Here is a 49356-nt window from a genome sequence, read left to right on the forward strand (position 1 = left end):
TGAAATCTGCGCACCGAGGCACGCCGGTGTTTCCGTCGAATCCGGAGAGTTGGAACGAGACGCTGGTTGTGAGCGGCAGTGGTTCCCGGGTGTCCAAGTAGGTGTCGAGCCAGGCTGCGGAGAGGTAGCTACGCCCGTGACCGCTCTCTGCGTCGGCGAAAGTCGTCAACTCTTCCTGCAAGCCTGGCGCCGCGTTCTCAGAGAAGTCCGTGACGGAGCCAACCGTCCTGTCCCTGTCCTCAGCGCCGGTCAAGGGCTCGGTAGCGTTTGCGAACCGCTCCAGTGTGTCCCCGAGGGCGGGAACGGGCAGTGTCTTGGCCATGGAACACCCTTCGTCGCAGTAGCCACCGCACGTGACGACTGCCGTGCTCCCAAAGGCGAGATTCAGGGGAAAACACCCTGCGGCTCAACGATCATGCGGCTGGTTCCGGTTGAGCATACCCACAGGCGAGCATCGCAGGAGACCATCAAGAACACGGTCGAACGGAATGTCCCTGAGCTACCGCGATTTGCTCCTCCGGCATGAAGACTCTCGCGTGGCCACAGGACCTTGGCGGGCTTATCTTGTTGACATGGTGGCGTCTATCGATCCGGCGTACCCCTTTATCGGGCACTGGCTGGTCCAAAACAGCCCCGCAAACCGAATTCCCAGCCACGGCACGCACGCATTTGCCACGACCTACGCCATTGACTTTGTGCCGGTTACGGAGTCCGGGCGCAGTGCCCCGGTTACATTGAGTTCCGTGGTGCAGCCCGAACCCGCAAATAGGTTCCCAGGTTTCAGTTGCCCGGTCTTAGCCCCGGTCGCCGGTGTGGTCACTGCCATCCACGATGGTCAGCCCGATCATCCCGCATACCGTGGGCTGCCCTCGCTCCGCTACGCACTGACTCAGCACCGACGTGCGGCGGAGGGGTGGGCCGCTCTTGCAGGGAACCACGTGGTGATTAATACCGGCGGCATCATCGTCACCCTCTGCCACCTGCAGCATGGAAGCATCCAGGTCGTGGGAGGCCAGCAGGTCACCGTTGGAGACGTACTCGGTCCCTGCGGTAACTCCGGGAACAGCACTGAACCCCATGTATACGTTCCGGACAAGCTGAACCACACGTCACAGGTCACAACATCCTCGAGGGGTCCCCTGTCATGACAACTGATCACCACCAGGTCTACGCGATCGCCACGCGCAATCGGCTTCTGGCCGCCGAGATGTTTCCGCGCTGTCCGACGAGCAGTGGCAAACTCCCAGTCTCTGCGCCGGATGGACAGTCCGGGAGGTCTGTGCCCACCTCGTGCCACCGTCCACCGGACACTCGATCCTGCGGTTGGTCTGGGACGTGGCCCGTTTTCGTGGCGACCTGGCCCGCATGGTGGACGTGACCACCCGGAAGCAAGCGCGCCGACCGACAGCGGAGCTTGTAACGGACCTGCGGGACAACGCCGCTGTGGAGTTGAGGGCCCCAGTGGTGGGGCCGTACGGTCCGCTCACTGACACCGCGATCCATCTGCGCGACGCTGCCCGCCCACTGGGTCTTGATGTTTCCCCAGCCCCGGTGGACTGGCTACCGGTCCTCGGCTTCCTGGTCGCACGATCCGCGGAACGTGGCTTCGTCGGAACGGGGAGGACCGCTGGTCTTCGCCTCGTGTCGACCGACTCCGCCTGGTCATGGGGAACAGGAGAGCTCGTACGCGGTACCTCGGAAGCACTTGCCATGGGCATTGCCGGACGCTGTGTGGTGTACCCGGAATTGGAGGGAGACGGCGTCTCGCTCCTGCGAGGACGCGACCGGTGACATCGATCCCCGTGGGACGCCCCTCCAGTTCGTCCGTGCTTGCGCATCGTCGTGTTCTATGGTTCATTAGTTGAGTAACTAACCAATAAACTAGTGAATCGAGGTGGTCGTGACTCCCCCCGCGCCACGCTCCGATCGCCCGATCTTTCTGGATCTCGCGGATCAGATCGCCGACGACATCCTGTCGGGTGCGTACGCTCCGGGCACTCAGGTGCCCTCCACCACGGAATTGTCCGTGCACTACCGGATCAACCCGGCCACAGCCGGCAAGGCCTTGAATCGCCTGGTTGATCAAGGGGTGCTGGAAAAACGGCGAGGACTCGGCATGTTCGTCACCGCAGACGGAACGGAAATCCTGCGCACCCAGCGGCAGGGCGACCTGCTCGAGACCTACCTCGCACCCCTGATGGCCGAGGCTGCACGGCTCGGAATGACACCCGACGACGTCGTCGCCCTGATTCGCAGCCACGTCGAGTTCTCGGCATCCCGCTCATCCACCACTCACCCCACGGAGGCACCCCGATGACCGTGACCACCAGTCATGCACACCGGCACCAGCCGGAACCACAGGACACCGCCCGGACGGATCCGCACAGTGGCATCGTGCTGCGCGACGTCACGAAGTCTTATGGAAAGACCGAAGTCCTCAAAGGCATTGACCTGCACCTGGACCCCGGCAAGGTCTACGGCTTGTTGGGCGCCAATGGCGTAGGCAAGACCACCATGATGTCCCTGATCTGCAATCACATCTTCCGCACCTCAGGTTCCGTGACCATCGACGGCGAGGACCCCGCGGAAAACGCCAAGATCCTGGAACGCACGGTCTTCATTCACGAAGATCAGCGGTGGCACGACGATTATCTGGTCAAGCACATCCTCAGCGCATTGCCCTCTTTCTACCGTGGATGGCAACCGGAACTTGCGGAGCGCCTCCTTGAGCGCTTCTCCATTCCCCGCAAGACCCAACTGAAGAAACTCTCCCGCGGTCAGCGTTCGGCCTTCGCGGTCAGCATCTCCTTGGCCAGCCGTGCCGAATACACCTTCCTGGATGAGCCATATCTTGGCCTGGATCCGTCCTCCCGGAACATCTTCTACGAAGAACTCATGCGGGAGGTCTCCGAACATCCCCGAACCGTCTTGATGTCCACCCACCTGATCGACGAGGCAGCCAATCTCATGGAGGAGGTGATCCTCATGCGACAGGGCCGCATCGAACTCCATGCCGATTCCGATGCCGTCACCTCCAGCATGACCGCCGTGCGCGGCATTGAGGACGCCGTGGACGAGTTCACGGCGTCCTACGACATCGTGAACTCGCAATCCTTGGGGCGCATCCGGTCCGTCCTGGTCCGAGGCTCATTGAGTCCCCGGGAACGCGAGCGGGCGGACAGATTGCACCTGTCCGTGGAGACCCCCGGGCTCCAGGAGATCGTGGCCGCCCTGGGAATCCTGGACCACGATGCCCGTCAGGCCGACGTGCACGATACTCATAATGAAGGAGCCATGTCATGACCTACCCCATGCGCAGTTTCCGTCTCTACATGGCCCAACGCACCTACTCGGTGTACGTGGCTCCCATGATTTTCGTTGCCGTGATTGCTTTGACCGTCATTGCGGGACTCATCGTGGGCATGGTGACCGGGCTGCCACTTCCCGGAGAGACTCGGACGATCTTCAGCGGATTGGGCATGCTCATCAGCGTGCTCATCGGGTTCTTCATCTCGTCCTCGGCCCTGGCAGTCAACCGCACTTTTGCCACATTCCTGGCATTTGGCGGGACACGCCGGGACTTCTGGACCGGCACGTCCTTGGGGTTTCTGGTCACTGCGATGATCACTGCGGTCGGCGCCACGATCCTGCTGACGGTGGAGCGCCTGACCGACGGATGGTTCATCGGACTACCCGTGTTCGACAGTCACCTGTTGGGAGACGGCAAGTACCTCATCACGTTCCTGGCCGTGCTGGCATACTCATTGGCCGCACTGTTCACGGGTGCAGCCTTCGGCACGATCTTCAGAGCCTTCGGAGCGACGGCAGTAACTTTCTCGATCATCGCTGCGGTGCTGGTCATCGCGGGTGTCACAGCTGGGCTCGTGTGGCAACGGGAATTCGTCCTGGAGGCCGCAGCAAACCTCGGACAATGGGTTCCCACGATCCTCGCCGCCACATTCGCCCTGGCCTGTCTCGTCATCAGCTACATCGCCAACAAGAAGGCGACCATCTGAACCAGTCGGGTGGCTGCACCGAGGTCACTGGCGACGCCAAACCTTGGCGTTGGCCTCTACGGCCAGTTCAGTGCAATTCTACGTACCACCCCCGACGCCGCCCGCACCGCCTGACTACGCCCCCATCGACGCCGTTGATACTCCCGCAGTGCCACGTCCAGCGGGAAATCGCTCAGACACTGCGCCAAAGTGGCTCCATCCACCAGAGCTTCACACGCTCCACGCCCCATGTTGGGTGACATGGCGTGGGCGGCGTCGCCCACGAGCACGAACCGCCTCCGCACGTACCGCGTGAGCGTCGGCGTTTCCATGATCGAATTGAGCAGCACACGCTCCGGATCTACACGCTCCAGGACTGCTTGAACGGGGGCCGGGAATTGTGCGAAGTGGTGTTGCGCCCACGCCAGCACCTCGGACTTTGTGGCTCGAAACTCAGGCATTGACGCAAACCAGTTCGTCACACCCCGAGTGTTCGCGGAGATGCCAAACAGGCTGCCCCGCCCCCAGAACTCCTGCAGCCATGGGTCACCGGGGGCAAATTCATCGATGTCGCCGTTGACCACTCCACGCAGCGCCATGGCCCCCGTTCGACGCCCCGGACATCCCCATGCAGCAGCCCGCGTCACGGAATGCACACCGTCGGCTCCAACCACCAGGTCCCCCGTCAGCGTGGTCGGATCCTCAACAGCGCCATCGAAGCTCTGCACCGCAGCCGGCTTGGCCCTGCCGAGTACAGCCAGCAGGTCCGGACGCTGAATCAACCAGGAGTCCGCCGGAGCGGTGCCTCCTCCGAGGCGACGCCCCGTGGACGTGGACACACGCACCCCGGTGGCTGGTCGAGCACACTCTCGAACCGGGTCAGCAAGGCCGAGGTCATGCAGCGACCGGAGCGCGTGGGGCCAGAGCCCGTACACGGTTCCGAGGTCATGACGTTCGGGGGCACGCTCGTGGATGCGCACCTCGAAACGATGCGGGTCGAGGCCCGCGGCCAGTGCGAGCCCGGCTACTCCGCCTCCGATGATGTCGATGGTGACCATCACCAAATACTACATTTGTAGTGATAGTAGATTCAAGGCATGCCCACACACCGTGACAACCTGATCGAGGCGGCCATTCGTGTCCTCGCCGAGGGCGGGTCACGTGCACTCACGCACCGCGCGGTGGACCAGACCGCTGGCGTCCCACCGGGGACGTGCTCCAATCACTTCCGTACCCGATCGGCTTTGACCACGGCCGTGGCCGATGAGTTGGAACGCCGCGACATTCGGATGTCCGATGATTTCGACCTGGCCTCCGTACGGACGGGCGATGCTGTTGCGCAGCTCGCCGATGCGTTCGTCATGGCTCAACTTGCACACCCGAATCCTCAGCGAGCACGACTTGCCTTGGCCACGGACTCCGGCGTGGATCTCAGCGCGCACCACGACCGACTTCGCGAAATCATGGTGACCGTCATTAGGTCGGCCGGTGTGGCCGCACCCGAGAGCGCCGCTCGTATGGTCGCCGACCACGTCGACGGGGTTCTGCTCCACGGTCTGACTCTGGGCACCCGCTCCATCCATCAGGGCGAGGTAGCCGAGGCGGTACGACGGCTCCTGGGCGCTGACCAGCATTAACCCCCGTGCGCCGCCCGCCAATCCAGCTCGGCCTGATACCGCTCCGCGTTCTCCCGGTCCAGCTGCGCTCCCTTGCGCACGGCGTACCACCAGAGCACGACGAACAGCGCACCCAGCACGAACATGGCGGGCAGGAAGAATCCGGTCAGCACCATCCATGCCTGCAGAGCCCACCCGGCGGCAACGCCCCAGGGCTTCCGCAGGACCGCGCAGCACAGGATGAACAGCACCGCGAACACGGCACCGCCGATCAGCACCCACAACCGATGCGGATGCTCCGGACCCCAGAGCCCGAACACCGTGAGCGCCCCGAAGAACACCACGAAGGCCTCCATGGTCAGCACGGTGGAGGCGAACATCATCTTGATCGACCGGGGCTTCTTGATCTGATTGGGCCGCCATTCCCGCTGGGCCTTGGTCATACGTGCCATCCGGTCAGCCTTTCAGGATGCGGCGAGCTTCACCGGCAACGGTCACGGATCCGGTGATCAGAACGGTGGATTCGCCCTTCTCCGCCTTCTCCGTACGGGCGGCCTCCAGAGCCTGAGACACGGCCTCCCCCACGGAATCGGTCGAGTGAACGGCACCTTCCGGGAACCCGAGGTCCACGGCGGCCTGGGCCAGGGCCTCCGGCTGCACGGCCCGCGGTGAATCGGAGGCGGTGAACCACCACTGGGCGTCCACGTGGGAGTACCCGTCCAACAGCGACTTCAGGATCCCGTCCACGTCCTTGTCTCCCAGCACACCCACCACGGCGTAGAGCCGTTCGGGATGGAAACTTTCCACCAGGGCAGCGGTGGAAGCCGCAATCCCGTGCGGGTTGTGCGCGGCGTCGATCACCACGGGCGGGGACGGTTGCATGAGCTCCAACCGGCCCGGCGAGCTCACGGCCCCCAGACCGTCGGCCACGATGTCCCGTGCCAGCGGCTTCTCTCCCCCACCGACGAAGGCTTCGACGGCGGCCACAGCCAGTGCCGCATTCGATGCCTGGTGGGCACCCAGGACCGGCAACAGCAGGTCCTCGTAGGTTCCGGCGAGACCGCGTACGGTGATCTGCTGCCCACCGACCCCGGGGAGGCGGTCTTCGACGCCGAACTCCACACCCTCGAACCGGAAGGGCACGCCCACGTCCTGAGCCTTCTCCAGGAGCACCTGTGCCGCATCGGGGTCCTGGGCTGCGGAGACCAGGAAGCCGTCCGGCTTGATGATGCCCGACTTCTCGTGGGCGATGTCCTCAACGTTGTCGCCCAGTAGGTCGGTGTGGTCCAGGTCGATGGGCGTCACCACGGACACGGCCGCGTCGGCCACGTTCGTCGCGTCCCAGACTCCGCCCAGTCCGACTTCCAGCACCATGACGTCCACCGGGGCGTCCGCGAACACCGCAAACGCCAACACGGTCATGAGCTCGAAGTACGTCAACGACGGGGCCCCCGCCTCGGCCAGACGGGCATCCACGACAGCGACGTACGGCGCGATCTCGTTGAACACCCGGACGAACGTCTCGTCGTCCACGGGTTCACCGTCCACGCAGATGCGCTCGGTGACCCGTTCCAGGTGCGGGGAGGTGTAACGCCCCACGCGCAGGTCCTGCGCGAGCAGCAGCGCTTCAATCATGCGCGCCGTCGAGGTCTTGCCGTTGGTGCCCGTGATGTGGATGACCGGAGCCGAACGGTGCGGGTCGCCCAGCACCTCCACGATCTGCTGCATGGCGTCCAGCCGCGGAGCCATCTTGTTCTCGGGCGCGCGATCCAGGAGGAGCTGGTACACGTCCTCCACGGTCTGCGCGTCGGGCAGGTCCCAGGCATCGGTCATCGCTGCACCTCCACGCTCACTGCGGGTTCGCCGTCGACGGCGGGCTCGAGGACCAGCTCCACGGTCAAGGTCTCGGAGGACACCAGATCCCGGTTGGCTTCGACGGCGGAGAGCACCTCGGCGGTGTCCGTCACCACGGTACGGATCCGGTCCGACACGTGGAGCCCCGCTTCCTTCCGCGCCTGCTGGATGGTGCGGATCAGGTCGCGGGCAATGCCTTCGGCTTCGAGTTCCGGAGTCAGCTCAGTGTCCAGCACCAGGAACCCACCGCCGGGCAGCACGGAGACCGCACCGGATGCCGCGTCGTCGGACACGACCGTTTCCAGTTCGTATTCGTCCTCGACCAGTTCCACACCGCCGGCGGTGACCACGCCGTCGTCGGAAATCTCCCAGTCCCCGGTCTTGGTGGCCTTGATGACCGCCTGGACCCCCTTGCCCAGGCGCGGGCCGGCGGCGCGGGCGTTGACCTTGAGCTGCTGGGAGATGCCGAAGTCCGCGGGGCTGGTGTCCGCGGCGTCCAGGAGGGTCACGGATTTGAGGTTCAGCTCGTCGGCGATGATCTGCTCGAACGTCCCCGCCAGGTCCTTGCCACCGGGCACGGCAACGGTCAGTCCGGCCAGGGGCTGGCGGACGCGCAGCTTGTGGGCCTTGCGCAGTGCCGAGCCGGCCGAGGCCACGGTGCGGGTGGTTTCCATGCGGTCCACCAGCGCCAGGTCCTGCTCCCCGTGCGGGAACAGGTCGGCATCCGGCCAGTCGGTCATGTGTACCGAACGCCCGCCCGTCAGCCCACGCCAGACCTCCTCGGAGATCAGCGGCAGCAGGGAGGCCGACAGGCGCGTGGTGGTTTCCAGGACGGTGTAGAGCACGTCGAAGGCCACGGGATCTTCGTCGAAGAACCGGTCACGCGAGCGGCGCACGTACCAGTTGGTCACCAGTTCCATGTGGTTGCGCAGCGCTTCGGCGGCACCCCAGATGTCGTACTCGTCGAACTTCTCCCCGACCTCGCGGACTGCTGCTCCGGTGCGGGTCAGGACGTAGCGGTCCATGACGTTCTCGGAGTCGTAGCGCTTGGAGGCCTGGTACCCCGAACCGTTGTTCGCGGCATTGGCGTAGAGGCTGAAGAAGTACCACGTGCTCCACAAGGGCAGGAGCATCTGGCGGGTTGCCTCGCGGATCCCCTCCTCCGTGACGATCAGGTTGCCGCCGCGCAGGATCGCGCTGGACATGAGGAACCACCGCATGGCGTCGGCGCCGTCGCGGTCCAGGACCTCGTTGACGTCCGGGTAGTTCCGCAGCGACTTGGACATCTTCTGCCCGTCGGAGCCCAGCACGATGCCGTGGGAGATCACGTTGCGGAAGGCCGGGCGGTCGAACAGCGCGGTGGCCAGGATGTGCAGGGTGTAGAACCACCCGCGGGTCTGGCCGATGTACTCCACGATGAAGTCACCCGGGTTGTGGGTGCTGAACCACTGTTCGTTCTCCATCGGGTAGTGGACCTGGGCGTAGGGCATGGAGCCCGAGTCGAACCACACGTCCAGGACCTCCGGAACACGCCGCATCACGGCACCGGCGGCAGCGGCCTCCGGGTCCGGGTGAGGCCGGGTGAGGTCGTCAATCCACGGGCGGTGCAGGTCCACCTCACCGTGGGCGTTGAGCGGCAGCCGCCCGAAGTCGCGCTCCATCTCCGCCAGGGAGCCGTAGACGTCCCGGCGGGGGAAGCGCGGGTCGTCGGACTCCCACACGGGGATGGGTGAACCCCAGTAGCGGTTACGGGAGATGGACCAGTCGCGCGCGTTCTCCAGCCACCGCCCGAACTGCCCGTGCTTGACGTTGCCGGGGATCCAGGTGATCTCCTCGTTGAGTTCGAGCATGCGGTCCTTGAACCGCGTGACCTCCACGAACCACGAATCCACCGCGCGGTAGATCAGGGGGTTCCGGCAGCGCCAGCAGTGCGGGTAGGAGTGCTGGTAGGAGTCCTGCTTGACCAGCAGGTTCCGTTCCCGCAGGTTGCGGATGATCGTGCGCGAAACGTCCGGGTCGAACACGTTCAGTCCCGCGATGGACGCCAGCGGAGCCTCCGCGGAGACGCCCGTGTCCGCGAGCCACGGCAGGAACTCGCCGGATTCGTTGAGCGAGAGCACCACGGGGATGCCGTACTCGCCCGTGGCCTTCTGGTCGTCCTCACCGTAGGCGGGCGCCTGGTGGACCAGGCCCGTGCCGTCCGTGACGGTCACGTAGTCCGCCACGATGATCTGCCACGAATTCGCGACGTCCTGCCCCGGCGCCAGTTCCACCAGGGTGGACGGCAGCTGGCCCACGTAGTCCCACAGGGGCTCGTACTTCAGGCCCTCGAGCTCAGCGCCCTTGACCCGCTTCACGACGGCGGCACCCGCCGCCTCCGAGTCCTCGTGGCCCAACGCCTTGGTGTGCGCCGGGAGCAGCGCCTCGGCCAGCAGGAACGTGCGCCCCTGGAAGTCACCGGCGCCCGGAACCAGCACGTAGTCGATCTCCGGTCCGACGGCGAGCGCCTGGTTGGTCGGCAGCGTCCAGGGCGTGGTGGTCCAGGCCAGGGCCTCGGCGCCGGAGAGCTCGGCAGCCAGTTCGGCGGTAGCGGCTGCAACGGCGTCGTCGTCGATCTTGCCCGCCGTGGCCAACTCGCCGGTCAAGCGGAAGGCGACGGTGACGGTCTGGTCCGTGCGGTCCTGGTAGACGTCGTCGTCCATGCGCAGCTCGTGGTTGGACAGAGGGGTCTCGTCCTTCCAGCAGTAAGGCAGCACGCGGTAGCCCTTGTAGACCAGGCCCTTCTTGTCCAGTTCGGCGAAGGCGTGGATGACCGATTCCATGTACTCGACGTTGAGCGTCTTGTAGTCGTTCTCGAAATCCACCCAGCGGGCTTGGCGGGTGACGTAATCCTGCCACTCGCCGGCGTACTTCATCACGGATTCGCGGCAGGCGTCGTTGAAGCGATCGATGCCCATGGCCTCGATCTGCTTCTTGTCGTTCATGCCCAGCTGCTTCATGGCCTCCAGCTCGGCCGGCAGACCGTGGGTGTCCCAGCCGAAGCGCCGCTCCACACGGTGGCCCTTCTGGGTCTGGTACCGCGCCACCAGGTCCTTGACGTAGCCGGTGAGCAGGTGGCCGTAGTGGGGCAGGCCGTTGGCAAAGGGAGGGCCGTCGTAGAACACGAACTCGTTGGAGCCGTTCTCCCCGGCCGGGCGCTGGTCGATGCTGGCCTGGAAGGTGTTGTCGTTCTTCCAGTACTCCAGGACGCGCTCCTCGATCTCCGGGAAGCGCGGGGAGGTCGGCACCCCCTGGGCGTCGGGGTTGGTGCTCGCCTTGGGATACAGCGGCTGGTTCACGGGCTGGCCGTCCTTGCTCATGCGTCTGCTGGGGCTGCAAGGACGCCGTCCGCCCGGGTGGGCGGGTGGCGCGGTACCACCTCGCTTGCACTGGCCGTGGGATTTATGACGACGGTCGCCGTCGTCGCTCATCCCTAAGCCGATGCCGCTTGATTGCAGGCTGTCACGGGCCTGACCCGTTCGGTTCTACTGAGGGCCCGCTGGTGCGGACGTCCCTTTCTTCCGAAGGCTCCCCGGTGATGGCCGGATCAACGCCAAGTCGGGTCAAGTGTACGTGGTGAACGGGTGCGATTCACGCTGCGTGGCGATTGACCTGTGGGACCATGGTCGGCAGTCATCATCCGCACGTCCCGTATTTGGAGGCCGCAGCTTCATGGCCCAGCGCATCGTCCGCGTCACCTGTCCCGATCGCCCCGGCCTGGTGGGCACCATCACCACCGCGTTCGCGGACCGAGGTATGAACATCCTCCAGCTGGACCAGTTCACGGACGCGGACGCGCTCCCCCAAACGGGCGCCCCGGTTCACGGCACCTCCGGGGGTTCGTTCTTCTTCCGGTCGGTGGTGGATTCCCCCGCCGACCGGACTCCCGACGACGACGCCGCGGACGCCGAGTTCCACCGCCTCCGTGAGCGTCTGACGAATTCCGTGGATGACTCCATCGTGGAGGTCCAGCCGTATCCGTCCAAGCTGCGCGTGGTGGTCCTGGCGTCCAAGACCGATCACTGCGTGGTCGAGATGATTCGCCGCGCCCAGACCGATCAGCTCTCGGGTGAGGTGGTCAAGGTCGTGGCCAACCATGACGTCCACGGCCCTTTGTGCGACTTCTACGGCATCGAGCACGTGGTGGTGCCCAACGCCGATCTGACCAAGGAAGAGCATGAGGCCGCCGTGCTGGAGGCCATCGGCACGGACGTCGACGTCGTCGTCCTGGCGCGGTACATGCGGATCCTGAGCGATGACTTTCTGCAGAAGGCGCCGTGCCCGATCATCAACATCCACCACTCGTTCCTGCCGTCGTTCATCGGTGCCAATCCGTACCAGCGAGCGCATGACCGCGGCGTGAAGATGATCGGCGCCACCGCCCATTACGTCACGGCGGATCTGGACGAGGGGCCGATCATCGAACAGGACGTGGTCCGAGTGGATCACCGTCACACCAAGGACGAACTGGTCAAGTCCGGCGCCGACGTCGAACGCAACGTGCTCTACCGGGCGGTCAAGGCCCACTGCGAGGGACGGATCTTCCTGGACGGCGACCGCACGGTCGTCTTCGGCTGACCTGCGCCCTCTTTACCCACCGCTGAACCCTCGCGAAACTGCCGCATCAGGTGCTGATGCGGCAGTTTCGCGAGGGTTCAGCGGGATGAGGGGGTCTACTTTCGGATCATCTTGTGGACCGCAGCCTGGGCCACGGGCTTGACCGTGATGGTGTCCAGGTCGATGTGATGCGGCAGGTTCACGGCGAAGGCGCAAACCTCCGCGACGTCCTCTGAGGTCAGTGGCTTCTCCACGCCGGCGTACACCTTGTCCGCGGCCGCCTGATCGCCCAGCCGCATGAGCGAGAACTCCGGGGTGTGGACCAGTCCCGGGGCAACCTCGATCACGCGGATGTTGTTCTCGGCCTCCTCCAGCCGCAGTGCCTGCGTCAGGGCCCGCTGGCCGAACTTGGCGGCGTTGTAGCCGGAACCACCTTCGTAGGCGAACTCCGCAGCCACGGAGGTCAGGTTGAGGACCGTGCCTTCCCTGTTCTCGCGCAGAGCCGGCAGGAACGCCCGGATCAGGCGCATCGTGCCCATGACATTGACGTCATACATGAAGTTCCAGTCGTCGTCCTTGGCATCGCCGACCTTGTCGACGCCGCGGGCTCCGCCTGAAATGTTGATCAACGCGTCGATCGTGCCCTGTTCGTCCAGCACCCGATCACGCAATGCGTTCACCTGATCCTGGTCGGTGATGTCCGTGGCGGCTGGAATCACGCCGGTCTCTCCAGCGAGGTCCTCCAACCGATCCGCTCGCCGCGCGACCGCGTAGACGGTCCACCCGTCCTGTCGCAGCTTCTTCGCCGTCGCTTCGCCGATTCCTGTGGACGCGCCCGTCACGACGGCGACCATCTGGCGTCCGGACTCCGTGGTCTTCTGCTGTGCGGCAGTGTTCTCAGTCATGCCCCCACGCTACCGAGCGCATCCCGCAGCATCCAGGGTGCGTGGCGGTCCGCGGCTACCCATGGCGGAAGGCGCACGATCTCAGAGGTGTTCTTCCAACCACTGCTTGAGCACCTCAGCATGGTTCTGCTGGGTGTCCTTTGCCCCGTAGAGCAGCGTCACCTTGGGGAGCTGCTTGATCTCCTGGACAAAGTCCGCCGCCGCCTGGCTGTCGTCCAGTTCCGCGCGGTATTTGTCGGCGAACTCTTCAAAGGAGCCCCCACCGTGAAACCACTTCCGCAGTTCGTTCGACGGCGCCACGTCCTTCGGGTGCCCGTCCAACGCGGCCTGGTCCTTGGTCACACCGCGAGGCCACAACCGATCGACAAGAAGGCGTTGGCCGTCGTCGTCGGAGGGTTCCTCACGGACTCGCTTGGTCACGATCTCAGTCATCTGCCCACCGTACGCACCCGCACCGGCCCACGTCTTGACTCAGGTCACCCCCCGACGCATGGTCACCGCACCCGGAGTAGCGGGCCAAACATGAAAGACTGGCCCGCATGGCTGAAAACACGCAGGGCACAGACACGCCCACCACCGTGACCGTCCCCGACAAGCCCGCATTGGAGGGCCTCGAAGAGAAGTACTCCCAGCAGTGGCGCGAACAGGGCACCTTCGCCTTCGACGCGAACACCACGCGCGAGCAGGTGTACTCGATCGACACTCCCCCACCCACGGCCTCCGGGTCGCTGCACGTGGGGCACATGTTCTCCTACACGCAGACCGACGTCATCGCCCGCTACCAGCGCATGACCGGCAAGAACGTCTTCTACCCCCTCGGCTGGGACGACAACGGTCTGCCCACCGAACGCCGCGTGCAGAACTACTACGGCGTGCGCTGCGACCCGTCCTACTCCTACGTGAAGGGCTACCGCCCGCCGGAGAAGCCCGCCAAGAACCAGCGCGACTGGGACGTGGTCTCCCGCCGTAACTTCATCGAACTGTGTGAGGAACTGGCGGTCGAGGACGAGAAGGTCTTCGAACACCTCTTCGCCACGCTGGGCCTGTCCGTGGACTGGAACCGCACCTACCGGACCATCGACGACCATTCCCGGAAAGTCTCACAGCTCGGTTTCCTCAAGGACCTCGAGGCCGGCAACGCGTACATGGCCGAAGCCCCCACCATGTGGGACGTCACCTTCCGCACCGCCGTCGCCCAGGCCGAGATCGAGGACAAGGAACGCGAGGGCGCCTACCACCGCGTGTCCTTCCACGCCCCGGACGGCGCCAAGGTCTTCATCGAAACCACCCGCCCCGAACTTCTACCCGCATGCGTTGCGCTCGTGGCTCACCCCGACGACGAGCGCTACCAGCCGTTGTTCGGTACCACCGTGCGTTCTCCGCTGTTCGACGTCGAGGTCGAGGTCAAGGCACACCCGCTGGCCCAGCCGGACAAGGGCTCCGGCATCGCCATGATCTGTACGTTCGGCGATCTCACCGACGTCACCTGGTGGCGCGAGCTGGAACTGCCCACGCGCGCGTTGATCGGCCGCGACGGCCGCTTCGCCTCGGAGACACCGGAATGGATCACCGACGGCGCTCCCGCCGAGCGGTACGCCAACGTGGCGGGCAAGACCGTGTTCTCCGCTCAGCAGGCCGTGGTGGAAATGCTGCGCGAATCCGGCGATCTGGAGGGTGAGCCCAAGAAGATCACCCACCCGGTCAACTTCTACGAAAAGGGCGACAAACCCCTTGAGGTCGTGACCTCCCGCCAGTGGTACATCCGCAACGGTGGCCGGGACGCCGCGCGTCGTGAAGCATTGATCAACCGCGGCCGGGAAATGACCTGGCACCCGGGCTTCATGCGCTCCCGCTACGAAAACTGGATCGAAGGCCTCAACGGCGACTGGCTGATCTCCCGCCAGCGCTATTTCGGCGTGCCGATCCCGGTCTGGTACCCGGTGAACAACGACGGCGACCCGGACTACGAGAACCCCGTCCTCCCGACCGCGGAGCAGCTACCGGTCGACCCTGCCGCTGAGCCGGCCCCAGGATACACAGAGGACCGGCGCGATCAACCCGGTGGGTTCACCGGCGATCCGGACGTGCTGGACACGTGGGCGACGTCGTCGCTGACTCCGCAGATCGCAACCGGCTGGGCCGTGGACGAGGACCTGCACAGGGTCACCTTCCCCATGGACCTGCGCCCGCAGGGACACGACATCATCCGGACCTGGCTGTTCTCCACGGCCGTGCGGTCGGATTCGCTGGAGAACTCCGTGCCGTGGACCAACACCGCGCTCTCCGGATGGATCCTGGACCCGGACCGCAAGAAGATGTCCAAGTCCAAGGGCAACGTGGTGGTCCCCAACGAGGTCCTGGAGAAGTACGGCTCGGATGCTGTGCGCTACTGGGCGGCCTCGGCTCGCCTGGGTGCGGACACCGCCTACGACGAGGGGCAGATGAAGATCGGCCGTCGCCTGGCCATCAAGCTGCTCAACGCCTCCAAGTTCGTGCTCAACCAGGGTGTGACCGCGGATTCCGTGATCGGTGCGGGAGCGGATGCGTCCGTGCTGACCAACGGTCTGGACAGGGCTCTGTTGGCGCGGCTGCGAGAGGTTGTGAACGCGGCCTCCGCTGCATTGGCCGATTACGAGTACGCGAAGGCGCTGCAGCTGACCGAGTCCTTCTTCTGGACCTTCACGGACGACTACGTGGAGCTGGTCAAGGACCGCGCCTACGGTGCGCGCGGTGATGCCGAGCAGGCTTCGGTCCACGCAGCTCTGGCCACCACGCTGGACACCCTGCTGCGCCTGTTCGCTCCGTTCATTCCCTTCGCCACGGAAGAGGTCTGGTCCTGGTGGCGGTCCGGTTCGGTGCACCGCGCGCAGTGGCCGACCGCGGAGTCCTTCGCGGCCGCCGTCGCCGACGCCGATCCGGGCGTGCTGACCACCGTGGGCCAGGCACTGTCCGGGCTGCGGAAGTCCAAGTCCGAGGCGAAGGTCAAGCAGCGCACCGAGGTTCTGGCGGCAACGGTCACCGGTTCTTCCGCACAGGTCGCCCAGTTGCAGGTAGGTCTGGAGGACCTCAAGGCGGCCGGCAACGCCCGAGAAATCACCCTGGCTGAGGGCGTCGTCGACGACGCCTCGCTGCTGGTCACCGACGTCGCGCTCACCGCCCCGGAGGAACCCCCGGCCGACTGAGCCCCCCTCTCACACGCGAGTTCGGGGTTGTTCCGCCTATTCGGTCGAATAGGCGGAACAACCCCGAACTCGCGTGGGTAAGTACTCCCGGGTCAGCTGAAGTCCGGGCCCTTCTCACGGCCGCGCTTGAGCTCGTAGAAGCCCGGGTAGGAGGCCAAGGTCAGGGCGGCGTCCCAGATCCGCCCCGCTTCCTCACCCTTGGGGGCAGGCGTGAACACCGGGCCGAAGAAGCCCACACCGTTGACGGCGATGCACGGCGTGCCGATGTCCTTGCCCGCAACCTTCTGCGCGGCTTCAGTGGAGGCGCGCAGGGCGTTGTCGTACTCAGTCGAATCCTTGGCCTCTGCCAACTCGGCAGGCAGACCGACCTCCGCCAGGGACTCCTCGATGATGGGCAGCAGGCTCTCGTCGCCCTCCATCCCACCGGGGTGGCGGCGCGTGCCCATGGCGTCGTAAAGCTTCTTGCGGTACTCGTCGCCGTGCTTCTGCGCGGCGGCCTCGACCACTCGCACCAGCCACATCGATTCCTCGTGGCCCATGTGGTGGTTGTCCGGGTTGTTCTCGTTCAGGATCCCCAGGGAAATGATCCGCCAGTTGACGTCCACCTCGCGGACCGCCTGGACCTCCCCCATCCAACGGGACGTCATCCACGCCCACGGGCACAGCGGGTCGAACCAGAAATCAACGGTGTCGGTCATGGCGATCTCCTTCAGGCGGCCAGCGCCGCATCGGTCGTGAGCCTGCGCCCACCTCGGGCACATTTTCTGCCCCAACGCTACGACGACGACGCCCCTTCCGCGCCGTCGGGCCCTCAGATCCGGGCGGTGATCTCCCCCAGCGAACGGAGATTCCGGGCCGTTCCGCGGCGACCGTCCGGGAGGGCCAGCCGCGTGATCGGCTCCGCCACGCGGGACTTGGACAACCCGTGCGGCGTCCACAGCCACATGACCTGACCGTCGAACTCGACACGGTCCGGGTCATCGGGCGTCATGAAAGCCCGCGCGCGTGAGGCGAGGTCCTCCGGGATCGCCGTCGGGAAGAAGATGCCGTGCACGAAACGGGGATCCTCGACCTCCGGCCACGGACAGCGCTGCACCGCCGCAGTGAACTCCCGGTTCGGAACCACCACGGTGGGAACTTCGAAACCGAACGCGGCACGCAGGGCACCGGCCAGCTCATTGGTCAAGGCTGCCGGTTCCCGGTTCAGCGGATCAGAAGCCACCAGGTTCCCCGACTGGATGTAGGTGACGCAGTCGGTCAGCCCCGCATCGGTCGCCAGCTCACGCAGCCGCGCCATTGGCACCTTGTGCCGCCCACCCACGTTGATGCCGCGCAGGAGAACGACGACGCGGCCCATCCGAAGTCCTCGGGTGACTCAGGCCGACTTGGATTCGTCGGCCGGTTCCTCGGTGATGACCCGCGGCGTGACACCGTCGGTCACGCACTCGGCATCCACCACGACTTCCACCGCGTCGTCGACCGTGGGGAGGTCGAACATCACGGGAAGCAGGACCTCCTCCATGATGGCTCGCAGACCGCGGGCGCCGGTGCCCCGTTCGATCGCCTTTTCGGCAATGGCCTGCAGCGCCTCGGGCGTGAAGGTCAGGGTGACGCCGTCCAGGTCGAACATCTTCTGGTACTGCTTGGTCAGCGCGTTCTTGGGCTCCACCAGAATGCGCTTGAGGTCCTCGTCAGAGAGTTCTTTCAAGGCGGTAATGATCGGCAGACGACCGATGAACTCCGGGATCAAGCCGAACTTGAGCAGATCTTCCGGCATGACCTTGCCCATAAGTTCGGAGACCGGCCCGTGGGTGATCTGCTCCATGGGCGCACCGAAACCGATGGATGTCTTACCCGCGCGCGACTCCACGATGTCCTCCAGACCGGCGAAGGCACCGGCCACGATGAACAACACGTTGGTGGTGTCGATCTGGATGAACTCCTGCTGCGGATGCTTGCGGCCACCCTGCGGCGGAACGGAGGCAACCGTCCCTTCCAGGATCTTGAGCAGCGCCTGCTGTACGCCCTCTCCGGAGACGTCACGGGTGATCGAAGGGTTCTCGGACTTGCGGGAAATCTTGTCGATCTCGTCGATGTAGATGATCCCGGACTCAGCTCGCTTGACGTCGAAATCAGCGGCCTGGATCAGCTTGAGCAGGATGTTCTCCACGTCCTCGCCCACGTAACCGGCCTCCGTGAGAGAGGTGGCATCGGCGACCGCGAACGGAACGTTCAAACGGCGGGCCAGGGACTGCGCCAGGTAGGTCTTGCCGGAACCCGTGGGGCCGACCAACAGGATGTTGGACTTGGCGATCTCCACGTCCTCTTCGCCGGCGGCCGTGGCCAGCTGCAACGGCTTGCCCGACTGGGAGGCCCGCACCCGCTTGTAGTGGTTGTAGACGGCCACGGACAGCGCGCGCTTGGCGGTTTCCTGCCCGACCACGTACTGCTGGAGGTGCTCGAAGATCTCCCGCGGAGTCGGCAGAGCCGTTTCGTCGGAGCCCTCGACCTCCGTCAGCTCCTCCTCGATGATCTCGTTGCAGAGTTCGATGCACTCATCGCAGATGTAGACGCCGGGCCCGGCAATGAGCTTGCGGACCTGCTTCTGACTCTTCCCGCAGAAAGAGCACTTGAGCAGATCAGCGCTTTCGCCGATGCGGGCCATGTGCACTCCTTAGAGCTCGTGGTCTGGTGCGGTAGGACATTTTGGGCATGGGTCGTCATTGATTGCCCTGGGGAACCCACGATACGCGAGCACACCGACGGCGACCAACGCGACACCACCCACCCCGGCCGGACAGCGCACCGAGAGCACCGCCGTCGTCGTGGACGGGACAAGGTTTGACAGGCAAAAGGCCACCTCCGGACTCCGGAAATGGCCTTTTGCCTGTCAAACCTGGGTGGTGGCCCAGACGATCAGGGGGTGACCGTCTTGGGCTTGACGGCCTTGCGGGACTCGAGCACGTGGTCCACCAGGCCGTAGTCCTTGGCCTCGGTGGCCGTGAGGATCTTGTCGCGTTCGATGTCGCGGTTGATCTCCTCAGAGGTCTTGCCGGTGTGCAAGGCCATGGTGTCCTCGAGCCAGGTGCGCATGCGCACGATCTCGTTGGCCTGGATCTCGATGTCCGAGGCCTGTCCGCCACCCTGCCCCTGCATGGCGGGCTGGTGGATCAGCACGCGCGCGTTCGGCAGGGCCAACCGCTTGCCCGGCGTGCCTGCCGCCAGCAGCACCGACGCCGCGGAAGCAGCCTGGCCCAGGCACACGGTCTGGATCTCCGGGCGGATGAACTGCATCGTGTCGTAGATGGCAGTCATCGCGGTGAAGGAGCCACCGGGCGAGTTGATGTACATGGTGATGTCACGGTCCGAGTCCTGGGCCTCCAGGACCAGCAGCTGGGCCATGATGTCGTCCGCCGAGGCATCGTCCACCTGCACGCCGAGGAACACGATGCGGTCCTCGAACAGCTTGGTGTACGGGTTCTGGCGGCGGTAACCGTAGGGCGTGCGCTCTTCGAAGTCCGGGAGCACGTAGCGGCTGGTGGGCATGGAGCCCGCGGTCGAACCGGGCAGGTACGCGGGAGCACCCGACTGTCCGTGGCCCGTCTGTCCGTAGATGGAGTTCATGAAAGTCATCCTCTTGTTCGTTAGACCTGAAGCGTTACGGGGGCCCTGAGGCTCAGTCCTCTTGGTCCTTCATGGTCCCGCCGCCACCGGAGACACCGGAGGCGTTCTGGGCGATGTGGTCGAAGAAGCCGTACTCCAGGCCGCGTTCCGCGGTGAACCAGTTGTCGCGGTCGTTGTCCTCGAGGATCCTCTCGATCGACTGGCCGGTCTGTTCGGCCGTCAATTCCGCAAGGCGACGCTTCATGTCCATGATCAGCTCGGCCTGAACCCGAACGTCGGAGGCCGTACCGCCCATGCCGCCCGAGGGCTGGTGCATGAGGATGCGGGTGTTCGGGGTGGCGTAGCGCTTGCCGGGGGTTCCGGAGGAGAGCAGGAACTGCCCCATGGAAGCCGCCAGGCCGGTGGCCACGGTGACGACGTCGTTGGGGATCAGCTGCATGGTGTCGTAGATCGCCATGCCGGCGGTCACCGAACCCCCCGGGGAGTTGATGTAGAGGTAGATGTCCGCTTCCGGGTCCTCCGCCGAGAGCAGGAGCATCTGCGAGCAGATCAGGTTGGCGTTGCGGTCCTCCACCTGGGAACCCAACCAGATGATGCGTTCCTTGAGCAGGCGGTTGTAGACGTAGTCGTCCTGCCCGGCGACGGGCTGGCTGTCCATGCGCGGCTGAGACTGCTGCGCAGGGGTGATCGGGGAGGTCATGAGTGCATCCCTCTTTCGCGTGTCTTCAGTTCCCGGTTCTCACCGGGTCACCCGTACCTGACGCGTCTTGAGGCGCCACGTAGCGGGTCCGATCGGTCGCGTTCGAGCCTAATGGACCACGTGCCGCCGTGTTCGGTTGCCGGTGCATTGTTCGCTGGCGGCATGTCTGTCACCCGGGCAGGGCACCCGAAGTCCTTCGTACACGACGACGGCGCCCGCCCCGCATGCTTGATGCGGATCGGGCGCCGTCATGGTGTCTGTGGTGACACCGGGCAGTGAGCCTTCCGGCTCACGCGCGGGTCACTTCTCGGTTGCCTCGGTCTCCTCGACGGCCTCAGCCTCGGTGGCTTCTTCGGCACCGGCGGGGGTCACGAAGGAGGACAGGTCCACGGCGTTGCCGTCGGTGTCCACGACCTCGGCGTACTCCAGGACCTTGGCCAGGGCCTTACGACGGCGGACCTCACCGACCATCATGCCGGCTTGGCCGGAGCCGTCCAGCATCTGGGCGAACTGGTTCGGGTCCATGCCGTACTGCTGGGAGGTGGAGATGATGTAGTCGATCAGCTCGGACTGCTCGACGCCCAGCTCTTCCTTGTCCGCGACGGCGTCCAGGACGATCTCGTTGCGGAAGGCGTTCTTGGCGTTCTCCTCGACCTCGGCGCGGTGCTCCGGGGTGTCGTGGTCGGCATCGGCGTTCGGGTTGTTGAAGTGCTGGTCGATCTGCTCCTGCAGGACGACGTCGGGCACCTCCACGTCCACCAGGCCGACCAGCTGGTCCAGGACCTTGTCGCGGGCCTCGATGCCCTGCTCCACCACCACGGAGTCGGCGGCCTGCTTCTTGAGGTCGGCACGCAGCTCTTCGATGGTGTCGAACTCGGAGGCCAGCTGGGCGAACTCGTCGTCGGCCTCGGGCAGCTCGCGCTCCTTGACGGCGGTGACCTTGACCTTGACGGTGGCTTCCTCGCCGGAGTGCTCGCCGCCGGCCAGCTTGGTCACGAAGGTGGCGTCCTCGTCGGCGGACAGGCCGGTCACGGCCTCGTCCATGCCCTCGAGCATGGTGCCGGAGCCGACTTCGTAGGACAGGTCGTTGGCGGCGTCGACCTCTTCGTCGTCAATGAGCGCCTGGAGGTCGAGGGACACGAAGTCGCCCTCGACTGCCGGGCGGTCCACGGGCTTGAGGGTGCCGAAACGGCCCCGCAGTTCGTCCAGGGCCTCCGTCTCGTCAGCGTCCTCGCCGTTGCGGGCCTCGACCTCGACCTTGAGGCCCTTGTACTCGGGGAGTTCGATCTCCGGGCGCACGGTGACCTCGATGAAGGCCTTGGTGGCTGCCTCGCGGTCCTCGGCGGAGGGCTGCTGGGAGACCTCGAGCTTCGGCTGCGCGATCGGGGTCAGGTCGTGCTCGGCCAGGGCCTGCTGGAAGAAGGTGTCCATGGCCTCGTTCAGGGCGTTCTCGACCACGAAATCGTAGCCCACGCGCTGCTCGATCAGCTTGGCCGGGACCTTGCCGGCGCGGAAACCGGGGACCTGGATCTGGTTGGCCAGGGACTTGAAGGTCCGGTCGACAAACGGCTTGAGGTCCTCGAACGGAATCTCCAGATCGATCTTCGCCTGGGTGGGGCTGACGTTCTCGACGGTGCTCTGCACTGGCGCTGCGCTCCTGATAGGTGGGTGTTGTTGCAGTTCTCAGCCAGCAGCCCTGACAGGGACGACGCGGCGTCGTTCCGTGGGGACCGCGGGCACGGTATGCGACCGACCGGAAAGCTCCGGACGGTCGTACGTCGGGGTGACAGGACTCGAACCTGCGATCTCCTGCTCCCAAAGCAGGCGCGCTAGCCACTGCGCTACACCCCGCGGTGTTGGTCGTTCTCTGTGCGGGTCACCAACCACCGGACGTGGTTGTGCACCGTCAGAGCACGCACGAGCGTCGAGTCTAACGCTTCCCTCCGCATCAGCGCACTTTAGAGGCGCGGGCCGGGCGTGGACGATGCAGGGACGCTGCCTCCGGCAATCCCCGGGACGAACGACGCGGCCGCGCCTTGCGGCACGTTTGGTCCCTGGGCGCTGCCTCAGGTACCGTTACATCGCTCACTGGCGATCGCCTGGTTCTTGGCGACGGACGTCGCAAGAACCGGAATGGGTGGCCGTGCGCGGGGATGTAGCTCAATGGTAGAGCCCCAGTCTTCCAAACTGGCTACGCGGGTTCGATTCCCGTCATCCCCTCCAAACACGCGGAAGGCCCGGTCTGATGACCGGGCCTTTTCGTTTCCCTCGTGGAAGCAGATTTGGTGTTAGTTCATTACCGTCGCTGCAAGGGCTGATCGCCCTCCCCGTTGACAAGGTGGCGAGGGACGGCCACACCATGGCGCAACGGGGCCCGCTATCGTTCGTAGTTTGGTCAGGCTGCTGCCCGCCCCGCTGGCCGCTACCGGGCCCGTGTTTCCGCGCCAGGCGGCAGCCGACACCCGGGCCCATGTCTTCCAAACCCTGGCCTAACCACGTAGCGGCACTGGCCGTAATCCTCACCAACATGACCGTGGCCGAATACCTCACCAACTACGTCTCCGACGCGGCCACACACCTGCGCCGGTGCTACCCGGTTGAGTTCTCCAGAGCCGCCCAAGGCGTACTCCGACGACGCACCGGCGGCTCCGCGGCCCGAGACCAATGGATCGTAGGTCACCTCGGCCTGTACACAGTGCTTGACGCCGCTTATAGCGCCACCGGTATTCGCAGAACACCCAGCCCCGTCACGGACGCCAACCCCGAGTGCCTCAATCTGGGCTAATCCGAGGCCGACTGGGTCCGCACATGCAGGAGGAAGCACTCGACCGGTCGCGTAATCAGCGGGGCAGGTGTCCCCGCATGGGGCGTGGTCCCAACATGGTGCTGTCTTGTGTTGTCCGAGGTGTGCTGCACAGTAGGGCAGATGATAGCACATGTGATTGCTGGCCTCTATTGCGCAGGTGTTGCCCTCCAACTGTTCGGCATGGTTGGGGTGTGGTGGCAACTGCACCGCAGACGTGGCGCAATCCAGGACCGTGACCAATTGCGTCGGCAGATGCAACGGCGTCACCGTGCGGAGATGGCGGAGGAGTTCGAGGCATACCGCTTAGGCCTTGAAGGCACAGAGGACGAGGCACACGCCGAAGCACAGTGGCCGCTTGACCCACGTCGTCAAGCGTTAGTGGCTCGTCACGACGACGAAGCACGGAAGGCCGGTTTGTCCGCCATGACGCTTGGTGAGGTTGACGAATTGTTCACCCGTGGTCCCGATGCTGCCGTGGAATTCCTGGTCACGGAGCAACTGGCGGGATACGCCAGGCAAGCGTTGCCGGTGATGATCGGGACTGTTCTCGGACTGGTAGCCAGTGTTTTGGCCGTCTACGCCCTGCCAGTCGGCTAGTCCAGCACCATATGCCCTTCCGCGATTCCCGGAAAGCGAGATACCGAGTCACGACGACGCCTGACACCCCGGACACCAGAACAGGCTCCGGCCGGCCAACTCCGATTCGCTGATCGGGGTCCCGCAGCGCAGGCAGGCGCGGCCCGTGCGCTTGTAGACGTAGTTCGCGTGCGCCGGCCAAGCGGCGGTTTCCGGCACTCCGGGGCGGTCCTCCGGATCGGTCGTGATGATCCGACCGAGTCGCACCCCGATCTCCATCAGGGACCGGTTCTCCTCCCAGAGCCCACGCAAGACTTTCTCCCCCGCAGCCTTTCCGGGGAGGAACGGATCGACCCCGCGCCGGAACAGGGACTCGGCCCGGAAGATGTTGCCCACCCCGGAGATGACCTGTTGCTCCAAGAGCAGGGCGGCGATCGGACGAGCAGACCGGGAAGCCCGCGCCAGGAACAGGGCCGGGTCGGCGTCGGGGTCCAGCGGGTCGGGTCCCAAGCGCTTCTTGGCCAGTTCGGCCTCGGAGACGGTCTCCACCCGACAGTCCGAGGGTCCGCGGAGATCGGCCCAACCGTGGTTTCCCACCAGACGCGCGCGCACCGCACCGACGGGCGCATCCGGGACCACGCGGCCGTCGTCGTCGTAGGTCTGGCCCCGTGAACCCGACGTGCCGGTCTCCCGTTCACCGATCTTCCGCGGCGCTCCGATGCTGGACGCTGCTGCGAACGTACTGTCCCCGGCGAAACTCCAGGCCCCGTACAGACCCAGATGCGAACGCATGACCAGGCGGTCCGCCGGGTCCGCCGGGGACTCGAAAGTCAGGTGCAGCTGCTTGCCATAGGCACGCGCGGACACCAGTCGCCGCCCGTTCAACAGTGCCGCGCCGCGGGCGAATCGACCCTGCGGGCTGGTGACGGCAAGTTCCTGATCCAGGAAGACGTCCCCGATCTGCCGGGCAAGTCTGTGGATCGAATGACCTTCGGGCAAGCTCAGGCCTCGGCGGTACCGGCAGCGCGCCCTGCGTAGGGGCGGCCGGTCAAGCCGGAGAGGCGACCGGCGACGTCACCGGTGGTCTCGAACTCGGCGATCTGCTGGATCCTTCGCACGTGGCGGTCGTCCCCGGAGAACGGAGTCGACAGGAAGGCCTTGACGATCTCGAGCCCCTCTTCCGGAGTGTGCTGCCGGCCGCCGAGGGCCACCACCTGGGCGTCGTTGTGCTCGCGGGCCAGTTGGGCGGTCGAAAGGTTCCACGCGAGTGCCGCACGGACGCCGGCGACCTTGTTCGCGGCCATCTGCTCACCGTTACCAGATCCACCGAGCACGATTCCCAGGGAGTCCAGCCCCTGGTCCCGATCAGCGATCACGGCCTGGGCGGCGTGAATGCAGAACGCCGGGTAGTCGTCCACGGCGTCGTAAGTCTCCGGGCCGTGGTCGATCATGTCGTATCCCAGGGCGGTCAACTGCTCCACCAGGTACTGGGAGAGTTCCATCCCCGCGTGGTCGGTGGCGATGTGAACGCGCATCCGCAGACTCCTTCGTCGCTACTTCTGTTGGTTGCCAGCCTAATCGAGGGCCTGATCACCACGGGGTGGTCGTGGCATCATGGGTCGATATCCCTGCTCGTCTTCCCCCCGTCAGGAAGTCTCCCCCCGGCTTCCGCGAAAGGACCGCACCACTGTGCCCGGAAAGAACCTCACCCGCGTCGAGGCGGCCGATCGAGCAGCCTTGGTTTCCGTCGATTCCTACGACGTCGTCCTGGACCTCACCACAGGGGATTCAACCTTTCAGACGACGACGACCGTGAAGTTCAAGGCCCGGCCGGGCGAATCGACGTTCATCGACGCCTTCACCGCCGACGTCCGTTCGATCACGCTCAACGGACACGACCTGGACCCCACGGAAGTGGCCGACGGTCAGCGGATCCAGCTCCCCCACCTGGAACAGGACAATGTTCTGGTGGTGGACGCCGACATGTACTACACGAACACCGGTGAGGGCCTGCACCGCTTCGTGGACCCCGTGGACCAGGAGGTTTACCTCTACTCACAGTTCGAGGTGGCCGACACCCGTCGGATGTTCCCGGTCTTCGAACAGCCCGATCTCAAGTCCCGTTTCACGTTCACGGTGACCGCCCCCGAGCACTGGCAGGTGGTCTCCAACCAGCCCACGCCGGAACCCACCCGCGCGGGTGAGGGCAAGGCCACCTGGGCCTTTGGTCCGACGCCGCTGCTGCCCCCGTACATCACGGCCCTGGTGGCCGGGCCGTACGACGTCGTGCGCGACGAGTTGACCTCCTCGGACGGGAGGGTGATTCCGCTGGGGGTCTTCGCCCGGAAGTCGCTCATGGAGCACCTGGATGCCGAGGAGATCTTCGAGATCACCAAGCAAGGCTTCGAGTTCTACGAATCCCAGTTCGCCACGCCGTACCCGTTCGACAAGTACGACCAGCTGTTCGTCCCGCAGTTCAACGCGGGCGCGATGGAGAACGCGGGCTGCGTGACCTTTGTGGAGGCTTACGTCTTCCGGTCCCGGCCCACCCGGGCGCGTGTGGAGCGCCGCGTCATCACGGTTCTGCACGAGTTGGCGCACATGTGGTTCGGCAACCTGGTGACCATGCGGTGGTGGAACGACCTGTGGCTCAACGAGTCCTTCGCGGAGTACGCCTCGACGCTGGCAAGCGCTCAGGCCACCAAGTACGACAACGCCTGGACGACGTTTGCCGCCTCCGAGAAGTCATGGGGGTTCGAACAGGACCAGTTGCCCACCACGCACCCGATCAAAGCCGACATCACGGACCTGGAAGACGTGCTGGTCAATTTCGACGGTATCACCTACGCCAAGGGCGCGTCCGTGCTCAAGCAACTGGTCGCCTGGGTGGGCCAGGATCAGTTCATGGCGGGTCTGCGCACCTACTTCGACAAGCACGGTTGGGCGAACGCTGAACTCAAGGACCTCATGACCGAACTCGAGGCAGCCTCCGGCCGGGACCTCGCGGACTGGACCGAGAGATGGTTGGAGACCGCCGGGGTCAACACGCTCAGCCCCCGTTGCGAGCGCGACGATGACAACCTCATCACCTCGTTCGCCATCGAGCAGACCGCAACCGAGGAGTACCCGATCCTTCGCCCGCACCGTCTTGCCATCGGTTTCTACGACATCGACGAGACCTCCGGTCACCTGGTCCGCAACCACCGCGTGGAGATCGACGTCGACGGTGCCCTCACCGAGGTCCCCGACCTGGTCGGGTTGGAGGCCCCGGATCTGGTCCTGGTCAACGACGACGACCTGGCCTACGCCAAGATCCGTTTGGACGAGTACTCCCAGGACACCGCAACCGAACACCTCAAGGACTTCGAGGAGTCCCTGCCGCGCGCCCTGGTCTGGCAAGCAGCCTGGGACGGTGTGCACGACGCCGTGTCGCCTGCCCGGGACTACGTCCGCACCGTCCTGAACAACATCGGGTTCGAGTCGGACTCGACCACGGTGCAGGTCCAGTTGAGCCAGCTCGACACCGTGCTGGACAACTACGTGGCGCCCGGAGACCGCGACACGATCGCCGTCGACGCTGCCGAGCGTCTGTGGACCCTGGCCACCTCCGCCGAGCCCGGTTCCGACAGCCAACTCCAGTTCGTCCGCGCCTTTGCGCGCCGGGCCCGAACCGCCGAGCAACTGGACCGGGTGGACGGTCTGGACTCCGGCGAGTTGCTCCTCGACGGGCTGGAGATCGACACCGATCTGCGCTGGGCGCTGCTCATCTCGCTGGCGGCCGGTGGGCGCGCCGACGTCGCCGCCGTGGACGCCGCCCTGGAACGGGACAACACCGAGCACGGTGCCATCGCCGCGGCACAAGCACGGGCTGCCATTCCCACGCCCGAGGCCAAGGCCGCGGTGTGGAAGGCCGTGGTCGAGGAAGGCTCCATGCCGAACTCGCAGCAGCAGGCCGCGATCGCCGGTTTCCGCCAGGCCACGGATCCTGCGCTGTTGGCGCCCTACGTGGACAAGTTCTTCGAGGTCGTCACGGACATCTACCGGCAGCGTTCACACGAGATTGCCGAGCAGATCGCCGTCGGGCTGTTCCCGCGCACGCCCGTGCAGGCCACGGTCGACGCCGCTGACGCGTTCCTGGATCAGTTGCCCTCCGACCTCAACGGCCTCCGCCGCTTGATCCTGGAAGGACGGGACCGCGTGGCCCGGGCCGTCGCGGCCCAGGAAGTGGACTCCCGCGCCGCAGCAGCAAGGAGCAACGCGTGACGGACCCGCAGGGCACCCCCGAGAACCCCGAGGCGGCAGCACCGCCCGATGCCCGGATGATCCCGGTCGGTCGACCGCTGTCCGCCATGCGTCGACCCATGCGACAAGTGGGAGACAATCGGGCGGAGGCCACCTCGGGCGGTGAATCGGCGTCGTTCTACGACCAGATCGGTGGTCACGCGACCTTCAAGAAGCTGGTGCACGAGTTCTACAAGGGTGTTGCGGCCGATCCGGAGTTCCGCGCGATGTACCCGGAACAGGACCTGGCACCCGCCGAACGCCGACTCCGGATGTTCCTGGAACAGTACTGGGGCGGGCCGACCACGTATTCCGAGGAACGTGGGCACCCGCGGCTGCGGATGCGCCACATTCCGTTCCGGATCGACTCCCGGGCGCGTGACACGTGGCTCAAGCACATGCGCGCAGCCGTGGACACCCTGGATCTGTCGCCTCTGCACGAGGGGATCCTGTGGGACTACCTGGAACGGGCCGCCCACTCACTCGTCAACGCCGCCGACTGAGCGGCACCGACCGCGCCGTCGAGACCTCCGAAAAGGCCCGCTGCTGTCCTCGAACAGGGCCTTTTCGGAGGTCTCGGCGATTTCAGGTGCGGGTCAGCACGAAGCCGCCGGGGCAGGACAGCCGTGTCCAGGAGCCGTTGACCGCCACGGGGACCTGCGAATCGTCGTCGGAGCGCAGGAAGCCCAGTGACCAGGCCGCGAAGGCGGCGCCGTCGGGAACGGTCGGCGTTTCGCCGGAATCGCCCATGTGCCCCCAGTCCGAGGTGCGGCTCCACACGGCCGAACGCACGCGTTGCACCATCTCCCGACCGGAGTCCGTGGGGACGGTGCGGGCCACCTCCTCCGTGCCCGCCTTGGCGGTCTCCACCAGACGCTGTGCGGGGATCTCCCCCACCGCCTCCCATCCGGACAGCGACGGCGAGATGCCGGCCCACGCGGCCTGTTCGTCGTACGGCGGCAGCCGGAGGGCTGAATCCCCCGCCCCTTGGGATCGCGGCATCCGGTCCAGGACGGGACCCAGGCCCACGACGGCGTCCAAGGTGGAGGGCTCGGCCAGACCGGCCGTGCGCAGCCCCAGCACGATTGGCGTGGAATCCAGCAGACCGGCACGGGAGAGCACGCAGGTCCAGATTCCGAGTGCCCCGCCCACGCCCTGGAACCGTACGGCTCCGTCGGCGTCGACGGCGCGGGCGCGCGTCAGGTACGTCCGGACGTCCTCCAGGGACGAGGTGTCCACGAGTTCGTAGAGGCGAGCCATGTCAGTCTCCCGCCGGGCGTCGGCCGAAGGTGACAGGGTCACCGCTGTAGTGCTCCAGAAATGCGCGCTGCTGTTCGTTGAGCCGCTCCGGGCGTCCTGACTCGCGTCCGATCTGGACGGTCGTGGACTGGCCGATCGCGTACACGGTTGGATCGTTCCCGGATTCTTCCTGCGTGTGATCGCACAGCCGGTAGTTGAGGACGTAGGACGTGGCGCCGATGTGGGAGACCCAGACCTCCACCGTGACCGGGTCCAAGCGGTAGTGCAGTTGCGCCAGATATTCGACCTCCTGCCGACCCACGACCTTGAGCCGCGTGCCGGACAGGTCACCGAAGCTCACGCCGTCGGGCACGCCCTCGATGCCTTGGGCGCGGGTGGCGCTCAGACGTACCCGAGCGTCCTCCAGGTACTGGAGCTGGGTCACGTTGTTGACGTGGCCGTAGGAGTCGATGTCCGCGAACCGCATCTGAATGGGAACCGCCAGGGAAGTCATGCCCACCATGCAACCACACCACTCGACCCGGCTGCCCCGACATTCCCGGCCGCGGTGCGGGTGACCGGTGCGGATGGCGGCCCCGCGCCCCGTACAGTAAGGGTCATGAGCTCTCAGCCGAATCCGCAACTGGAAAGCGATCCCACCCAGGCACTTCTGGACATGTTGGATCTCAGCGACGGCGGCGGGGTCCGGACCCTGGAAGACATCTTCGTGGGCCAGACGATCTCCTCCCCCAGGGGCTCCGTGTACGGAGGTCAGGTCATGGCCCAGGCGGTCACGGCGGCCATGCGGACGGTCGAGGAGGACCGGCAGATCCATTCGATGCACGGCTACTTCCTGCGGGCCGGAGACATCCACGAACCCATCACCTTCGGCGTGGAGCGCATGCGCGACGGACGTTCCTTCTCCACCCGGCGCGTCCACGCCTACCAGTTCGGCGCCCCGATCCTCTCCGGCATCTTCTCCTTCCAGACCGCTTCCGAGGGACTGGAGCACCAGGACACCTGCCCCAAGGGCATGCCGGACCCGGAGAGCCTGCCGACCGCGCAAGAGCTCCTGGGGCACATCGACCTTCCCCAGGCCAGGGCCATCGCCAAGGAACGACCTTTCGACATCCGCTACATCACCCCGGCGATCTATCTGAAGCCGGACGACCGGGAGGAACCGTTCAACGCCGTGTGGGTGCGCACGCACCGTCAACTGCCCGATGACCCGCGCATCCACCAGGCGGCCCTGGCGTACGTGTCCGACTACGTCATGTTGGAACCGGCACTACGACGCCACGGGAAGAGCTGGATCGAGGAGGGCATGACCATCGCGTCCTTGGACCACGCCATGTGGTGGCACCGCCCGGCGCGTGCCGACGAGTGGCTGCTCTACGTCCAGGCCTCCCCGTCGGCTTCCGGGGCAAGAGCGTTGGGCGAAGGGCGGATGTTCGACCGCGACGGAAACCTGGTGGCCACCACCATGCAGGAGGGCATGGTCCGTCTCCCGGAGTTCCGCTCGGGAAGCTGACCGCACCCGCCCCGGGGTGTCCTTACTGCGCCCACCGTCGTTGGTGGCTGCGGCACACCAGGATGCCCGCCACGGCCACCGCCAGGGCAACGACGGCGGCCACGGAGTAACCGGCCATCGCGGCGATGAACAGTCCCGCCCACGCCCCCACCGTGCCGGTGAACATGCTGATGGAGGTCAGCAAGGTGAAGTCCGCCCCGGCGTGGTGCGGCCGCGCCAGGTTGAGGTTCACGGCATAAATACCCGTTGTCGTCACGGTGTATCCGGCCAGGACCAGGCAGGTTCCGGCCACGGCCGACGTGGCCCCGACCCCGCTGTCGATGGGCAATGCGCCCGAGATCACGCCCAGCAGAGCCAGCCCACCCAGCAACTGCGTGGCGGCGCCCAGAACCATGGTCGGGGCGCGGCCCCAGCGGCGGCACAGGGAGCCGCCCAGCACCGCTGCCGCCAGAGCGGGAACGGAGGCAACCACGGAGGTCACCAGGCCGATCCGAGCAAGGGACCATCCCAGGTCCACCAGCGCGGGAGTCACCAGGGACCAGACCGCGGCCGACCCGAAGGACACCAGCGGCACGGCCACCAGCGCCCAGATGCGGGCACCGGGCACGCCCAGAACGCCGAGCATGCTGCGCAGACCGGGGCCGGGGGCCGCCGAGTCCTCCCGCGCGGGTTCCCGGTAGCGCAGGACGGGCAACATGGCGGCCGCCGTGCACAGCACCAGCAGGAGGACCGCAGCACGCCATCCCCAGAGGTCGTACACGAGGAGCGCGAGACCGCCACCGATCACGGTGCCGATGTAGCTCGCTCCCACTTGCACACCCGCGCCGCGATCGTGCTGGGTCACGGACAGACCTCGGACGGACAGCGCATCGGCGGCCACGTCCTGTGTCGCGGAGAAGAGCACGAAGGCGCCTGCCAGGACGATGATCGTCCAGAGCCCACGCACGGGATCCCCGACCAGGGCCAGGGCCAGGAGGCTGAGGATCATGAGGCTCTGCAGCAGGATGACCCACGCCCGGTGGTGTCCGGAGCGGGAACGTGGAGACCACCGGTCCAGCACGGGTGCCCACAGGAATTTCAGCGGCCAGGCCAGGCCCAGCAGTTGCAACGCCGAGAGCGTGGAGAGTTCCGCCCCGCCCGATCGCAGAATGCCCGTGAGCCCGGTCTGCAGGAAGGACGCGCCGATGAACTGAGTGGTGTAGAGCGCCCAGAGCAGCGTCCACAACTGCGTCGTCGTGTCCGTGGACCGGGAAGCGGAGGCCTGAATGGCGCCGTTCCCCTGGTCACCGGACCGGGTCGCGCGGTCAAGCGGGGTGTCCGTGGTGCTCATGCCGCCCTCCAGTAGGCCGTCGCGCAGATGTGGTCCCGGGGCACCGAGTACCGCGTGTGCAGAGCGGTGTTCAGCTGCCGGGTGTCGGCGGCCTCCACCGCGATCCAGTACCGGTCTTCGACCCCGGGAGAGTTCTGTTCCCAGTGGTCGAGCAGCTGGGCGGCAATGCCGTCGTGGTCGCCGGAACGGTGGACCCAGTGGACCGTGTGGAACTCGCCGGCCGAAACGGGCAGTTCCCGGTCCTCGGGGGTGCGGTGTTCGAGCCAGACCTCGACGGGAGTCTGCGGCACGGCCTCGAGGATCGCGTTGACCGCGGGAAGTGCCGCCGGGTCCCCGATCAGGACCGTTCGGCCCGTGAAGTCGGCATCCAGACCCGCGGGCGAGGTGCTCCCGGACCTGCGGCGTGACTTCTTCTGTTCCCACGGCGGCTTGCTTCCCAACAGGGAGGCCCTGATGCGTTCACCCGGCTGACACTGCCTGGCCCAGTCGGCCGCCGCGCCGTCGTGCAAGGCGAATTCGAGGCTGAACGTCCCGCTGCTCGGGTCCGGTTCCACCACGGTGAAGGCGCGCTGGTGGGTCTGTCCGGCGTCGTCGAACCAGAGGCGCAACCACATGGTGGGGTACGGGGCGCTGCGGGCCAGCAACCCGCCGTCGTCTACCTGCAGGCGCAGGTAGTTGGGACCCACCCGGTGGCGGGCGCGGACGGTGAGATGGGTCTCCGTCGATCCCAGCGCGCGTACGGCAAGTCTCTCCCACTCGAGTACCACGTGAGCTCCTCGGCTTTGGCTCGGTTTTTGGTCCGGCTTTGGTTCGGTTCTTGGCTCGATGTCGGCCATCCCGACGGCGCCGCGCGGAGGAGCGCCGCACCGTCAGGACCCACGTCTCGCCTGTGCAAGGCACCACGACGGAACCGACGGGGCAGGTCAGAGCGACCTTGCGAATCGGATCAAAAATTCCTGTCTGGGCTGGACGTGGTGGACATCATCTGTATTGTTAGGCCAACCTAACCCTTATTAGCGCAGATTGCCATGCGCTAATTTCGCGTGTCTCCCGGAGACGGAACGAACTGGAAGGTGCTCATCGCATGACCGCACACCCCGCAGACCCCCTGCTGAGCAGTACCACCGTGCCGGAGTTGATGGCTGCGGTGTCGGCCGCGACGGCCACCGGTGCTGCCCGGCTGGCGGAAGCCACGGACTCGCATTCGACGGCCACTTACGACGACCTGCGCCGGTCGATCGAATCCGTGAGTCTGGACAATCCGCTCGGGGACTTCGAGGCGGCCCTGGACGAGGTCGACAACCTGTGGCTGAGCCACGCCGTGTGGTTCCATCTGCCGCGCACCGCTGCCCACCTCAACTGCCCGGTGGCCGTGCCCGCCGTCGCCGCCGAGGCGCTTGCGGCAACGGTGAACACCTCCGTGGACACGTGGGACCAGTCCACGGCCGCGACCCTGATCGAACGGCAACTGCTGGCTTGGACCGGTCGACAGATCGGCTTCCCGGAGGGTGCGGACGGCATGTTCACCCCGGGTGGCACCACCTCCACGCTGCAAGCTCTGCTTCTGGCCCGGGACGAGGCATTGGAACGCAGCGCCGGCTCCCCCGGCGCCGAGCCCCGCCCGGTCCGCGCGGCACGGCTCCGGATCCTGGCCAGCGCCGAGAGCCACTTCTCCGTGGTCACCGCGGCCCGGATCCTGGGCCTGGACGACGACGCCGTGGTGATCGTCCCCGTCGACGAGGACGGACGGATGCGCCCGCGTGACCTGCGCGCCGCCCTGTGCGAGATAGAGCGCCAGGACCTGACGCCGATGGCCGTGGTGGCGACCGCGGGAACCACGGACCGCGGTGCCATCGACCCCTTGAGTTCCGTGGCCTTCGCCTGCCAGGAGCACGGGGTCTGGTTGCACGTGGACGCGGCGTACGGCGGCGGGCTGCTGACTTCTCACCGGCATCGCCACCGGTTGATCGGGATCGAGATGGCGGATTCGGTGACCGTGGACTTCCACAAGACCTGGTTCCAACCGGTCAGCTGCTCCGCGGTGATCGTGCGCGACCCGCGGACGTTGCGACACTGCACGCATCACGCGGCCTACCTGAATCCGGCTGACACCCCCGAGCCCAACCAGATCGATCGGTCCCTGCAGACCACGCGGCGTTTCGACGCCCTCAAGGTGTGGCTGACGCTGCGCTCGGTCGGCGCGGACCGGATCGGCGACATGCTCGACACGGTCGTGGACCTCGCGGCGGAGGTCGCCGACCTCATCGGGGAGGATCCCCGCTTCGAACTCATCTGCACGCCGTCCATCAGCACGGTGCTCTTCCGGTGGTCCCCGCCCGACGGGGGCCAGGCGGACCGGTGGACGAGGGCGATTCGTCGTCGGATCTGGGACTCCGGGCAGTCCACCGTGGCGGAGACCGAGATCGACGGGCGCCCGTGCCTCAAGTTCACGTTGCTCAACCCGGCGGCCACGGCGGAGGACCTGCGGGTCCTCCTGGGCCAGATCCACGAGGCTGGCCTGACCGTCTCCGGTGCCGGCGTCTCGGCAGACGTGAGCGGCGCCGCGGCCGACTCGTCCGTCATCACCTCCGCGGGGGTGATCGCGTGAAGTCGGCGAACGCACTGACCACGAACAAGCCCGGCGTCGACACCGACCGGGGCACCACCGAGGACCCGCTGGACCTGCTCTGCGTGGGGATCGGGCCCTTCGGACTGGGACTGGCCTGTCTGGCCGATCCCCTGGAAGACTTGCGCGTGGCCTTCCTGGACAAGGCCCCCGAGTTCAATTGGCACTCCGGGCTGCTCTTCGAGGACGCGACCCTGCAGGTCCCGTTCCTGGCGGACCTGGTCACCATGGCGGACCCCACCTCCCGCTTCAGCTACCTGTCCTGGCTCAAGCAGACGCAACGGCTCTACCCGTTCTACGTCCGGGAGTCGTTCTACCCGTTGCGGCGCGAGTACAACGACTACTGCCGGTGGGCGAGCTCCGAGGTCCGTGGGCTCCACTGGAACCAGGAGGTCGTGGACGTCACGCGGCCCGATCCCGAGGGCCCTTGGGCGGTCCGCACCGTGAGCACGGGCAAGGCACACACCGAGCAGGTCTGGTGGACCCGCCACCTGGTGGTGGGCACCGGCACCCGACCGACCCTCCCGGGCATGCTGCAGGATGCCGGGGCGGATGCCATCCACACCGCGGACTACCTGCACCGCCGGGAGGATCTGGTGTCCAGGGACCACGTGACGGTTCTGGGTTCGGGGCAGTCCGCGGCCGAAGTGGTCGTGGACCTCTTGGAGGCGACCGACGGGCCCGCCGTGGACTGGATCACCCGGTCCCCGCGGTTCTACCCCATGGAGTACTCCAAGCTCAGTCTGGAACTGACCTCGCCCGAGTACCTCGATCATTTCCGGGACCTGCCGGAGGACCAGCGCGACCGCATCAACGCCGATCAGCCCCAGCTGCACCGGGGCATCTCCGACGACACGATCAACCGACTGCACGAGGCGCTCTACGTTCGCCGCAACACGGGCGGCCGAGCCCCCGTCCGCATCCTGGCGGCCACGGCGTTGGAGTCCGTGGGGCACCACGACGGGCGGCTTCTGCTGGGTTGGACCCACACGGAGAACCACCGCGAGCGCCAGACCCTCACGGACGCCGTCGTCGCCGGTTCCGGGTACGAACCGACACCGGTGCCGTGGCTCGACCGCGTCCGCGGGGACCTGTTCACCGATGCCCAGGGCAGGTTGAGTCCGGACCGGCTTCACCGCGCCAACGCGGAGGGGACAGTTCACGTCCTGAACCACGGTGAGCACACGCACGCGCTCGTCGCACCGGACCTGGGGATGGGACCGTTGCGCAACGCCCACATCCTGGCGCACGTCACGGGAGCGGAGCCGTACCTGACCGAGTCCCGCACGACATTCCAGAGTTTCGGGCGGCTCCCCCAGACCGCCGGTCTGAAGGTGTTGACCTGCCCGGAGTCCACCGTTCATTTGGTGACGATTTCGCAGCGTGAGTTCACGTTGCGCCCCGTGAACGTCGACGTCGACGCGCCGTTGCTGCACGAATGGCTCTCGGCGCCCCGGGCGCAGGCCTGGGGACTGGTCGGTGCCGACGAGCGGAGGGTGGCTGCCGAGTACGAACGGATGCAGCAGGAGCCGTCCGAGCGCGCCTGGCTGCTCGAGGAGTCCGGGCGACCGATCGGTCTGGTGGAAACCTACGATCCCGCGTGTTCTCCGCTGGCCGCGGCCTATCCCGTGCGCGACGGCGACGTCGGGCTCCACCTGTTCCTGGCCCCCGCGGAGGCTCCCGTGCCGGGGACCAGCCGGGCGGCCATGGCCGCGGCTCTCGACCTGCTCCTGGCGGACCCGGCGGTCCAGCGCGTGGTGGTCGAACCCGACGCGGCCAACCACGCGATCCGGCGCATCAACCGCTGGGCCGGTTTCCTGGAGCAGGGTGAGGTCGACCTGCCGGACAAGACCGCGTGCCTGTCCTTCCTGGACCGTGCGAACCACCGCGACCCCTCCCGTCTGTCCCTGGACACTGCGGGCAGCGAGGACCACATTGACGCCCCGAACACTCTGAACACCGTGGAGGCCACCGCATGACTCTGCCCCTGACCCCCGCCCCCGACCTGGACCCGCACACCGTGGATCACCTCCAACGAGCCATGCTGGCCAAGATGTTCGCGGAGTTCACCCACGAACGGATCCTGCGTCCCCGGCCCTTCCGGGACGGCTGGGTGATCGACGACGACGGCGGCCATCCCCGGTGGAGCTTCCGGGCCACGGTGCACCCGTTGGAGCACTGGCGCGTTGACCCCGCCTCCATCCGCCGGCTCATGGAGGACGGTGCCGAGCAGGATTCCGACCGGGCGCTGGATCCGCAACAGGCCGTTCTGGATCTGAGGGAGACGCTGGGTCTGACGGACCGGGTTCTGCCGCTCTACCTGGAGGACCTTTCCGCCACGTTGCTGAGCGCCGTTCGTCGTCGTGCGCATGCTGCGCCGACCTCCGCGGACCTGGCCCGCAGTCCCCTCGAGGAGGTCGAACGGCACCTGGACGCCGGGCACCCCGGGTTCGTGGCCAGTTCGGGCCGCGTCGGCATGGGCGCCGTTCAGCAGGAGACCTGGGCACCGGAAGCGGAGCAGCCCACGAGCATCCTGTGGCTGGCCGCCCGCCGGAGTCTGTGCACGGTGGCGGTGAGCGCCGACATGGACGAGGAGACCCACCTGGGTCTGCACCTGCTGCCGGAGGAACGCAGGCGGTTCGAGGCCGCGGTGCGGACCGTGGGTGAAGACCCGGCGCAGTACACGCCGATCCCGGTGCACCCGTGGCAGTGGGAACACCGTTTGCTCCCGGGGATGCTGCCGGACGTGCTGCGCCACGACCTGATCCTGGTGGGACCCAGTGTGCACGGGTGGCGTGCCCAGCAGTCCGTGCGAACCTTTCTGGACGTCACGGACACCAGCCGGGACTACGCCAAGACCGCGCTGGGAGTGCACAGCATGGGTTTCCTGCGCGGGTTGTCTCCGGCCTACATGCGCGCCATGCCCGCGATCAGTGACTGGCTGCGCCAGATCGTGGACCAGGATCCGTTCCTCACTGAATCCGGGATCACGGTCCTGCGGGAGCGCTCCTCCGTGGGCTACACCGGCGATGCCCACCACCGCAGCGGGGTCACCTCCGATCACACCAAGCAGCTCGCCGGCCTGTGGCGGGAATCCCCCGTCGGGATGCTGGCTCCCGACGAACACGCGGCCAGCCTGGCCGGGGTGCTGCACGTCGACCGTGAGGGTCATCCCCTGATCGGCGCGTGGATCGAACGTTCCGGGGCGTCTGCGCAGCAGTGGGTGGAGGCTCTGCTCCGCGTGTACCTGGCGCCGGTGGCGCACCTGCTGTTGGCGCGCGGCACCGCGCTGATGCCCCACGGTGAGAACGTGATCCTGCGGTTGCGCGACGGCTTTCCGGTGGGGGCGTTCTGGAAGGACCTGGGTGAAGAGGTCGTGGTCCTGGACGATCAGGAACTGCCGCAAGGGCTGGAGCGCCTCCGGTCGGTCGTGGACCCGGAGGAACGCGAGCTGGCGATCCACACGGACGTGCTGGACGGGGTCCTGCGCCACCTCGCCGCCCTGTTGGACGCGCACGGCCTGCTGGCGGAGACCGAGTTCTGGTCCCTGGCCGCGCGGGTCCTGGACGAGCACCGCGAGCGCTTCCCGGAGTTATGGGAGGAGCTGGACCTGTTCCGGCCGGACTTCGCCCATTCCTGCCTGAATCGACTGCAGCTGCGGGATCCCCAGGCGATGGTCGACCTGGCTGACCCCGCCGGTTCGCTCATCCGGGCGGGCCGCCTGGACAACCCCCTGGCCACGTACCGGAACCGGAGCGGTGCCGATCCCCGTGATGCCGAAGACCTGGCGGTGGCGCGGTGATCCCGCCGGAGCTCGAAGGGCCGGGGTGGCGGGTCTTCCGCGACCCCGCCGGTGTGCCGCACGTACAGGCGGACACCGTCGAGTGCCTGGCCGAGGGTCACGGAGCCGTGACCGCGGTCGACCGGATCTGGGACCTCGAGGTCCTCCGACGCCGGGCGGAGGGGCGATCGGCATACCTTCTGGGCGCTGAGCATTCCGATGGAGATCATCTCTCCCTGTCTCTCGGCGTCGCGGAGACCGCACGACGGTGGTGGAACGCCGCCGCGCCCCAGGACCAGGAATTTTTGGCCGCCTATGCCCGGGGCGTCAACCGCTTTGCGGAGAACGCGTGGCGATCGTCTCAGCCCGTCACCGACCTGGGGGTGCAGGACAACGTGCCCGCGCCGTGGGAGCCCTGGACCCCGGTGGCCGCGCACCTGGAAATCCACGCGCTGGCGGGAAGCCTTCCCGAACAGCTGTGGCGGCGTCGGGTCCACGAGGTCCTCGGGGAGGACTGGAACCGCGTGCTGGACGCCGAGTCGCCGCGTTCGGCCGCCTCCAATGCGTGGTTGGTTCCGGAGCACCTGTCGGCCTCGGGTGCTCCGATGATCGCCGCCGACCCGCACCGGGTCATCGAGGAGTCCGGCCCGTACCAGCCCGTGTGCTTCTCCGCGCCGGGCTTGCGTGTCCGGGGGCTGGCGCTGGTCGGGTTGCCCGGAGTCCCCCATTTCGGTCGCACTGAGGGAGCGGCGTGGGCCATCACGGCCTCGATGACGACGACGGAAACCGTGCGCACCGTCGTCGTCGAACGCCGCAGTGCGGAGTTGATCGAGGTGACCACGGGGACGCCGCTCACGCAGCGACGGGTGACCGTGGCCGGTGCCAACGGGTCTTCGGACGAGCGGTGGATCCGAACACTGGACGGTGCCGCGGTGCTGCCCGGTGACGGTTCGTTCGAGGAGCGTGTCCGTGACCTGCCCGAGGGTCAGCGGATGGAGCTCACCGTGGTGAAGCCGGCCCAGGACCGCGCGCCCGCGGGCGCGATGACCGCCACCCGCACCTTGCTGTCCTCCATGACCACAGACGACGTGGTCGAGGCCCTGGCCGGATGGGTGCTCCCGGTCAACGACGTGGTGGCGGCGGACTCGAACGGGTCGTGTGTGCACCTGGTCGCGGGGCAACACGCGGGCGCACCCGAACCGCCGACCGCCGTGGCGGAGCTGACGATCCGGGCGAATCAACGCCCCGCGGATCCCGCGCAGTCCGCCGCACGTCTGGGTTGCGCACCGCCGCACCGTGCCGACCGCGCCCGTGAGCTGTTGACCGCTGCCCTGGACCACCAGTCCGAGGACGGCCCGGGACGGATCGGCCACGACGACCTCTTGGCCGCCCAGCTGGACACCCTGCTCCCCCACTGGCCGCCCTTGCTGCGAGATCTGCTGGACGACGACGCGGCGGTTTCCGAGCCGCTGTCCGACCCCGCCCGCGCCCTGCGAGAGCGCCTGCTGGCTTGGGACGGTTCGATGGCGGCGGAGAGCCGGGACGCCGCCACATTCGCCGCATGGCGGGACGAGTTCGCGCGGGTCCTGGCGGACAGCGAACCTCTGCGTGCCTTAGGTGAATCCACAGGTCTGCCGGAGCTCTGGACCCCCTTCCTGGACCCGACCGCGCGGGTGGGCCTGGCGCTCGAGAGCATCGTTCGTCACGGAACCTCGGTGGGTCTGGATCCACGACGAGCGGCCGCGGAGGCCCTGGAGACGGTGGCCGCGCGCGTCGTGGCTGCACGCGAGGCGCCGGAGGTGACCTGGGGGCGGGCGCACCGCTTCGCTCCCTGGCGGGCCCACTCGGCGCTGCCTCCCTTCCCGACCGTGGACCTCGGCGGGGACACCGACTGCCTGCTGGCCGCGGGGACGCTACCCGGGAAGGGCACCGGATGCGTCCGGGTACCGGCGGCTCGGGTGCTGTGGGACCTGGCGGACCCCGCCGCCTCGCTGTGGATCACCCCGGACCCCGTCGACCGGGGAAGTCTGGGAACCACGCCGCTGGACAGTTGGGCGCGGGGCGAGGTCGATCAGGCGCTCCCGTGGGTGCCCCCGGGTTCGGCCGGCCCCACGGACCGCCGGTTGCCCCTCGGCGACGCCGCCGCTCACCTCCCGCAGGGCAGCCTCCCTCCGGGAACCACCCTCCCCGTGGCGTTGCGTCCGCTGGATCCCGTGGCCGACCTGTCGACCGTCCACGAATGGGTCCGCCGGCCGCGCGCGCGGTTCTGGGGCATGACGGAGTTGTCCGCCGAGGAAGTGGGCGCGATTTACGCCCTCATCCGATTCTCGCCGACCCATGACGCGTGGATCATCGAAGCGGACGGACAGCCGATCGGGATTTTCCAGACCTACCAACCCCACGGTGATGCAGCCGGAGCCATGTTCCGGGTGGAACCAGGGGATCTGGGAATGCACCTGCTCCTGGCCGACACCGGGCAGCGGATCCACGGGCTGACCGGGGCGCTGAGCGTCATGCTGGCACGTCAGGTGCTCTCGGCCGGAACGCGGCGGGTGGTCGTGGAACCAGATGTCTCCAACCACCTGGCGTTACGGCGCATGCAGGCACTCGGTTTCGAACTGGGCCCGGAAATCCAACTGCCCGGCAAGACCGGGCGGCTGGCCTTCTACACCCCGGAACCGGACGCAGATTCCTGAGGTTCGGCATCACCGGTACCTCCGACGCCATCAGTGGCGCCTGAGGTACCGGAGGTACCGGTGATGCCGTCGCCGTTGCGGCCCGTGCCGCCGGATCCCCCACCCCTGAGGCCACGCATGAGCGCGTAGGCCAGGTAACACAGAGCCACGAACGGGACGGTGAAGTAGAGCGCGGAGCGCTGATTGGGGTCGAAGACGATCAGCAGGCAGGAGGCCAGGCTCATGACCAGAGCTGCCAGCGGCACGAACGGGTACCCCGGAACCGGATAGGTCAGTTCCTGAACCGTGTGGCCCGCGGCGATCCACCGCCGCCGGAAATTCAGTTGGGACCAGGCAATGGCCACCCACACGAGCATCACGGCCAGCCCGGAAATGGACACCAGCACCAGATAGACGGTTTCGGCAGCCACCACGGAGCTCAGCAGCGCGAGCAGGCCGCCGATCATGCTGGCCGCGAGCGCCAGGGACGGCACGCCGAACCGGTTGACCTTGGTGAAGGCCCGCGGGATCGTGCCTTCATTGGCCAGCGACCACAGCATGCGGGTCGAGGCGTAAAGGCCTGAATTCGCAGCCGAGAGGATGGCGGCCAGGATCACGACGTTCATGATGTCCGCTGCGAACGGCACCCCCATGGCACTGAAGACCGTTACGAACGGGCTCTCGTCCACCCCGGCTTCCTTCCACGGGATCAGGGCCGCCATGACCACCATCGAGCCGATGAAGAACACGCTCAACCGCCACAGTGTGGCGTGAATGGCCTTGGGCACCGTGCGCGACGGGTCCTTGGTCTCCCCCGCCGTGACCCCGATCAGCTCCGTACCGGAGAACGCGAACGTCACGGTGAGCATGGTGGCGAACACCGCGCCGATCCCGTTGGGGAACAGCCCGCCGTCCGTGAGATTGCCGAGGCCCGGGGCGCCGTCGTAACCGTCCATCCGGATGAGGCCCACGATGCCCAGGACGCCCAGGACGATGAACGCGATGATCGCGGCCACTTTGATGCTCGACAGGGCTGTCTCTGCCTCGGCGAAGGCACGGACGGACACCACGTTCAACACGAAGATCAGCACGATGAAGAACGCACTCCAGGCCCAGACGGGCGTGTCCGGGAACCAGCGCTGCATGATCAGTCCGGCTCCGGTGAATTCGGAGCCCAGTGCGATCGTCCAGGTCAACCAGTAGAGCACCGCCACGGTGAACCCGGTGGCCGGGCCGATGTAGCGGGTGGCGTAGACGTGGAACGCACCGGTCTCCGGCATGGCCACGCTCAGCTCTCCCAGGCACATCATGACCAGGTACACCAGCACCGCCCCGACCGCGTAGGCCAGGACCGTGCCGAACGGACCCGCTTGACTGATGGTGTACCCGGAGCTCAGGAACAACCCGGTCCCGATCACCCCTCCGAAGCTGATCATCATCAGGTGCCGTGTGCTCATCTTGCGGCGCAGCGTGGTCTCCGGTTCCCGTACGGCCTGGGCTTCTGTCATGGGGAGACCCTAAGACGGGGGTGCCCGGGAGGCCGCGATAGCGTGGCGTTCATGACCCTTCGTGACCTGTTGGACAACCATGTGGTGGTGCTTGACGGCGCGCTGTCGACGCAACTCGAGGACCTTGGCGTGGACACCTCGAACGCCCTGTGGGGCGCGCTGGCCCTGGACACGGACACGGTCGCGATCACCCGCGTGCACACCGCGTACTTCGACGCCGGGGCGCACGTGGCCACGACCAACACCTACCAGGCCACCGTTCCAGGTTTCCTCGCCGCCGGGTACGACGACGCCGCGGCCACCCGGCTGATCGGCCGCGGCGGTGAACTGGCCCTGGCCGCCGCACAGCACCACCGCTCGTCCGGACACGGTGCCGAGGCCCTGGCTGCAGGCAGTATCGGCCCGTACGGCGCCTATCTGGCCGACGGCTCCGAGTACACGGGGAACTACGACCTGAGCGCCGAGCAGTACCGAGAGTTCCACCGGCCGCGGATCGTCGCGCTGCACGACGCCGGGGTGCGTACGTTCGCGGTGGAGACGCAGCCGCGGGTGGACGAGGTGCTGGCCGTTCTGGACGAACTCGCCGCGTTGCCCCAGGCGGAGGCATGGGTGTCGTTCCAGCTGCGCGACCCCGCCACGTTGGCCGACGGAACGCCGCTGACTGATGCCGTGACCCGGGTGGACGCCTGGGCAAGCGCCCACCCCGGGGTGGTGGCGGCGGTGGGCATCAACTGCGTGGCTCCCGAACTGGTGGCGCCCGCGCTACAGGCGATGCGCCCCCTGACCGATCTACCGCTGCTGTGCTACCCGAACTCCGGAGACACCTACGATCCCGTGTCCAAGACCTGGCAGACGGCCGAGAGCCACGACCGCTTCACCGCTCACGTTCAGGAATGGGTCGGCCTGGGTGCCCGGATGATCGGCGGCTGCTGCCGCACGACGCCGTCGGACATCGGCGAAATCACACGCCGTCTGGCCCCCACGACCCCCTGAAACCGCGCGAACCCTCGCGAAACTGCCGCGTCAACGTCTGATGCGGCAGTTTCGCGAGGGTTCGGCGGGTGTGGGGAGCCTCAGTCGCGGGTCAGGCGGCGGTGGGTGACCCGCTTGGGACGGGCGGCCTCCGGGCCGAGACGCTCGACCTTGTTCTCCTCGTAGGACTCGAAGTTGCCTTCGAACCAGTACCAGTTGTCCGGGTTCTCCTCCGTGCCCTCCCAGGCAAGGATGTGGGTGGCCACTCTGTCCAGGAACCACCGGTCGTGAGAGATCACGACGGCGCAGCCCGGGAAGTCCAGCAGTGCGTTCTCGAGGGAACCGAGGGTTTCGACGTCGAGGTCGTTCGTGGGCTCGTCCAGCAGCAGCAGGTTGCCGCCCTGCTTGAGGGTCAGCGCCAGGTTCAAGCGGTTGCGCTCACCACCGGAGAGCACGCCGGCCTTCTTCTGCTGGTCCGGGCCCTTGAACCCGAACGCGGAGACGTAGGCGCGCGACGGCATTTCGACCTGGCCGACGTTGATGTAGTCCAGCCCGTCGGAGACGACCTCCCACAGCGACTTCTCCGAGTCGATGTTCTCGCGGTTCTGGTCCACGTAGGAGATCTTGACGGAGTCGCCGACCTTGAGGTCGCCGCCGTCCTTGTCCTCGATGCCCACGATGGTCTTGAACAGCGTGGACTTACCCACACCGTTCGGACCGATCACACCCACGATGCCGTTACGCGGCAGGGTGAAGGACAGCCCGTTGATCAGCGAGCGTTCGCCAAAGCCCTTCTGTAGGTCCTTGGCCTCGATGACCTGGTTGCCCAGGCGCGGTCCCGGGGGAATCTGGATCTCTTCGAAGTCCAGCTTCCGGGTCTTCTCCGCCTCCGCAGCCATTTCCTCGTAGCGGGCCAGACGGGCCTTGGACTTGGCCTGACGGCCCTTGGCGTTGGAGCGCACCCAGTCGAGTTCGTCCTTGAGGCGCTTGGCCTGCTTGGCGTCCTTCTTGCCCTGGACCTCCATGCGCTTGGCCTTGGTGTCCAGGTAGGTGGAGTAGTTGCCCTCGTAGGGGTAGAGGCGGCCGCGGTCGACCTCACAGATCCATTCCGCCACGTGGTCCAGGAAGTACCGGTCGTGGGTCACGGCCAGGACGGCACCCGGGTAGGAAGCCAGGTGCTGTTCGAGCCACAGCACGGACTCGGCGTCCAGGTGGTTGGTGGGCTCGTCCAACAGCAGCAGATCCGGCTTCTCCAGCAGAAGCTTGCACAGGGCCACACGACGGCGCTCGCCTCCGGAGAGGTTGGTCACGGGGGTGTCACCCGGCGGGCAGCGAAGGGCGTCCATGGCCTGCTCGAGCTGAGAGTCCAGGTCCCACGCGTTGGCGGCGTCGATGTCCGTCTGCAAGGCGCCCATCTCTTCCATGAGGGCGTCGAAGTCTGCATCCGGCTGGGCCATCTCTTCCGAAATGGCGTTGAAGCGGTCCAGCTTGGCCTTGATCTCGCCAACGCCTTCTTGGACGTTGCCGAGCACGGTCTTTTGTTCGTTCAGCGGCGGTTCCTGCAGCAGGATGCCCACCGAGTACCCCGGGGACAGACGCGCCTCACCGTTGGAGGGCTCGTCCAGCCCGGCCATGATTTTCAGGATGGTGGACTTACCGGCACCGTTGGGACCGACCACGCCGATCTTGGCACCCGGATAGAACGACATCGTGACGTCGTCGAGAATGACCTTGTCGCCCACTTTTTTGCGGGCCTTGTTCATGGTGTAAATGAATTCCGCCATGACCACCAGGCTACCCGGGGCTCCCGGTGCCCGAGCAATCCTCGCCGCCCGGGCACCGGGGTTTCGTCTGACCGCGTACTACCGCCTCAGACGCCGGTGGCCTCCAGGTCGGTCACGGAGACCTCGATCTCGGACTCCCGGTCCAGAGAATGCGAGTCCTCAGCGGCCCGGTGCGGCCCGCCCACCATCGGGCCCGTGCTCCCCCGTTGCCCGGTCATGGGATCCACGTCGGCGTCCTGGCTCCCGTCTCGAACCTCACCCGTGGCGGGGTCGTAGTCCGGGTCCTGGGCGGTGGCCCCGACCGAATCCAATGAGTGCTGTGGGGCCTCCCTCTCGGACGGGGCACCCCGGGCGCCGGCACGCGTGTACGTGGCGCTGCCCATGGCCAGATCGGGCCCCAGTGCGGAGGCTTCGATCTCCACGCTCCGGTTGCGGGCCCCCGATTCATTACTCCACTCCCTGATCTTGAGGCGTCCTTGGATCAGAACCGGGTCACCGACGCGTAGTGAAGCCACCACGTTGTCAGCCATGTAGCGATAGCAGTTGACCGTGTACCAATTGGTCATCCCGGTGTCCACCCACTCGCCCTTCTCCGGGTCGAACCGCCGGGATCTGGAGGCCAAGCGGAAGTCGGTGACGTGAACGTTGTTGGGGGTTTGGCGCAGCTTCGGTTCCGTGGCCACGAAGCCACGCACCGTGATCGTGTCAGTCATGAGTGCTCCTGATCAGACGGGCCGTGCCCTCGCGGCAGGCCGGGTGTTCCCCTGATCCAGGGAGGCTCCCCGGAGGGTTGACTCCAGAGTGGCGTCCGGTCGCGGTATGTGCGTGACCTGGATGGCGGGTTTGAGCACAGTTCCTGGTGTGCGACGGCGTCGTCGTGGCTGTGGAGGATCAAGCCCGTGGACTGGAACGCCGGAATCGGGAAACCCCACGGACCGGTCCCGGCACTGGGTTCGTTAGACTGTCCCGGCCAGCCTCGGTAGCTCAGTGGATAGAGCAGGAGCCTTCTAATCTCTTGGTCGGGGGTTCGACTCCCTCCCGGGGCGCCAGATGTCCTGAATCAGGTCATGATTGTCAGAAGGGTCGTGGAACTTTATGGTTCCGGGACCCTTCTGTCATATATGGGGTAGGGCTCACCAGCTGCGGGCTGGTCGAAGCCCCCATCCCATCTCGGTGACATGCGCGGTACTTAAACTCACCCGCCAGCCCTACTATCACTGGCTTGCGAACGAGCCCTGGATTGGTGATGTCGCTGAGCGATTGAACCGGAGAACGGCGCACCGACGCCAGACTGAGCACTTGGTTCTGGTTCAGCCCTGCTTCGCCACTGAGGAGAGCGGCGGCCGTTTGGTGATGGCTCTTCTATCCGATGCGGCCCTGTTGCACCGGAGGGGGCCACCGCAACTGACGCGAGCTGAGGCCGCAGGCTCCGTCTAAGCGCCCCGCACGAATGGTGCGGGGCCCTTCTCATGTTGCTTGGCTCCGGTGTCACTACGATGAACTCATGTCACGCACCTCGCCGTTGTTGGAGGTCAGGGGCCTTTCCTGCGGGTACCTGGGTGAACCTGTGTGCGGCACAGTCACCTTTACACTCCACCCCGGGGAGGTACTGGGCGTCGTCGGATTGAACGGGACGGGCAAGTCGACAGTGCTGCGCACAATTGCCGGCCGGCAGGACCCGCTGGATGGCACCGTCCGATTCAAGGGCGCAGAACGCGTGGAGGCCTCGGCCGCCTGGAGACGCGCCGTCGCTGCCGTTTTCGACGACGACACCTGGTTCCCGGGTCTGACAGCCAAGGAGCACCTGGAGCTCGTGGCTGCCGGGCATTCCATGCCCAGCCCGGTCGAGGTGGTGGAACGCGAACTCGATTTCTTCGGGCTGACGCACAGGGCGCATGCCTATCCGGAAGCGTTGTCCTCCGGACAGCGCCGGCGTCTCCTGTTGGCCGCCGCCTTCCTGAGACCGTCTGAACTGGTGATGCTGGACGAACCGGAACAGCGCCTGGACCCGGTGATGACCGTGGATCTCGGTCAACGGCTGTCACAACACGTGCAATCCGGGGCTGCGGCGGTCGTCGTCACCCATGACCCCGACCTACTCATCCAGGTGACCGACCGGTGCCTGGTGATCGACGACGACGTCCGCACCGCGCCCGCCGCGGAGGCTGCTGCACTCATCCGGGGGCAGGGTCGGTGAAAGACGCTCCGGACTCGACAGAAGGCACCACCGACTTCGACCCTTGGGCTCGAGCACGGGCGCTGGCGGGGGCTCGGGTCTCCGTTCCGTGGGGTGAGCGTTTCATCACCGTGTACACGCAGGTCTTTTCGGCCATCGTGGCTGTCGCGGCTGTGGGCAGCGTTCTGCATTTCTCGGGCTCCGCATATCCCCAGTGGCGAATGCTTGCCACCCCGTTTGCCGTTGACACCGGTATGTCCCCTTGGCCGACCTTCGTTCTGCTGGTCGTGACTATCGGGTCGGTTGCGGTGTGGGTGCTGCGAGGTGTGGGGCCCGTGTCTGCTGCGCAGGCCGATCTTGTCTGGGGTTTCCAACTTCCGGTCGACCGCCGGCCGTTCCTCGAGCGGTCGCTACGACGTGCTGTCTTCCGGGCGTCGCTCGTGTCATTTCTCGCCGCCTGCACATGCGGAGCGGCGGGGTGGGCCGTGTCCGGAAATCCGGCCGCCGCGCTGGTCCCCGCTTCGCTTGTTGCACCACTGGGGCCCCTTACGGTCGGACTCTCCGTGATGTCGCAGACCCGTGACCGTTCTTCCCAAAGGTGGGCCGGCGCGCTGCACAAGGTACCGGCGTTCGTGGCCTTCCTGGTGTTCGCAACTGCCGTCATACGTCTGATGCAGCAGGTTCTGTGGCACGGGGATGCGACCGCGGGCGGCACACTGGAGAAGTCCGTGTCAGGAACTCACTTCTTGAACCCCGATCTATGGATGGGTGCGACGGCGGTGCTCACGCTGGCGGCTTCCTGGTGGCAGCTCCGCACGGCGAGCGCCCACCTATCGGCGCTGTCATGGCAGTCCCTGTCCGAGGGCGCGGGCAAAGCCACCATGTCCGGGGTGGCCGTGCGCAGCCTGGACGTCCAGGATCTCTACCGGTCCATGACACCGCACGCCCGGTCGGACGCTCGGCCCTCTCGGCTGCTCCCCCGCCGCCCCGTTGCACCGTGGGCAGCCCTGGCGCGGGCCGAAGCCGTGGGGTGGCTGCGGTTGCCGGGCATACCGCTTCTCTGGTCTGCCACCTGCTCGCTCGCCGTCGTCCTGGTCGCCACTCCCGGACTCAGCACAGGGCTGAGCGTGGCCCTGACGCTGCTCGTCCTGGGCCTGATCGCCGGGGACCTGGTGGCTGCCTGCACCCGGGTGTCCGCGCTCAACCCTGATGCCGAGGCCGTGCTCCCGGTCGGCCGGATGCAGGCAGATGTTGCTCGGACCCTGGTGCCCTGCCTGCTGATGGCAGCCTGGGGCGCGGCCGCTGTCGGGGCCTGCGGGCTGATGACGGGCGCGCCTGCCGTCGCCGTCATGGGGTTGTTCGCAGGCTGGGGTGTGGGGGCATCGGCGGTGGCCGGCGCACGACGCCCACCGATCGACTGGGGCGGCGCGATGGTGATGACGGACACCGGGCCGGTTCCCGTGGGGGTCATGGGTCAGATCGCGGCGGCCCACACGGCCGGCGCCATCAGTTTCCTGCCCGCGCTAGTTGTACCTGGCCATGACGTTGGTAGCAGCGGGTCGGGTTGAACGAGGGAGAACCTCCGAGTGGGATGTGGCT

At 66.7% G+C, this 49356-nt stretch carries 41 protein-coding genes and 3 tRNA genes (1 of these 44 only partly in view); 21 read left to right on the forward strand and 23 right to left on the reverse strand.

Annotated features, from left to right (window positions below):
• Positions 1-322, reverse strand: partial view of a choline/carnitine O-acyltransferase gene (locus GWK18_RS01085; RefSeq protein WP_166832601.1) — the start only. The gene continues 1445 nt to the left of window position 1, outside the view; the window shows 322 of its 1767 coding nt (coding positions 1-322); the start codon lies at positions 320-322; its stop codon lies beyond the left edge, outside the window.
• A gap of 250 nt (positions 323-572) precedes the next feature.
• Here GWK18_RS01085 and GWK18_RS01090 point away from each other — a divergent pair, with 250 nt between their 5' ends.
• From GWK18_RS01090 to GWK18_RS01110, 4 genes are all read left to right on the forward strand, one after another.
• On the forward strand, positions 573-1148 hold the full coding sequence (locus GWK18_RS01090) for a M23 family metallopeptidase (RefSeq protein ID WP_123823859.1): 576 nt from the start codon (positions 573-575) through the stop codon (positions 1146-1148).
• Between the two features lie 752 nt (positions 1149-1900).
• A complete protein-coding gene (locus tag GWK18_RS01100; protein WP_123823853.1) occupies positions 1901-2317 on the forward strand; it encodes a GntR family transcriptional regulator in 417 nt (138 codons plus the stop codon).
• A complete protein-coding gene (locus GWK18_RS01105) occupies positions 2314-3303 on the forward strand; it encodes an ABC transporter ATP-binding protein (RefSeq protein ID WP_166832603.1) in 990 nt (329 codons plus the stop codon). Before GWK18_RS01100 ends, GWK18_RS01105 begins: the two co-directional genes overlap by 4 nt.
• The gene (locus GWK18_RS01110) at positions 3300-4016 is read left to right on the forward strand and encodes a hypothetical protein (protein ID WP_123823846.1); all 717 of its coding nucleotides are present in this window, start codon (positions 3300-3302) and stop codon (positions 4014-4016) included. The genes GWK18_RS01105 and GWK18_RS01110 overlap by 4 nt, the downstream gene beginning before the upstream one ends.
• A 56-nt stretch (positions 4017-4072) precedes the next feature.
• Here the strand turns inward: GWK18_RS01110 and GWK18_RS01115 are convergent, their stop codons facing one another.
• Positions 4073-5053, reverse strand: coding sequence for an FAD-dependent monooxygenase (locus tag GWK18_RS01115; RefSeq protein ID WP_123823844.1), 981 nt, complete (start codon positions 5051-5053; stop codon positions 4073-4075).
• 39 nt (positions 5054-5092) lie between these two features.
• On the opposite strand from GWK18_RS01115, the gene GWK18_RS01120 reads away from it, so the two are divergent.
• Positions 5093-5632, forward strand: coding sequence for a TetR family transcriptional regulator (locus GWK18_RS01120; protein WP_123823841.1), 540 nt, complete (start codon positions 5093-5095; stop codon positions 5630-5632).
• Here GWK18_RS01120 and GWK18_RS01125 read toward each other — a convergent pair.
• From GWK18_RS01125 to ileS, 3 genes are read right to left on the reverse strand one after another with little or no spacing between them, the layout of a single operon-like run.
• Positions 5629-6063 (reverse strand): DUF4233 domain-containing protein, encoded by a 435-nt coding sequence (locus GWK18_RS01125; RefSeq protein WP_123823838.1) that lies wholly within the window; start codon positions 6061-6063, stop codon positions 5629-5631. The two genes, GWK18_RS01120 and GWK18_RS01125, sit on opposite strands and share 4 nt — an antisense overlap.
• Positions 6064-6067: 4 nt before the next feature.
• A complete protein-coding gene (locus GWK18_RS01130) occupies positions 6068-7444 on the reverse strand; it encodes a folylpolyglutamate synthase/dihydrofolate synthase family protein (protein ID WP_123823835.1) in 1377 nt (458 codons plus the stop codon).
• Positions 7441-10824: an isoleucine--tRNA ligase gene (gene ileS, locus GWK18_RS01135; RefSeq protein ID WP_166832605.1), complete on the reverse strand. Its 3384-nt coding sequence runs from the start codon at positions 10822-10824 to the stop codon at positions 7441-7443. Before ileS ends, GWK18_RS01130 begins: the two co-directional genes overlap by 4 nt.
• A gap of 352 nt (positions 10825-11176) precedes the next feature.
• Here ileS and purU point away from each other — a divergent pair, with 352 nt between their 5' ends.
• On the forward strand, positions 11177-12082 hold the full coding sequence (gene purU / locus GWK18_RS01140) for a formyltetrahydrofolate deformylase (protein WP_166832607.1): 906 nt from the start codon (positions 11177-11179) through the stop codon (positions 12080-12082).
• Between the two features lie 95 nt (positions 12083-12177).
• On the opposite strand, the gene GWK18_RS01145 is transcribed toward purU, so the two are convergent.
• Together GWK18_RS01145 and GWK18_RS01150 are read right to left on the reverse strand one after the other, a co-directional pair.
• Positions 12178-12966, reverse strand: coding sequence for an SDR family oxidoreductase (locus GWK18_RS01145; protein ID WP_166832609.1), 789 nt, complete (start codon positions 12964-12966; stop codon positions 12178-12180).
• An 81-nt stretch (positions 12967-13047) separates the two neighbouring features.
• A complete protein-coding gene (locus tag GWK18_RS01150; protein WP_166832611.1) occupies positions 13048-13398 on the reverse strand; it encodes a DUF488 family protein in 351 nt (116 codons plus the stop codon).
• Between the two features lie 107 nt (positions 13399-13505).
• Between GWK18_RS01150 and valS the strand changes: the two genes are divergently transcribed.
• On the forward strand, positions 13506-16148 hold the full coding sequence (valS, locus tag GWK18_RS01155) for a valine--tRNA ligase (RefSeq protein WP_166832613.1): 2643 nt from the start codon (positions 13506-13508) through the stop codon (positions 16146-16148).
• Positions 16149-16240: 92 nt separating this feature from the next.
• Here the strand turns inward: valS and GWK18_RS01160 are convergent, their stop codons facing one another.
• From GWK18_RS01160 to GWK18_RS01190, 7 genes are all read right to left on the reverse strand, one after another.
• A complete protein-coding gene (locus GWK18_RS01160; protein WP_166832615.1) occupies positions 16241-16846 on the reverse strand; it encodes a DsbA family protein in 606 nt (201 codons plus the stop codon).
• A gap of 113 nt (positions 16847-16959) precedes the next feature.
• Complete coding sequence (locus GWK18_RS01165) at positions 16960-17505, reverse strand: DUF1697 domain-containing protein (RefSeq protein WP_166832617.1); 546 nt, start codon at positions 17503-17505, stop codon at positions 16960-16962.
• Between the two features lie 18 nt (positions 17506-17523).
• Entirely contained in the window at positions 17524-18813 is a 1290-nt protein-coding gene (gene clpX / locus GWK18_RS01170) for an ATP-dependent Clp protease ATP-binding subunit ClpX (RefSeq protein WP_123823800.1), read from the reverse strand.
• A gap of 251 nt (positions 18814-19064) precedes the next feature.
• Positions 19065-19694, reverse strand: a complete 630-nt coding sequence (locus GWK18_RS01175) for an ATP-dependent Clp protease proteolytic subunit (protein ID WP_123824265.1) — start codon at positions 19692-19694, stop codon at positions 19065-19067.
• 130 nt (positions 19695-19824) lie between these two features.
• On the reverse strand, positions 19825-20430 hold the full coding sequence (locus GWK18_RS01180) for an ATP-dependent Clp protease proteolytic subunit (RefSeq protein WP_123824263.1): 606 nt from the start codon (positions 20428-20430) through the stop codon (positions 19825-19827).
• A gap of 342 nt (positions 20431-20772) precedes the next feature.
• Positions 20773-22116 (reverse strand): trigger factor, encoded by a 1344-nt coding sequence (gene tig / locus GWK18_RS01185; protein WP_166832619.1) that lies wholly within the window; start codon positions 22114-22116, stop codon positions 20773-20775.
• Between the two features lie 134 nt (positions 22117-22250).
• Positions 22251-22323, reverse strand: a tRNA-Pro gene (locus tag GWK18_RS01190).
• Between the two features lie 298 nt (positions 22324-22621).
• Between GWK18_RS01190 and GWK18_RS01195 the strand changes: the two genes are divergently transcribed.
• From GWK18_RS01195 to GWK18_RS01205, 3 genes are all read left to right on the forward strand, one after another.
• Positions 22622-22695: transfer RNA gene (locus GWK18_RS01195), tRNA-Gly, on the forward strand.
• 247 nt (positions 22696-22942) lie between these two features.
• A complete protein-coding gene (locus tag GWK18_RS01200; RefSeq protein WP_166832621.1) occupies positions 22943-23257 on the forward strand; it encodes a hypothetical protein in 315 nt (104 codons plus the stop codon).
• Between the two features lie 153 nt (positions 23258-23410).
• Positions 23411-23875, forward strand: coding sequence for a hypothetical protein (locus GWK18_RS01205; protein WP_166832622.1), 465 nt, complete (start codon positions 23411-23413; stop codon positions 23873-23875).
• 48 nt (positions 23876-23923) lie between these two features.
• Here GWK18_RS01205 and GWK18_RS01210 read toward each other — a convergent pair whose 3' ends face one another.
• Entirely contained in the window at positions 23924-24853 is a 930-nt protein-coding gene (locus tag GWK18_RS01210; RefSeq protein WP_166832624.1) for a DNA glycosylase, read from the reverse strand.
• Between the two features lie 2 nt (positions 24854-24855).
• Positions 24856-25389: a ribose-5-phosphate isomerase gene (locus GWK18_RS01215; RefSeq protein ID WP_166832626.1), complete on the reverse strand. Its 534-nt coding sequence runs from the start codon at positions 25387-25389 to the stop codon at positions 24856-24858.
• A 154-nt stretch (positions 25390-25543) separates the two neighbouring features.
• Between GWK18_RS01215 and pepN the strand changes: the two genes are divergently transcribed.
• Together pepN and GWK18_RS01225 are read left to right on the forward strand one after the other, a co-directional pair.
• On the forward strand, positions 25544-28117 hold the full coding sequence (gene pepN / locus GWK18_RS01220) for an aminopeptidase N (RefSeq protein ID WP_166832628.1): 2574 nt from the start codon (positions 25544-25546) through the stop codon (positions 28115-28117).
• A 98-nt stretch (positions 28118-28215) separates the two neighbouring features.
• Positions 28216-28638 carry a globin gene (locus GWK18_RS01225; protein ID WP_166832685.1) on the forward strand — a complete coding sequence of 141 codons (423 nt, stop codon included), beginning with the start codon at positions 28216-28218 and terminating at the stop codon, positions 28636-28638.
• Positions 28639-28720: 82 nt separating this feature from the next.
• Here GWK18_RS01225 and GWK18_RS01230 read toward each other — a convergent pair whose 3' ends face one another.
• Positions 28721-29395 carry a hypothetical protein gene (locus GWK18_RS01230; protein ID WP_123823783.1) on the reverse strand — a complete coding sequence of 225 codons (675 nt, stop codon included), beginning with the start codon at positions 29393-29395 and terminating at the stop codon, positions 28721-28723.
• Position 29396: 1 nt separating this feature from the next.
• Positions 29397-29888, reverse strand: coding sequence for a thioesterase family protein (locus tag GWK18_RS01235; protein ID WP_166832629.1), 492 nt, complete (start codon positions 29886-29888; stop codon positions 29397-29399).
• A gap of 105 nt (positions 29889-29993) precedes the next feature.
• On the opposite strand from GWK18_RS01235, the gene GWK18_RS01240 reads away from it, so the two are divergent.
• On the forward strand, positions 29994-30905 hold the full coding sequence (locus GWK18_RS01240; protein WP_209280886.1) for an acyl-CoA thioesterase II: 912 nt from the start codon (positions 29994-29996) through the stop codon (positions 30903-30905).
• Between the two features lie 22 nt (positions 30906-30927).
• Here GWK18_RS01240 and GWK18_RS01245 read toward each other — a convergent pair whose 3' ends face one another.
• Both GWK18_RS01245 and GWK18_RS01250 read right to left on the reverse strand, forming a co-directional pair.
• Positions 30928-32235, reverse strand: a complete 1308-nt coding sequence (locus tag GWK18_RS01245; RefSeq protein WP_166832631.1) for an MFS transporter — start codon at positions 32233-32235, stop codon at positions 30928-30930.
• Positions 32232-33002 carry a siderophore-interacting protein gene (locus GWK18_RS01250; RefSeq protein ID WP_348535791.1) on the reverse strand — a complete coding sequence of 257 codons (771 nt, stop codon included), beginning with the start codon at positions 33000-33002 and terminating at the stop codon, positions 32232-32234. The genes GWK18_RS01245 and GWK18_RS01250 overlap by 4 nt, the downstream gene beginning before the upstream one ends.
• A gap of 317 nt (positions 33003-33319) precedes the next feature.
• Here GWK18_RS01250 and GWK18_RS01255 point away from each other — a divergent pair, with 317 nt between their 5' ends.
• The 4 genes from GWK18_RS01255 to GWK18_RS01270 are packed head-to-tail and all read left to right on the forward strand — an operon-like array spanning position 33320 to position 41338.
• The gene (locus GWK18_RS01255) at positions 33320-34843 is read left to right on the forward strand and encodes a pyridoxal-dependent decarboxylase (RefSeq protein WP_166832635.1); all 1524 of its coding nucleotides are present in this window, start codon (positions 33320-33322) and stop codon (positions 34841-34843) included.
• Entirely contained in the window at positions 34840-36840 is a 2001-nt protein-coding gene (locus GWK18_RS01260) for a GNAT family N-acetyltransferase (RefSeq protein WP_348535792.1), read from the forward strand. The genes GWK18_RS01255 and GWK18_RS01260 overlap by 4 nt, the downstream gene beginning before the upstream one ends.
• Entirely contained in the window at positions 36837-38663 is a 1827-nt protein-coding gene (locus GWK18_RS01265) for an IucA/IucC family protein (protein ID WP_166832637.1), read from the forward strand. Before GWK18_RS01260 ends, GWK18_RS01265 begins: the two co-directional genes overlap by 4 nt.
• Positions 38660-41338: a GNAT family N-acetyltransferase gene (locus tag GWK18_RS01270; RefSeq protein ID WP_348535793.1), complete on the forward strand. Its 2679-nt coding sequence runs from the start codon at positions 38660-38662 to the stop codon at positions 41336-41338. Before GWK18_RS01265 ends, GWK18_RS01270 begins: the two co-directional genes overlap by 4 nt.
• Here the strand turns inward: GWK18_RS01270 and GWK18_RS01275 are convergent.
• Positions 41308-42825, reverse strand: coding sequence for an amino acid permease (locus GWK18_RS01275; RefSeq protein ID WP_209280887.1), 1518 nt, complete (start codon positions 42823-42825; stop codon positions 41308-41310). The two genes, GWK18_RS01270 and GWK18_RS01275, sit on opposite strands and share 31 nt — an antisense overlap.
• Before the next feature lie 51 nt (positions 42826-42876).
• Here GWK18_RS01275 and mmuM point away from each other — a divergent pair, with 51 nt between their 5' ends.
• Entirely contained in the window at positions 42877-43818 is a 942-nt protein-coding gene (mmuM, locus tag GWK18_RS01280) for a homocysteine S-methyltransferase (RefSeq protein WP_166832639.1), read from the forward strand.
• A gap of 80 nt (positions 43819-43898) precedes the next feature.
• Here the strand turns inward: mmuM and ettA are convergent, their stop codons facing one another.
• Both ettA and ssb read right to left on the reverse strand, forming a co-directional pair.
• On the reverse strand, positions 43899-45581 hold the full coding sequence (ettA, locus tag GWK18_RS01285) for an energy-dependent translational throttle protein EttA (RefSeq protein WP_166832641.1): 1683 nt from the start codon (positions 45579-45581) through the stop codon (positions 43899-43901).
• An 86-nt stretch (positions 45582-45667) separates the two neighbouring features.
• Positions 45668-46294 (reverse strand): single-stranded DNA-binding protein, encoded by a 627-nt coding sequence (gene ssb / locus GWK18_RS01290; protein WP_123823757.1) that lies wholly within the window; start codon positions 46292-46294, stop codon positions 45668-45670.
• Between the two features lie 260 nt (positions 46295-46554).
• Here ssb and GWK18_RS01295 point away from each other — a divergent pair.
• The 3 genes from GWK18_RS01295 to GWK18_RS01305 all read left to right on the forward strand — a co-directional run bounded on the left by GWK18_RS01295 (position 46555) and on the right by GWK18_RS01305 (position 49325).
• Positions 46555-46630: transfer RNA gene (locus tag GWK18_RS01295), tRNA-Arg, on the forward strand.
• A gap of 455 nt (positions 46631-47085) precedes the next feature.
• On the forward strand, positions 47086-47778 hold the full coding sequence (locus tag GWK18_RS01300; protein ID WP_166832643.1) for an ABC transporter ATP-binding protein: 693 nt from the start codon (positions 47086-47088) through the stop codon (positions 47776-47778).
• 233 nt (positions 47779-48011) lie between these two features.
• Positions 48012-49325, forward strand: coding sequence for a DUF6297 family protein (locus GWK18_RS01305; protein WP_245192699.1), 1314 nt, complete (start codon positions 48012-48014; stop codon positions 49323-49325).
• Positions 49326-49356: the final 31 nt, after the last annotated feature.

The sequence above is a fragment of the Kocuria sp. JC486 genome (assembly GCF_011602805.1).
GTDB lineage: Bacteria > Actinomycetota > Actinomycetes > Actinomycetales > Micrococcaceae > Kocuria > Kocuria soli.

Coding starts and splice junctions, on each gene's coding strand:
- GWK18_RS01225 (WP_166832685.1), top strand. CDS start 28,216: ATGCGACAAGTGGGAGACAATCGGGCGGAGGCCACCTCGGGCGGTGAA.
- GWK18_RS01255 (WP_166832635.1), top strand. CDS start 33,320: ATGACCGCACACCCCGCAGACCCCCTGCTGAGCAGTACCACCGTGCCG.
- GWK18_RS01300 (WP_166832643.1), top strand. CDS start 47,086: ATGTCACGCACCTCGCCGTTGTTGGAGGTCAGGGGCCTTTCCTGCGGG.
- GWK18_RS01150 (WP_166832611.1), bottom strand. CDS start 13,398: ATGACTGAGATCGTGACCAAGCGAGTCCGTGAGGAACCCTCCGACGAC.
- GWK18_RS01110 (WP_123823846.1), top strand. CDS start 3,300: ATGACCTACCCCATGCGCAGTTTCCGTCTCTACATGGCCCAACGCACC.
- GWK18_RS01180 (WP_123824263.1), bottom strand. CDS start 20,430: ATGGACAGCCAGCCCGTCGCCGGGCAGGACGACTACGTCTACAACCGC.
- GWK18_RS01115 (WP_123823844.1), bottom strand. CDS start 5,053: ATGGTCACCATCGACATCATCGGAGGCGGAGTAGCCGGGCTCGCACTG.
- GWK18_RS01305 (WP_245192699.1), top strand. CDS start 48,012: ATGTCCCCTTGGCCGACCTTCGTTCTGCTGGTCGTGACTATCGGGTCG.
- ileS (WP_166832605.1), bottom strand. CDS start 10,824: ATGAGCAAGGACGGCCAGCCCGTGAACCAGCCGCTGTATCCCAAGGCG.
- GWK18_RS01160 (WP_166832615.1), bottom strand. CDS start 16,846: ATGACCGACACCGTTGATTTCTGGTTCGACCCGCTGTGCCCGTGGGCG.
- GWK18_RS01165 (WP_166832617.1), bottom strand. CDS start 17,505: ATGGGCCGCGTCGTCGTTCTCCTGCGCGGCATCAACGTGGGTGGGCGG.
- GWK18_RS01175 (WP_123824265.1), bottom strand. CDS start 19,694: ATGCCCACCAGCCGCTACGTGCTCCCGGACTTCGAAGAGCGCACGCCC.
- GWK18_RS01275 (WP_209280887.1), bottom strand. CDS start 42,825: ATGACAGAAGCCCAGGCCGTACGGGAACCGGAGACCACGCTGCGCCGC.
- GWK18_RS01125 (WP_123823838.1), bottom strand. CDS start 6,063: ATGGCACGTATGACCAAGGCCCAGCGGGAATGGCGGCCCAATCAGATC.
- ettA (WP_166832641.1), bottom strand. CDS start 45,581: ATGGCGGAATTCATTTACACCATGAACAAGGCCCGCAAAAAAGTGGGC.
- GWK18_RS01105 (WP_166832603.1), top strand. CDS start 2,314: ATGACCGTGACCACCAGTCATGCACACCGGCACCAGCCGGAACCACAG.
- clpX (WP_123823800.1), bottom strand. CDS start 18,813: ATGGCCCGCATCGGCGAAAGCGCTGATCTGCTCAAGTGCTCTTTCTGC.
- purU (WP_166832607.1), top strand. CDS start 11,177: ATGGCCCAGCGCATCGTCCGCGTCACCTGTCCCGATCGCCCCGGCCTG.
- mmuM (WP_166832639.1), top strand. CDS start 42,877: ATGACCCTTCGTGACCTGTTGGACAACCATGTGGTGGTGCTTGACGGC.
- GWK18_RS01090 (WP_123823859.1), top strand. CDS start 573: ATGGTGGCGTCTATCGATCCGGCGTACCCCTTTATCGGGCACTGGCTG.
- GWK18_RS01130 (WP_123823835.1), bottom strand. CDS start 7,444: ATGACCGATGCCTGGGACCTGCCCGACGCGCAGACCGTGGAGGACGTG.
- GWK18_RS01215 (WP_166832626.1), bottom strand. CDS start 25,389: ATGCGCGTTCACATCGCCACCGACCACGCGGGGATGGAACTCTCCCAG.
- GWK18_RS01200 (WP_166832621.1), top strand. CDS start 22,943: ATGTCTTCCAAACCCTGGCCTAACCACGTAGCGGCACTGGCCGTAATC.
- GWK18_RS01145 (WP_166832609.1), bottom strand. CDS start 12,966: ATGACTGAGAACACTGCCGCACAGCAGAAGACCACGGAGTCCGGACGC.
- GWK18_RS01230 (WP_123823783.1), bottom strand. CDS start 29,395: ATGGCTCGCCTCTACGAACTCGTGGACACCTCGTCCCTGGAGGACGTC.
- valS (WP_166832613.1), top strand. CDS start 13,506: ATGGCTGAAAACACGCAGGGCACAGACACGCCCACCACCGTGACCGTC.
- ssb (WP_123823757.1), bottom strand. CDS start 46,294: ATGACTGACACGATCACGGTGCGTGGCTTCGTGGCCACGGAACCGAAG.
- GWK18_RS01240 (WP_209280886.1), top strand. CDS start 29,994: ATGAGCTCTCAGCCGAATCCGCAACTGGAAAGCGATCCCACCCAGGCA.
- GWK18_RS01245 (WP_166832631.1), bottom strand. CDS start 32,235: ATGAGCACCACGGACACCCCGCTTGACCGCGCGACCCGGTCCGGTGAC.
- GWK18_RS01120 (WP_123823841.1), top strand. CDS start 5,093: ATGCCCACACACCGTGACAACCTGATCGAGGCGGCCATTCGTGTCCTC.
- GWK18_RS01235 (WP_166832629.1), bottom strand. CDS start 29,888: ATGACTTCCCTGGCGGTTCCCATTCAGATGCGGTTCGCGGACATCGAC.
- GWK18_RS01265 (WP_166832637.1), top strand. CDS start 36,837: ATGACTCTGCCCCTGACCCCCGCCCCCGACCTGGACCCGCACACCGTG.